This is a genomic window from Streptomyces albicerus (assembly GCF_008905045.1).
In the GTDB taxonomy this organism is placed as follows: Bacteria; Actinomycetota; Actinomycetes; order Streptomycetales; family Streptomycetaceae; genus Streptomyces; species Streptomyces albicerus.
The window spans coordinates 74,461-125,549 of sequence record NZ_VWMY01000037.1; the positions used below are offsets into that span (position 1 = coordinate 74,461).

Annotated in this window: 42 protein-coding genes (1 of these 42 running past the window's edge); 19 read left to right on the top strand and 23 right to left on the bottom strand. The window is 69.4% G+C overall.

Annotated elements, in window-relative coordinates; translation table 11 throughout:
• From GAS53_RS31260 to GAS53_RS31280, 5 genes are all read right to left on the bottom strand, one after another.
• Positions 1–787, bottom strand: the 5' end (the start) of a protein-coding gene (locus GAS53_RS31260) for a protein kinase domain-containing protein (protein ID WP_151481093.1). 1,376 nt of this gene lie to the left of the window's left edge; 787 of the gene's 2,163 nt are visible here — the first part of the coding sequence; its start codon is at positions 785–787; the stop codon falls past the left edge of the window.
• Between the two features lie 171 nt (positions 788–958).
• Positions 959–1,981: a LacI family DNA-binding transcriptional regulator gene (locus GAS53_RS31265; RefSeq protein WP_151481094.1), complete on the bottom strand. Its 1,023-nt coding sequence runs from the start codon at positions 1,979–1,981 to the stop codon at positions 959–961.
• Positions 1,982–2,044: 63 nt separating this feature from the next.
• Positions 2,045–2,878 (bottom strand): ATP-binding cassette domain-containing protein, encoded by an 834-nt coding sequence (locus GAS53_RS31270; RefSeq protein WP_151481095.1) that lies wholly within the window; start codon positions 2,876–2,878, stop codon positions 2,045–2,047.
• A complete protein-coding gene (locus GAS53_RS31275; protein ID WP_151481096.1) occupies positions 2,875–3,888 on the bottom strand; it encodes an ABC transporter permease in 1,014 nt (337 codons plus the stop codon). The genes GAS53_RS31270 and GAS53_RS31275 overlap by 4 nt, the downstream gene beginning before the upstream one ends.
• Positions 3,889–4,032: 144 nt before the next feature.
• Complete coding sequence (locus GAS53_RS31280; protein WP_151481097.1) at positions 4,033–5,055, bottom strand: sugar ABC transporter substrate-binding protein; 1,023 nt, start codon at positions 5,053–5,055, stop codon at positions 4,033–4,035.
• A 244-nt stretch (positions 5,056–5,299) separates the two neighbouring features.
• Between GAS53_RS31280 and GAS53_RS31285 the strand changes: the two genes are divergently transcribed.
• Together GAS53_RS31285 and GAS53_RS31290 are read left to right on the top strand one after the other, a co-directional pair.
• Positions 5,300–6,259 (top strand): carbohydrate kinase family protein, encoded by a 960-nt coding sequence (locus tag GAS53_RS31285; protein WP_151481098.1) that lies wholly within the window; start codon positions 5,300–5,302, stop codon positions 6,257–6,259.
• A gap of 52 nt (positions 6,260–6,311) precedes the next feature.
• Positions 6,312–6,614, top strand: coding sequence for a putative quinol monooxygenase (locus GAS53_RS31290; protein WP_151481099.1), 303 nt, complete (start codon positions 6,312–6,314; stop codon positions 6,612–6,614).
• Between the two features lie 140 nt (positions 6,615–6,754).
• Here GAS53_RS31290 and GAS53_RS31295 read toward each other — a convergent pair whose 3' ends face one another.
• A complete protein-coding gene (locus GAS53_RS31295) occupies positions 6,755–9,316 on the bottom strand; it encodes a GH32 C-terminal domain-containing protein (RefSeq protein WP_151481100.1) in 2,562 nt (853 codons plus the stop codon).
• Between the two features lie 515 nt (positions 9,317–9,831).
• On the opposite strand from GAS53_RS31295, the gene GAS53_RS31305 reads away from it, so the two are divergent.
• From GAS53_RS31305 to GAS53_RS31335, 7 genes are all read left to right on the top strand, one after another.
• The gene (locus GAS53_RS31305) at positions 9,832–10,839 is read left to right on the top strand and encodes a LacI family DNA-binding transcriptional regulator (RefSeq protein WP_151481101.1); all 1,008 of its coding nucleotides are present in this window, start codon (positions 9,832–9,834) and stop codon (positions 10,837–10,839) included.
• Between the two features lie 397 nt (positions 10,840–11,236).
• Complete coding sequence (locus tag GAS53_RS31310; protein ID WP_151481102.1) at positions 11,237–12,535, top strand: extracellular solute-binding protein; 1,299 nt, start codon at positions 11,237–11,239, stop codon at positions 12,533–12,535.
• Between the two features lie 34 nt (positions 12,536–12,569).
• On the top strand, positions 12,570–13,556 hold the full coding sequence (locus GAS53_RS31315) for a carbohydrate ABC transporter permease (protein WP_151481103.1): 987 nt from the start codon (positions 12,570–12,572) through the stop codon (positions 13,554–13,556).
• A 6-nt stretch (positions 13,557–13,562) separates the two neighbouring features.
• Positions 13,563–14,450, top strand: a complete 888-nt coding sequence (locus GAS53_RS31320; RefSeq protein WP_151481104.1) for a carbohydrate ABC transporter permease — start codon at positions 13,563–13,565, stop codon at positions 14,448–14,450.
• 65 nt (positions 14,451–14,515) lie between these two features.
• Positions 14,516–16,813: a glycoside hydrolase family 3 N-terminal domain-containing protein gene (locus tag GAS53_RS31325; protein ID WP_151481105.1), complete on the top strand. Its 2,298-nt coding sequence runs from the start codon at positions 14,516–14,518 to the stop codon at positions 16,811–16,813.
• 140 nt (positions 16,814–16,953) lie between these two features.
• Positions 16,954–18,429 carry a glycoside hydrolase family 32 protein gene (locus tag GAS53_RS31330; protein ID WP_151481106.1) on the top strand — a complete coding sequence of 492 codons (1,476 nt, stop codon included), beginning with the start codon at positions 16,954–16,956 and terminating at the stop codon, positions 18,427–18,429.
• Positions 18,430–18,519: 90 nt separating this feature from the next.
• On the top strand, positions 18,520–21,456 hold the full coding sequence (locus GAS53_RS31335) for a discoidin domain-containing protein (protein ID WP_151481107.1): 2,937 nt from the start codon (positions 18,520–18,522) through the stop codon (positions 21,454–21,456).
• Positions 21,457–21,557: 101 nt separating this feature from the next.
• Here the strand turns inward: GAS53_RS31335 and GAS53_RS31340 are convergent, their stop codons facing one another.
• The 5 genes from GAS53_RS31340 to GAS53_RS31355 all read right to left on the bottom strand — a co-directional run bounded on the left by GAS53_RS31340 (position 21,558) and on the right by GAS53_RS31355 (position 25,551).
• The gene (locus tag GAS53_RS31340) at positions 21,558–22,283 is read right to left on the bottom strand and encodes an SDR family NAD(P)-dependent oxidoreductase (RefSeq protein WP_151481108.1); all 726 of its coding nucleotides are present in this window, start codon (positions 22,281–22,283) and stop codon (positions 21,558–21,560) included.
• Positions 22,284–22,285: 2 nt separating this feature from the next.
• Positions 22,286–22,456, bottom strand: a complete 171-nt coding sequence (locus GAS53_RS55390) for a hypothetical protein (RefSeq protein ID WP_192583353.1) — start codon at positions 22,454–22,456, stop codon at positions 22,286–22,288.
• Positions 22,457–22,763: 307 nt separating this feature from the next.
• On the bottom strand, positions 22,764–23,684 hold the full coding sequence (locus tag GAS53_RS31345) for an alpha/beta fold hydrolase (protein ID WP_151481109.1): 921 nt from the start codon (positions 23,682–23,684) through the stop codon (positions 22,764–22,766).
• Between the two features lie 151 nt (positions 23,685–23,835).
• Positions 23,836–24,801 (bottom strand): RNA polymerase sigma factor, encoded by a 966-nt coding sequence (locus tag GAS53_RS31350; protein WP_151481110.1) that lies wholly within the window; start codon positions 24,799–24,801, stop codon positions 23,836–23,838.
• Between the two features lie 66 nt (positions 24,802–24,867).
• Positions 24,868–25,551 carry an aggregation-promoting factor C-terminal-like domain-containing protein gene (locus GAS53_RS31355; protein ID WP_192583354.1) on the bottom strand — a complete coding sequence of 228 codons (684 nt, stop codon included), beginning with the start codon at positions 25,549–25,551 and terminating at the stop codon, positions 24,868–24,870.
• A 569-nt stretch (positions 25,552–26,120) separates the two neighbouring features.
• On the opposite strand from GAS53_RS31355, the gene GAS53_RS58050 reads away from it, so the two are divergent.
• The gene (locus GAS53_RS58050; protein ID WP_151481111.1) at positions 26,121–27,152 is read left to right on the top strand and encodes a M28 family peptidase; all 1,032 of its coding nucleotides are present in this window, start codon (positions 26,121–26,123) and stop codon (positions 27,150–27,152) included.
• 128 nt (positions 27,153–27,280) lie between these two features.
• Entirely contained in the window at positions 27,281–28,267 is a 987-nt protein-coding gene (locus GAS53_RS31365; RefSeq protein WP_151481112.1) for a class I SAM-dependent methyltransferase, read from the top strand.
• Positions 28,268–28,391: 124 nt separating this feature from the next.
• On the opposite strand, the gene GAS53_RS31370 is transcribed toward GAS53_RS31365, so the two are convergent.
• On the bottom strand, positions 28,392–28,844 hold the full coding sequence (locus GAS53_RS31370) for an SsgA family sporulation/cell division regulator (protein WP_151481113.1): 453 nt from the start codon (positions 28,842–28,844) through the stop codon (positions 28,392–28,394).
• Between the two features lie 321 nt (positions 28,845–29,165).
• On the opposite strand from GAS53_RS31370, the gene GAS53_RS31375 reads away from it, so the two are divergent.
• Positions 29,166–29,972 (top strand): alpha/beta hydrolase, encoded by an 807-nt coding sequence (locus tag GAS53_RS31375; protein WP_151481114.1) that lies wholly within the window; start codon positions 29,166–29,168, stop codon positions 29,970–29,972.
• Positions 29,973–29,990: 18 nt separating this feature from the next.
• On the opposite strand, the gene GAS53_RS31380 is transcribed toward GAS53_RS31375, so the two are convergent.
• Both GAS53_RS31380 and GAS53_RS58055 read right to left on the bottom strand, forming a co-directional pair.
• Positions 29,991–32,744 (bottom strand): helix-turn-helix transcriptional regulator, encoded by a 2,754-nt coding sequence (locus GAS53_RS31380; protein ID WP_151481134.1) that lies wholly within the window; start codon positions 32,742–32,744, stop codon positions 29,991–29,993.
• A gap of 257 nt (positions 32,745–33,001) precedes the next feature.
• Positions 33,002–33,205 (bottom strand): hypothetical protein, encoded by a 204-nt coding sequence (locus GAS53_RS58055; RefSeq protein ID WP_318723269.1) that lies wholly within the window; start codon positions 33,203–33,205, stop codon positions 33,002–33,004.
• Positions 33,206–33,402: 197 nt separating this feature from the next.
• Between GAS53_RS58055 and GAS53_RS31390 the strand changes: the two genes are divergently transcribed.
• From GAS53_RS31390 to GAS53_RS31400, 3 genes are all read left to right on the top strand, one after another.
• Positions 33,403–34,260 (top strand): alpha/beta fold hydrolase, encoded by an 858-nt coding sequence (locus GAS53_RS31390; RefSeq protein WP_151481115.1) that lies wholly within the window; start codon positions 33,403–33,405, stop codon positions 34,258–34,260.
• A gap of 21 nt (positions 34,261–34,281) precedes the next feature.
• The gene (locus GAS53_RS31395) at positions 34,282–35,001 is read left to right on the top strand and encodes a glutamine amidotransferase-related protein (RefSeq protein WP_151481116.1); all 720 of its coding nucleotides are present in this window, start codon (positions 34,282–34,284) and stop codon (positions 34,999–35,001) included.
• 170 nt (positions 35,002–35,171) lie between these two features.
• On the top strand, positions 35,172–35,762 hold the full coding sequence (locus GAS53_RS31400; protein WP_151481117.1) for a TetR/AcrR family transcriptional regulator: 591 nt from the start codon (positions 35,172–35,174) through the stop codon (positions 35,760–35,762).
• Positions 35,763–35,838: 76 nt separating this feature from the next.
• Here the strand turns inward: GAS53_RS31400 and GAS53_RS31405 are convergent, their stop codons facing one another.
• From GAS53_RS31405 to GAS53_RS31415, 3 genes are all read right to left on the bottom strand, one after another.
• Positions 35,839–36,732 carry a Bax inhibitor-1/YccA family membrane protein gene (locus tag GAS53_RS31405; RefSeq protein ID WP_151481118.1) on the bottom strand — a complete coding sequence of 298 codons (894 nt, stop codon included), beginning with the start codon at positions 36,730–36,732 and terminating at the stop codon, positions 35,839–35,841.
• A 263-nt stretch (positions 36,733–36,995) separates the two neighbouring features.
• Positions 36,996–37,796, bottom strand: coding sequence for a GNAT family N-acetyltransferase (locus GAS53_RS31410; protein ID WP_192583355.1), 801 nt, complete (start codon positions 37,794–37,796; stop codon positions 36,996–36,998).
• A 294-nt stretch (positions 37,797–38,090) separates the two neighbouring features.
• Positions 38,091–39,506, bottom strand: coding sequence for an FAD-binding oxidoreductase (locus GAS53_RS31415; protein WP_225859193.1), 1,416 nt, complete (start codon positions 39,504–39,506; stop codon positions 38,091–38,093).
• Positions 39,507–39,925: 419 nt separating this feature from the next.
• Here GAS53_RS31415 and GAS53_RS31420 point away from each other — a divergent pair, with 419 nt between their 5' ends.
• Together GAS53_RS31420 and GAS53_RS31425 are read left to right on the top strand one after the other, a co-directional pair.
• A complete protein-coding gene (locus tag GAS53_RS31420; protein WP_151481119.1) occupies positions 39,926–42,712 on the top strand; it encodes a helix-turn-helix transcriptional regulator in 2,787 nt (928 codons plus the stop codon).
• 118 nt (positions 42,713–42,830) lie between these two features.
• A complete protein-coding gene (locus GAS53_RS31425) occupies positions 42,831–43,364 on the top strand; it encodes an SRPBCC family protein (protein ID WP_225859194.1) in 534 nt (177 codons plus the stop codon).
• A 147-nt stretch (positions 43,365–43,511) separates the two neighbouring features.
• On the opposite strand, the gene GAS53_RS31430 is transcribed toward GAS53_RS31425, so the two are convergent.
• From GAS53_RS31430 to GAS53_RS31445, 4 genes are all read right to left on the bottom strand, one after another.
• Positions 43,512–44,348, bottom strand: coding sequence for a prephenate dehydratase (locus GAS53_RS31430; RefSeq protein ID WP_151481120.1), 837 nt, complete (start codon positions 44,346–44,348; stop codon positions 43,512–43,514).
• The gene (locus GAS53_RS31435; RefSeq protein ID WP_151481121.1) at positions 44,323–45,240 is read right to left on the bottom strand and encodes a hypothetical protein; all 918 of its coding nucleotides are present in this window, start codon (positions 45,238–45,240) and stop codon (positions 44,323–44,325) included. Before GAS53_RS31435 ends, GAS53_RS31430 begins: the two co-directional genes overlap by 26 nt.
• 4 nt (positions 45,241–45,244) lie before the next feature.
• Entirely contained in the window at positions 45,245–46,216 is a 972-nt protein-coding gene (locus tag GAS53_RS31440) for an NAD(P)-dependent oxidoreductase (RefSeq protein ID WP_151481122.1), read from the bottom strand.
• Positions 46,217–46,372: 156 nt separating this feature from the next.
• A complete protein-coding gene (locus GAS53_RS31445; RefSeq protein WP_225859196.1) occupies positions 46,373–47,428 on the bottom strand; it encodes a class I SAM-dependent methyltransferase in 1,056 nt (351 codons plus the stop codon).
• A 118-nt stretch (positions 47,429–47,546) separates the two neighbouring features.
• Here GAS53_RS31445 and GAS53_RS31450 point away from each other — a divergent pair, with 118 nt between their 5' ends.
• A complete protein-coding gene (locus tag GAS53_RS31450; protein ID WP_225859197.1) occupies positions 47,547–48,128 on the top strand; it encodes a TetR/AcrR family transcriptional regulator in 582 nt (193 codons plus the stop codon).
• Between the two features lie 13 nt (positions 48,129–48,141).
• On the opposite strand, the gene GAS53_RS31455 is transcribed toward GAS53_RS31450, so the two are convergent.
• Together GAS53_RS31455 and GAS53_RS31460 are read right to left on the bottom strand one after the other, a co-directional pair.
• On the bottom strand, positions 48,142–48,438 hold the full coding sequence (locus tag GAS53_RS31455) for a WhiB family transcriptional regulator (RefSeq protein ID WP_151481125.1): 297 nt from the start codon (positions 48,436–48,438) through the stop codon (positions 48,142–48,144).
• A gap of 85 nt (positions 48,439–48,523) precedes the next feature.
• Positions 48,524–48,721: a hypothetical protein gene (locus GAS53_RS31460; protein ID WP_151481126.1), complete on the bottom strand. Its 198-nt coding sequence runs from the start codon at positions 48,719–48,721 to the stop codon at positions 48,524–48,526.
• A gap of 263 nt (positions 48,722–48,984) precedes the next feature.
• Between GAS53_RS31460 and GAS53_RS31465 the strand changes: the two genes are divergently transcribed.
• Positions 48,985–51,089, top strand: a 2,105-nt coding sequence (locus GAS53_RS31465) for an AAA family ATPase (protein ID WP_404829311.1), incomplete at its 3' end; no start/stop codon positions are given.

The following is a 51,089-nucleotide window of genomic DNA, read 5'->3' on the forward strand; positions in this document are numbered from 1 at the left end:
CGCCCGACGTCGGCCGGTCCGCGGGCTCCTTCGCCAGACAGTGCGACACCAACGGGCGCAGCGGCTCAGGCAGTTCGCCCAGCTCGGGCTCGCTGTGCACGGTGTTGTACGCGGCGAGATAGGCGTTCTCCGCCTCGAAGGGGCTGCGCCCGGTGGCGGCGTACACGAGCACCGCGCCCAGCGAGAAGACATCCACGGCGGGGCCGACCTCGCGCGGGCGGCTGAACTGCTCCGGTGCCATGAACGGCGGCGAGCCCATCACCATGCCGGTCTGGGTACGGACGTCGCTGCTGGCCGCGCGCGAAATACCGAAGTCGATGACTCGTACGACCCCGTCGTCGCCCTCGCCCTCCAGCAGCACATTGCTGGGCTTGAGATCCCGGTGCACGACCTCCGCGCGGTGGATCTCCCGCAGTGCCTCGGCGAGTTCGGTGCCGAGGCGGCGCAGCGCGGGCCAGTCCAGCGGACCCGACTCGGCGACCCGCTCGGCGAGCGTGCGACCCGGGACGAACGTGGTGGCCATCCATGGCCGCTCCGCGTCCGGGTCGGCGTCCACGACCGGCGCCGTGAACGCACCGCTGACCCGGCGCGCGGCCGCGATCTCCTGCCGGAACCTGGCCCGGAACTCGGCGTTGTCCGCGTACCTCGTATGCACGACCTTGACGGCGACGACCCGTCCCGAGACCGATCTGCCGAGGTAGACGACGCCCATGCCGCCGGCCCCGATCCGCGATTCGAGCCGGTAGCCGCCGACAGACCGCGGATCGTCCTCACGCAGGGGCGGCACCGTATCTCCCTCACCGGTTCTGGCCTGGACGCCTCCGGCCCGGACTCTGCTGGCATGGACCGATCACTCTAGCGGCCGGTCGGCTCGCCCACAGTGCGCACCGCCACACCCGGGCGGCGATCGCGCCCACCTTCGCCGCGGGGCACCGGTCGGGCATGCCCCGCAAGCCGCCTACGGCCTGGGCGCGGGTTGTTCCCCCGAGCCTCGGACGATCAGCCGGGTGGGAACGGTGATGGTGCGAGCCCGGGAGCGGTCGCCGTCGAGCCGGGCCAGGGCGGTGGCCGCGGCGCTGCGGCCGAGTTCTTCGGGGTCCTGGGCTACTACGGTCAGGGCCGGTTCCAGTGCCTCGGCGAGTGATACGTCGTCGAAGGCGACGACGGCTACGTCCTTGCGCTTGCTGCGGGCGAGTTCGGCGACGATGCCGAGCGCCATGATGTTGTTGCCGGCGAACAGGGCGGTGGGGGGATCGGCCAGTTCGAGGAGTTGGGCGGTCGCGGCCTCGGCGCCTGGCTGGTCGTGTGCGCTGGCGACCAGCGAGCGGTCGTAGGGGATGTCGGCTTCTTGCAGGGCCGCGCGGTATCCGGCGAGGCGTTCGCGGCGGGTGTACAGCTTGACGGGCAGGTCGCCGACGAAGCCGACGCGGCGGTGCCCGTGGGCGATCAGGTGGGCGACACCGTCGTGGGCCCCCGCACGGTTGGAACTGACGATGCTGTCCGTGGACAGGCCGACTCCTGGTCGGTCGAGGAAGACGATGGGCAGCCCCGCCGTCCGGTGCGACTTGAGGTGGGAGTGGTCGGCGCCGACGGACGGCACGACGATCAGGACGCTGATGCGGCGGGCGAGGAACTTGTCCGTCAGGGCGCGTTCGCGGTCGGGGTCGTCCGCGGACGACCCCATGAGCAGCGTCAGTCCGCGGTCTCGGACCGTGTCCTCGATGCCGCGGGCCACCGCTCCGAAGAAGGGGTTGGCGAGGTCGGGGATGACCAGTCCGATGGTGGTGTCCGGGCCGCCGACGCGGATGTTGCGTGCCATGAGGTTCGGCTGGAAACCGAGCTTGGCCACGGCGGCGAGAACCTGTTCCCTGGTCTGTTCCGAGGCGTATCCGTCCTCGTTGAGAACCCGGGAGACGGTCTTGGCGCTGACGCCCACTTCGCGGGCGACGTCTGCCATGGTCGGGCGGCGGTTCGCTGCCATGAAGGAAACGGTCTCCTGTCTCGTCGGTTCCGGCCGCGGCCTCGACCGGAACCTGTGAGTGCTTCAGCTGGCCTGAACTCCCGCGGCCTTCGCGGCCTCGGAATCCGCTACGACAGTATCTCCGGCCTCGTCGATGCTGAGCGCCCCGGTCATGATGGCGACGACCTCCGCCATGGAGTAGTCCGAGGGCTTGATCACGGCGGCGCGCCGACCCAGCCGGTGGACGTGGATCCGGTCGGCGATCTCGAAGACGTGCGGCATGTTGTGGCTGATCAGGACGACCGGCATGCCCTTGTCGCGGACCCGGCGGATGAGGTCGAGGACCTGTCCGGACTCCTTGACGCCGAGGGCGGCGGTGGGTTCGTCCATGACGACGACGCTGCGGGCCCAGGCGACGGCGCGGGCGACCGCGACGGCCTGCCGCTGTCCGCCGGAGAGGGTCTCGACCGACTGGGTCAGGGAGCGCAGGCCGATCTTCAGGTCGGCCATGTGCTCGGCGGCCTCCTGGCGCATGCGCTTCTTGTCGAGCATGCGGAAGGCGCTGCCGAGGACGCCGGGGCGGCGCAGCTCGCGGCCGAGGAACATGTTGGAGGCGATGTCCATGGAGGCGGCCACCGCGAGGTCCTGATAGACCGTTTCGATGCCGTGGGCGCGTGCGCTTTGCGGGCCGGAGAAGGTGATGGGTTTGCCGCCCAGGCGTATCTCGCCCGCGTCCGGGACCACCGCGCCGGTGAGGGCCTTGATGAGGCTGGTCTTGCCGGCGCCGTTGTCCCCGATGACGGCCAGGACTTCGCCGGGCAGCAGGTCGAAGTCGGCGCCGTCGATGGCGGTGACATGGCCATAGCGCTTGACCAGACCGCGAGCCTGCAGAACGGGGGTCGGAGTGGTGGTGGTCATCGGGCCTTCTTCCGGGAGAGCTGGTCGACGGTCACCGCGAGGATCACCAGGACTCCGGTGATCAGGGTCTGGTAGATGGAGGCGACGCCCATCAGCTGCAGGCCGTTGCGGAAGACTCCGACGATGAGGACGCCGATGAACGTGCCGAGGACCGATCCGCGGCCGCCGAAGAGGCTGGTGCCGCCGAGCACCACGGCGGTGATGCTGTCGAGGTTGTCGGTCTGCCCGGCCTGGGGGTCACCGACTCCGGTGCGGGAGATGAGCAGCAGGGCGGCGATGCCGTACAGCAGGCCGGCCACGGTGTAGACGCCGATGGTCAGCCGGGAGGTGCGGATGCCGTTCAGCCGCGCCGCTTCCGGGCTGTTGCCCAGCGCGTAGACGTGCCTGCCCCAACCGGTGTTGCTCAGCGCGTACGCGAGGAGCAGGAACAGGGCGATGGTGACCAGCGAGCCGTACGTGATGTCGGTCTTGCCGAGCGGGAAGGTCTGCCCGAGCGCCGTCAGTGGGCCCGGCAGGTTGGTGACGGTCTGCTCCTCGGAGTAGATGTGCGTCAGCGCGAACGCCACGTTGAGCATGCCGAGGGTGACGATGAACGGCGGCAGCGGGATCTTCTGCACCAGCGCCCCGTTGAGCAGGCCGAAGCCGCCGCAGACGACCAGGCCCAGCGCGATCGCGGCGAGCGGCGGCAGGGAGCCCTCGGCCGCCATCTTGGCGATCACGATGCTGCCGAACGCCATCACCGCACCGCACGACAGGTCGATGCCCGCGGTGAGGATGATCAGGGTCTGTCCGATGGCAAGGGTGCCGACGACCATGACCTGCTGCACGATCAGCGAGAAGTTCCCGCCGGTGAGGAACTGGTCGGTCGAGACGGAGAAGAAGACACAGGCCAGGAGGAGGGCGGCCAGCGGACCGGTGGTCGGTTGCGTGAGCAGTCTGCGGACCGTGGTCGGTGTTTTGAGCTCGGCGTACGGCTTGGACGTGGAGGGTGGCGTGGACGTGGCAGTCATGCGAGGTCCTTCTCGGAAGACTCAAGTCCTTGTCGGTCCTTGTCGGACGGCAAGAGGACGAGGGGGCGGCCGTCCCCGGTCGGGGAGGAGGGGCAGGCCGCCCCGCTGAGGGGTTTCGAACGGCGGCAGCTGGGGGTCGGCGGCTCAGCCCCAGCAGTTGTCCAGGCCGTAGGCGGTGTCCTTGGACGTGACCCCGTCCTGCGCCTTGTCGGTGACCAGGGTGACGCCGGTGTCGGTGTAACCCGACGCCTTCTTGCCGTCCTTGGCGAACGTCACGACGGCCTTGACGCCCTCGGCGGCCATCTTCAGCGGGTACTGCTGCGAGGTCGCGGCGATCTTGCCGTCCTTGACGGCCTGGGTGCCGGTGCAGCCGCCGTCGACGGAGACGATCAGGACGTCCTTCTCCCGGCCCTTGGCCTTGAGCGCGGTGTACGCGCCCAGCGCGGCCGGCTCGTTGATCGTGTAGACGACGTTGATGCCGGGCGACTTCTGCAGGCAGTTCTCCATCGCGGTCTGGCCCTTGGCCTGGTCGCCGCCGGTGTCCTGGGAGCAGACGATGGAGGAGTCGCCCTCCTTGACGCCGAAGCCCTTCAGGAAGCCGCTGTGCCGCTGGACGCCGACGGAGACGCCCGGCGCGAGGTCGAGGGTGGCTATCTTCGCCGACTTGCCCTTCATGGCGGCCTTGGCGTACTCGCCGATCAGCTCACCCGCCTTGACGTTGTCGGTGGCGAAGAGGGCGTCGACCGCGCTTTCCGGCTCGGTCGGGGTGTCGAGGGCGATGACCAGGACGCCCTTGGCCTTGGCCTTCTCGAGCGCCGGCACGATCGCCTTGGAGTCGCTCGGCGTGATCAGGATGCCCTTCACCCCGGCGGCGACCATGTTCTCGATGGCGGTGACCTGACCGGCGTTGTCACCGTCGAACTTGCCCGCCGCGGTGGACAGTTCGACACCGTTCTCCTTGGCGGCCTTCTCCGCGCCCTCCTTCATCTTCACGAAGAACGGGTTGGTGTCGGTCTTGGTGATCAGACCGACCTTGACGCTGCCCGATCCGGTGCTCGCGGTGCCCGATTCGGATCCGGATCCACAGGCGGTCAGGGCGAGGGCTGCGGCACCCGTGCAGGCAGCGGCTCTGAGCAAGGAGGAGGGCAGACGAGAGATGCGTGACATGAACAACTCCTGCGGGATTGCGGGTGAGCGGCCGGCATCGGGGCATGCCGTCCCGAGGTGTCATCGTTGACTTATGTCATCGTTGACACTTCTTGGCCAGGATGATGGACTCCGCCTCCAGGCAACGTCAATGCCTTGCACCCGTCACAAATCGGCAACGCCGGGGCGGTCGCCCACCCGAAGCCGCTCAGAGACTGCCCGCGACGTGCCCGTTCTGCCAGCGCGTTCAAGAGAAGAGCAGCCCATGACCCCGCCTCAGATCACCGTCCTGGGAGAGTGCGTCGCCGACGCGTTCACCGAACCCGCAAGTACCCGGAACGAACTCGGCCTGCGGGTGCTGCCGGGCGGCGGACCCGCCAACACGGCGGTCGCCCTGGCCCGGCTGGGAACCCCGGCCCGTTTCCTCGCGCGCCTGTCCGGCGACGTGTTCGGCCGCCTCTTCCGGGCCCACCTGGAGGCATCCGGGGTGGACCTGTCCCACGCCGTCGAGGCCGCCGAGCCCAGCACGCTGGCCGTGGCCGAGCTGGACACGAAGGGCCAGGCCACGTTCTCCTTCCACGCGCAGGGCACCGCCGACTGGCAGTGGACGAGCGCGGAACTGGCCGGGGTGGACCTGGCCGACACCGCCTGCGTACACACCGGATCGCTGGCCCTGGTCAAGGAACCCGGGGCGGCGGTGGTGGAGGACTTCCTGGCAGGGGCCGCCTCCCGGGCCACCATCAGCATCGACCCCAACGTCCGTCCGCTCCTGGTGCACCCCGAGGTCTACCGCGCCCGGCTGGCGCACTGGTGCGGTCTCGCGGATGTGCTGCGGCTGAGCGAGGACGACCTGGATCTCCTGCTGCCCGGGACGCCGCCCGAGCAGGCGTGCGACACCTGGCATGCGGCGGGGGTGCGGCTCGTCGTGATCACGCGTGGTGCCGACGGTGCCCTGGCCTCACTCGACGGGGAACGGGTGCGGGTGCCTGCGGCGGCGACGCAGGTCGTCGACACGGTGGGTGCGGGGGACTCGTTCACCGCCGGACTGCTGCACCACTTCGGCACGCAGGGACTCCTCGGCGGCAGGCTGACGGACCTGCGTCTCGGCGATGTCGAGGCCGCCTGTCTGTTCGCCGCGAAGGTCGCGGCCCTGACCTGCTCGGTCGCCGGCCCCAACCCGCCATGGCAGGACCAGTTGGCGCAGGCGATCGCCGCCGACGCCTGAAGGACCGTACGTCGTCCATCTCGACTCCACCCACTGACAAGGACCCGAAACCATGACGAAAACCCTGCTCGCCGAGTTCACCGCCCGAGAGGGAGCGGAGGACGAGGTCGCCCGCCTGATCCGGGACTACGCCCTGAAGGTGCGCGAAGAGGAAGGCAACCTGGCCTTCGACGTCTACACCAAGGCGGCCGCCCCGCGCGCCTACTGGATCTTCGAGGTCTACCGGGACGAGGACGCCTTCAAGGCACACCTGGACGCCCCGTACGGCGTCCCGTTCAACGCCGCCCTCACCCCGCTGATCGAGGAGGACGCCTCCGTACTGACGTTCCTCGATCCGCTGGCCACGCATCCGTAACGAGCGTTGCACACCGGCGGCGACCCGGAGCTGGAGCGCAGGGAGATCGAACTGCCGCTCCAACTCCGGGGTGACGGGGTTTGTACGGATCCGGGGTGACGGGGTTTGTACGGAACTGCTCCGGCGCCCCGCCTCGCCGGTCACCGCCAGATGGACTTCAGCTGCCACGCCCGCAAGTGGTCGAGGGTGGCGGTGCCGCCCTCGGCGAAGACCTCGACGCCGGTGCTGGAGGGGTCGGGGAAGATCTGGTCGGTGATCACCGCTTCACCGTTGCCGCCGAAGACCTCGACGGACGACCAGTCGACGAGGATGCGCAGCCTGACCTTGCCGTTCTTGGCCTTCAGGGGTGCGGTCTGGACGCCGGGGAAGGTGCTGTTGAAGTCCACGGCGCCGGAGCGGGTGCGGTCGACGTACAGCTCCTGTGTCGTGGTGTCGTAGCCGATGACGGTCTCCTCGCCGCCCGCGCCGGTGCGCACCTTCAGGCCGAAGCGGTCGGCGTCCTTGAGGGAGAAGGTCGCCTCGATGTCGAGCGCCCTGCCCTTGGCTGTGGGGCCGATCAGGCGCTTGGAGGTGCTCTTGACGGTGACGCCGGACGCGGTCGCCGCCGGGCGCTTCTGGCGGAGGGACTCCAGGCTGCCCACCGGCTTGCTGGTCAGCCGGATTCGGCCGTCCACGGTGTGCAGGGCCATCTCCCTCGGCACGCTCTGCGCGCCGCGCCAGGGGGAGGTGGGGACGGACTGGCCGTAGTCCCAGTTGTTCATCCAGCCGATCATGTAGCGCTTGCCGCCCGGTGCGTTCTCCCAGGACACCGCCGCGTAGTAGTCCTTGCCGTAGTCGGCCCAGTCGGCGCGCTGTACGACGGACTTGGCGGGCTTGTCAGCCTCGGTGAACCGGTCGGCCATGACGTGGCCCCAGCCGGCGGTGTTCATGTCGACGACCTGGATCCGCGCCTTCTTGCCGACGTACGGGCGCATGTCGAAGGACGCCCAGTCCAGGGTCTCGCTGTCGGCGCCGGTCGCGCTGCGGACGACCTTGCCGTCGACGAGCAGGTTGACGGACGTCTCCTGGGAGACGCGCTTGGCCCGGGTGTCGGACATCACGATGTGGTCGACGTTGAGATGGCCCCAGCCGCCGCTGTTGTTGTCGACGATCCTGAGCTGCGCCTTCTTGCCGGCGAGGTCGCTGACGTCCCAGGAGGCCCAGTTGAGTGCCTCGGCGTCCTTTCCGGTGGCGCTGCGGACGACTTGGCCGTCCACGAGGAGCTCGACGGCGGTCGGGTTGGCGGAGCCGGCCGGGTGATTGCCGCCGCCGATGAGGAAGTTGACGTACTTCTTGTCGATGGTGAACTCGGGCGACGTGAGGCTGCCGGTGGTGGAGTCGCCGTTCAGGAAGGTGTTGACCAGGCCATCCCCCAGAAAGCCGGAGACACCCTGCTGGCCGGGGAGGGTGCCGGTGGCCGGCGCGGTGCCGAAGGCGTCCCCGGTGGCCGTCCAGTCGCCGTACGTTCCGCCTTCGAAGTCGGCGAGGACCGTGCCCTCGGGCGGAGTTCTGTCCATGACGGTTCCGGCCTCGTGCGGATGCCGCCCGCCACCGATCTTGAAGTTCAAGTAGGGGCTGCCGACGGTGAATTCGGGCGAGCTGAGGGTGCCGGTGGCCCCGTCACCGCCGTGGAAGCTGTTGGCGAGGCCCTTGCCGTCGAAGCCCTCGACGGCCCCCTGCCCGTCCACTGCCCCGGCGGCCGGTCCCTGGCCGAACGCGGTTCCGGTCGTCGTCCACTCACCGAAGCCGGTGCCCTCGAAGTCCTGCACCACCGTGCCGGTGGGCGGTGTGTAGCTGCCCTCGTCGTCGGCGGTGAACTTCTTGCCGTCGAAGTCGCCGATGAAGTACTGGGCGGCCGAACCACCCGCGATGCCCCCGGGGTTGATGTTGACGACCAGGACCCACTTGATGTTGTTCTTGTCCCCGTCGACGGCGAGGGGGAACAAGTCGGGGCACTCCCACACACCGCCCGTCGCACCGGCCGGCCCGAACTCGCTCTGCAGCTCCCAGTCCTTGAGGTTCTTGGACGAATAGAACCGCACCTTGTGCTCGGCGGACAGTGACACTGTCATCAGCCAGCTCTTGGTCGGCGCGTGCCACTGGACCTTGGGATCGCGGAAGTTGGTGGAGCCGATGTCGATCACGGGATTGCCCTGGTACTTGGTCCAGGTGCGGCCCCGGTCGGTGCTGTAGGCGAGCGACTGGGCCTGCTTGCCGCCGTTCTTGTAGGCGCTGGTGTAGATCGCCACCATGGGCGGGTTCTTCTTCGTACCGAACCCGGTGGTGTTGTTCCAGTCGACGACCGCGCTGCCGGAGAACACCATCTCCTCGTCGTCGTGCGACAGGGCGAGCGGCAACTCCTCCCAGTGCACGAGGTCCTTGCTCACCGCGTGCCCCCAGGACATGTCGCCCCACGAATTGCCGCTCGGGTTGTACTGGTAGAAGAGGTGATACTCGCCCTTGTAGTAGACGAGGCCGTTGGGGTCGTTCATCCAGTTCTTCTCCGGAGTGAAGTGGAACTGGGGTCTGTAGGTCTCGGCGTACGGAGGGGTGTCGGCGGCGACGGCTTGGGGAGCGAGCGGGGCTGCTGACAGGGCGCAGACGGTCGCCACCGCGGCCATCATCCGTATGCGGGCATGCCGGGATACGCGTACAGAGCTCATGGTGTCTCCTAGTCCCGCGGCTCGTCGGCGCAGCGCTGACTGCGGCCCCGGCGCGGACGGACCGAGAAAAGTGACACCCCAGGCCGACGTCGTCGTCCACGCCGCCGCCCCAGGGTGTCATCGTTGACTTGTGTCATCGATGACATCGAGTGCCCGATTATGAGCCGCAGTCCGGTCAGTGCGTCAACGGTTCGGACGCGATTGGGTCCTGCCGTGGTGGGTCGGGGTGGGTGAACTAGCAGGTCAGAGCGGGGACTTGGGTGGCGAACCGGCGGACTTCCGCGACGTCGTCGGGACCAGGGAGCGGTCGCGCGCCGAAATTCGCGTGAACGAGTTGTTTCCGGTGTGTTGACCGGCCGAGCCTCTCGGTGCTTCACTGCCGGAACCGCTACCGAAACCGCTACCGAAACCGGTTCCGGAACCGATTCCGGTACCGGTTCCACGAGGCTCTGTACGATCGGCCCTTCGGTGCGGGAGGAAGTCTTCCGCCGCTGCAGGAAGGGAGGGGAGGTGACATGGGAGTCACTATCGCCGACGTGGCCGCGCGGGCCGGGGTCAGCAAGACGACGGTCTCGCGGGTGCTGAACGCCAAGGGCGAGATCAACGAGAACACCGTCTTGAAGGTCCGCAAGGCGATCTCGGAGCTCGGCTATGTGCCGAGCGCCGGGGCAGTGGGCCTGGCACGCGGCACGACACAGATGATCGGCATGCTGGTCCCCGACATGGCCTGGGCCTGGGCCGGCATAGTGCAGGCGGTCGTCGAAACGCTGGAGACCGAGGGCTTCGGACTGCGCATGCTCACCGTGAACCGCGGTGAGGAGTCACTGCGCAGACTGGGCCTGCAGGTCGCCGCCAAGTCGTTCGACGGTCTGCTGGTGATAGAGCCCGAGGGGGCCCTGGGAGCCATCACCGAACTGCACGAAGCCGGACTGCCGGTGGTGCTGATCGACGATCGCTTCCAGCGGCCGGGATTCCCCTATGTGGCCACCACCAACCGGGAGGGCGGTGAGCAGGCGGCGCGCCACCTGCTGGACCTCGGCCGCCGTCGCCCTCTGGTCGTGACCGGTCCCGAGGAGTACGGCTGTACTCAGGAACGGCTGGACGGCTTCGTCGACGTCTATGCGCAGGTCGGGATCGAGCTCGACCAACGCAGCATCATCCGCGGCGACTTCTTGTTCGACAGCGCCCGGAGCGCGGTCGCACAGGCTCTCGCGGACGGCGTGGCATTCGACGCGGTCTTCGGGCACAACGACCCCTTGGCGGCCGGTGTGCTCGCCGCCCTGCATGAGGCCGGCCTTCGGATTCCGCGGGATGTGGCCGTGGTGGGGTTCGACGACATCGAACTGGCGTCGTACACCTATCCGGCACTGACCACCATCCGCCAGCCGATGCGGGAGATGGGTGAGGCAGCGGCACGTCTGCTGCTCGACCACGTGCGGAGATCGCCGGAGGCCGCCCCCTCGCGCATCATTCCCACCAGCCTCGTGATCCGTGGCTCGACGTTGGAGCCGAGCCCGAACTGACGCGACGTCATCGCGATGCGCAAGTGTTGGCGCCTCGCAGCCGGGCGGTGCGTTGCCGGTGACGCACCGCCTCCGTCTCCTTGAAACCTCGGCAGAGCCTCTGCGGCCTCGTCCGCCTCACAACTCCAGGCGGTTGTACCTGCGTTCACGCGGCACCGCCCACATACATCTTTCCGCTCGAGCGTGCCCGATCCGGGACACCGAACGAAGCGTCCGGCACACCCCGCCCGGCCGCAACCCACTCCGCGTCGGACGCTCCCAGCGCGACCCGCGACTGACCGCCGGTGCCGCTGTCACCACAGACGGCCTCCCTCGTGTGCTGACCCATCCGGGCGCCCGCCCGCTCTCACCCTTCGCCCCCCCGCGCCCGTATCGCCCAACGGCAAGGAGCCGCATCATGCGTATCACCACCCGTCACACCGTCAGAACCGTCCAGACCCTGTGCGTCACCGTCACGGCAGCCCTGGTGGCCACCGGCTGCGGCCGGAGCGAGGACTCCGGCCCCGGCAACGACGCACCCGCCGAGATAGCCGCGGGCAAGGCCAAGGGGACGGTGGTCATGTGGAACCTGGGCGACATCGAACCCGCCCTGAAGGACCTGGCCAAGAAGTTCGAGCAGGAGAACCCGGACGCCGACGTCAAGATCACCTCGGTCCCGTGGGACGCCGCCCACGACAAGCTGACCACCGCGGTCGCCGGCGGAAACACACCGGACATGTCCATGGTCGGGAGCACCTGGATGGCCGAGATGGCCGCCATGAACGCCTTCCAAGCCACCCCGACATCGATCAAGTCGTCGGACTTCTACCCCGGCCAGTGGGACACCACCAAGTACAAGGACGCCTCCTACGGCGTCCCGTTCACCGCCGACACCACGGTGGTCTACTACCGGACCGACCTCACCAAGAAGGCCGGTATCAAGGGCGCACTGGCCGGCGACCGGGACGGATACCTGAAGGACCTCAAGGCCATCCAGGCCACCGCGGGCAAGCAGAACCCCAAGCTGCGCCATGCCACCGGGCTGGTGATGGGCTTCAACTCCTGGGTCTTCTGGGTGCCGATGGTCTGGCAGCAGGGCGGTGACATCTACGACGCCAAGACCGGGAAGTTCACCTTCGACACGCCCGAGGTCGCCAAGGCGCTGGAGTACTGGGCAAGCGTCCCGAAGCAGGGCATGGCGCCGACCGACAGGTCGGACAACGTGCAGGGCTTCCGGGACGGGCTGCTCGCCACCTACCAGGAGGCCGCGTGGGCCGGTGCAAGCCTCCACAAGGACGCCCCGGAGCTGGACGGCAAGTGGAAGACCATGCCGGTGCCGTACTCCGAGCAGCCGGCCGGGTTCGCCGGCGGCACCGACCTGGCGGTGTTCAAGGAGGCCAAGAACCCCGACGCGGCATGGAAGTTCGCCCGGTTCCTGACCGAGCCCACCAACCTCGCGGCCTATGTCAAGGCCACCGGCAGCCTGCCTTCTTCGCCCCAGGCGTGGTCGGACGGGAATCTGAGCGCGGACGCGAACATGAAGCCGTTCGACGAGCAGCTCAAGGTCAGCAAGGCGCAGCCCGCCATCACGACCTGGCAGCAGATCGCCGACGCCATCGACTCCGAACTGGAGAAGCTGGCCCTGGGCAAGGCCACCGTCGCCGAGGTGCAGAAGGCGCTGCAGTCCAAGGCCACCAGCATCGGCACCGGCCGCTGAGCGCCACCGCCATGAGCACCCCTCGCAGGGACGGATGACATCCATGTCCACGAAAACGCTCCCCGGGCGGGGCGACACCAACAAGCAGAGCACCGCGGGGCCGCAGCGGAGTGCCGAACGCCGGCGTTCCCCGCGCCGGGGCATGGCGCGCGGCAGGCAGGCCCGGGCCGCCTGGATCCTGGCCGCGCCCTTCCTCGCGCTGTTCGCGGCCTTCATGCTGCTGCCGTTGGTCTGGTCGCTGCTGATGAGCCTGACCGACACTAGTAGCGCCGACCTGCGCACACCCCTGAACGTGTCGTTCATCGGTTTCGACAACTACGTGCGGCTCTTCCAGGACGATCAGTTCTTCACGGCCCTGCGCAACACGGCCGTGTTCGTCCTGGTGGCCCTGCCCCTGACGCTCGCCGCCGGGCTCGCCGCAGCGGTCGCACTCAACAGCGGCATCCAACGCTTCCGGGCAGTCTTCCGGGTCGGCTTCTACCTGCCGGTGATCACCAGCATCGTGGCGGTCGCCGTGGTGTGGAAAACGCTCCTCGAACCCCGCGCGGGACTGGTGAACCTCGTCCTGGGCTGGTTCGGGATCGACGGCCCGGCCTGGCTGGCGGACACCCGCTTCGCTCTGCCCGTCATGATCGTGATGGCGGTGTGGCGCAACCTCGGCACCGTCATGATCATCATGCTGGCGGGTCTGCAGTCCGTCCCCCAGTCCCTGATGGAGGCGGCCGAACTCGACGGCGCCGGGCCCTGGCAGCGGTTCTGGCGGGTCACCTTCCCGCTCCTGCGTCCGGCCCTGCTGCTGACCGCCGTGACCACGGGCATCGGCTATCTGCAGTTCTTCGACGAGCCGTTCGTGATGACGGGCGGTGGGCCGCTGGACTCCACCCTGTCGGCCACGTTGTACGCCTACAACCAGTTCGGCAACGGCAATTACGAGATGGCGTCGGCCGCCAGCTACGTCATCTTCGTCCTCATCGTGGCGCTGACCGTGCTGCAGTTCCGCGTGCTGCGAGACAAGGACTGACGACCCATGAGCACCCTCTCCACTCTCCAGACGCCACACCCGGGTACGGACCGCGTCCTGAGGCGCCGCCGCATCCGCCAGACCTGGGGCCAACCCTGGCTGTATCTGCCGCTCGCCGGCGCCCTGCTGCTGATGATCGCGCCGTTCCTGTGGATGCTGTCCGGCTCCTTCAAACCCGAGGCCGACATCCGCAGGGTCCCGCCGGTCCTGATACCCACGGCGCCCACGACCGTCAATTACAGCGAACTGTTCAGCACGCTCGACTTCACGAGCATGTTCGCCAACTCCGTGCTCGTGGCCCTCGCCGTCACCGCGGGCAACCTCATCTTCTGCTCGATGCTCGGATACGCCCTGGCCAAGCTGGAGTTCCGCGGACAGCGCGCCGTCTTCCTGCTGGTCATGGGGACGCTCATGATCCCCGGCCTGGTCACCTTCGTCCCCCTGTACGTGCTGGTGTCCAACATGCAGCTGACCGGCTCCATGCTCGGACTGATCCTGCCGTTCCTGGCCGGCCCCTTCGGGGTGTTCCTGATGCGGCAGTTCATCTCCACCCTGCCCGACGAGCTGATCGACGCCGCCCGCGTGGACGGCTGCCGCGAACTGGCCATCTTCGCGAAGATCATCCTGCCGTTGACCAAACCGGCCCTCGCCACCCTCGGGATCATCACCTTCCTCGGCTCCTGGAACAACTTCCTGTGGCCCCTGGTCGTGGCCCAGAACGAGAGCCAGTACACCCTCCCCGTCGGTCTCGCCCTGGCCAGCAGCGGGCAGTCCTTCACCCGCTTCGGCATCCTGCTCGCCGGTGCCGTGGTGGTCCTGCTGCCGGTGATGATCGTCTTCCTCCTCTTCCAGCGCCAGTTCGTGGCCGGTATCGCCACCACCGGCCTGAAGTGACACTCCGACGCCCGCTGTCGGCAACGAATCCCTTACCTGTGACGACTCATCACCTGGAGAACAAAGTGGGACAGCCGGTCCGCTCTGCGGCGTACCTGGATCCGGAAGCATCCGTGGAGGCAAGGATCGAGGACTTGCTGTCACGGATGACCCTGCCGGAGAAGGTCGGGCAGTTGCTGATGCTCGACGCACAACACGGCGACCTGGCGGACATCGTGGCGGCCAAGCTGGCCGGATCGGTCCTGCACGTGTCTCCCGACCTGATGCCTCAGGCCATGGAACTGGCCCGGCAGACACGCCTCGGCATCCCGCTGCTGACCGCCGACGACGGCATCCACGGCCACTCGTTCTGGCCGGGCGCGACCATCTTCCCGACCCAGCTGGCCATGGCCTGCACCTGGGACCCCTCCTTGCTCCACCGGGCGGCCCGTGCGGCCGCGACCGAAATCGCGGCGACGGGAATCCACGGGACGTTCTCCCCGGTGCTGTGCATTACCCGGGACCTGCGCTGGGGCCGGATCAACGAGACGTTCGGCGAGGACCCGTTCCTGATCGGTGAACTCGGGGCGGCGATGGTGCGCGGCTATCAGGGCGAGGGCCTCGGCGACCCGACAGCCGTGCTGGCGTACGCCAAGCACTTCGCGGGCTACTCCGAAACCCTGGGCGGGCGCGACGCGAGCGAAGCCGATCTCAGCCCGCGCAAGCTGCGCTCGTGGTTCCTGCCCCCGTTCGAGCGGGCGGCTCGGGCCGGCTGCCGCGCCTTCATGCTCGGCTACCAGTCGATCGACGGGGTGCCCATCACCGCGAACCAGTGGCTGATCAATGACGTACTCAAGGGCGAGTGGGGCTTCACCGGGACGCTGGTGACCGACTGGGACAACGTCGGCCGGATGGTCTACGACCAGCGGACCTGCGCCGACTACGCCGAGGCGGCGGCAGTCGCCGTCAACTCCGGGAACGACCTCATCATGGCCACGCCGCAGTTCTTCGAGGGCGCGCAGGAGGCGGTCGCCCGCGGCCTGGTCGACGAGAAACAGATCGATGACGCGGTACGGCGGGTTCTGCGGCTGAAGTTCGAGCTCGGGCTCTTCGAGGACCCTCGCACCCCCGACCCCGAGCGGCAGGCGCGGGTGATCGGCTCGCGCGAACACGCCGACCTCAACCTGGAGACCGCCCGACGCTCCCTGGTGCTGTTGCGCAACGAGGGGTTCCTGCCCCTGGAAGGCGGGCTGACCTCGGACGGAACCGGCCGCGCCGCGAGCCGGGGCACACCGCGGACGATCGCGGTCATCGGCCCCAACGCCGACAGCCCGGAAGCCATGCTCGGCGACTGGGCTGGGGCCACCGGCCAGGTCCCGTGGATGCCCGACGGACATCCACGCGAGTCGGTGGAGACGGTGCTCGACGGCCTTCGCGCCGTCGTACCGGCTGACTGGACCGTTACGCACGCCCGCGGAGCCGACATCGCCAGCCCCGCCCATGCCCCCGAGTGGTCCATCGGACCCGATGGCCAACCGCAGGCGCCCGTCTTCACCCCCGCCCCGGTCGACCAGGCACAGCTTCGGGAGGCCGTTGCCGCGGCAGAGGCCGCCGACTACGCCGTCGTGGTCGTGGGAGACAGCATCGCCCTCACGGGCGAGGGGCGCTCGACGGCCACGCTCGACCTCCAAGGAAGCCAGATCGCGCTGCTGGACGCGCTCGCCGCCACCGGCACACCGGTGATCGTCGTACTCGCCCAGTCCAAGCCGAGTGCCCTCCCTGATTCCGCACTGAACGCCGCAGCACTCATCGAGGCGTTCAACCCGGGCATGCGCGGCGGCCGCGCCGTCGCCGAACTCCTCCTCGGACTCATCGAACCCAGCGGCCGACTCCCGGTCTCCTTCGCACACCACGTCGGACAGCAACCGGTCTTCTACAACCAGGTGCGAGGCCAGCACGGGAGCCGCTACGCGGATCTCACCCAGGACCCCCTGTTCGCGTTCGGCGAGGGCCTCACCTACACCACCGTCACCTACACCGACCTCGTCGTGCACGACCCGGACGTCACCGCTGACGGCACCGTCAACGCCACGGTGCGGCTCACCAACAGCGGCAGCCGTCCGGCCCTGGAAACGGTGCAGGCATACGTCAGCGACCTGACCACCAGCGTCACTTGGGCCGAGCAGGAGCTGAAGGGTTTCACCCAGGTCGAAATCCCTCCCGGCGAAACCCTGGACGTCGACATCAGCATCCCTGCCGCGCACTGCTCACTCGTCACGGCCGACAACCGACGCGTGGTCGAACCAGGTGAGTTCGCACTCCGCGTCGGTCCCAGCTCACGGCGGGAGCAGCAGCTGAGCACGGGATTTCGCATCCGGACCTGAAGGCCGTATCCGAATCTGAAGGCCGCATCTGGACCCAAAGGCCGTGTGCGGGCTGGAAGACCCCCGCCCCGTCGGCCCGCCGCCCCGCCGAACCGAGGGCCGGCGGGGCGGGCCCCTCTGTCATACCGAAAGGCACGCGTGTGTCCACCACGCCCACACCCCGCGATCCGCACTACCCCGTCGCGCACCTGCGCCCGCCCCGCAACTGGATCAACGACCCCAACGGGCTGGTCTTCCACGACGGTCACTACCACGTGTGCTACCAGTACAACCCGTACGGAGCGACCCACGCGAACCTGCACTGGGGCCACTTCCGCAGTCCCGACCTGCTGAGCTGGGAGCCGCTGCCGATCGCCCTGTCCCCGACCCCGGGTGGCGTGGACCTCGACGGCTGCTTCTCCGGCAACGCCGTCTCCGACGGCGACCGTCTCGTCGCCTTCTACTCCGCGCACCGCGAGGACCGCTCATTCCAGCACCAGCCGGTCACCTGCGCCGTCTCCCACGACGGCGGCAGCTTCCGCCCGCGGGGCGAACTGCTCATCCCCGAACTGCCCGAGGGCTGCACCATGTACCGCGACCCGTACGTGTGGCAGGACGGCGACGGCTGGCGGATGCTGGTCGGCGCCGCCCTCGCGGACGGCCGCGCCGCCGCCCTCCTGTACGACTCACCCGACCTGGAGACCTGGACCTACCGGGGGCCCTTCGCGGCCCGCGAGAAGGAGCCGATCAGCGGCACCGACCTGGACACCGGCGAGGGCTGGGAATGCCCCCAGTACCTCCCGGCAGCCGGCGGACGCGGCACCCTCATCCTCAGCGCATGGACCGAACCCACCGGTCCGCAGAGCGTCGCAGCCCTGATCGGCGAAGAGCACGACGGCCACTTCAAGGCCGACCCAGCGGTACCTGTCGACCACGGCCCCGACTGCTACGCACCCGCCCTGCTGCGCGCACCGGGCAACCGGTGGCTGCTGTGGGGCTGGTCATGGGAAGCCCGCGACGAAGCCTGGGCCGTCGCGGACGGATGGGCCGGCGTCCTCACCCTGCCCCGCGAGATCCATGTCGACGACGACGGCACGCTGCGCCAGCAGCCCGCCACCGAACTGCTCGCCCTGCGCGGCGAGCACGCTGTCCACGCGGCGGGCGTGACCGACGACCCGCAGCCGGTGGACCTCGGCAGCGTGGGCCGCGCCTTCGACCTGACGGCCCGTCTGGAGCCCACCGGAAACGCGGGTCTGCGGCTGCTCACCACCCCGGACGGCTCCGAGTACCTCGACATCCGCCTCGATGCCGACGCGGGCGAACTGGTCGTCGACCGTGACCACGCCTCACTGGACACCCGGGCCCGCGGCGGCTCCTACCGGATGCCCTGCCCCACCGGCATACCCGTCGACCTGCGCGTGGTCGTCGACCACTCCATCGCCGAAATCTTCCTGACCACCACCGGCCAGGTCCTCACGCTGCGCTGCTACCCGACAGGGCAAGGCCCGTGGCGACTCCAGGCCCGCACCGCACGGGGTACGAGCCTCGGCTACGCGGTCGACGCGTGGGAGCTCAACCCGCTCGTGATCAAGGAGCCGAGCACCGGCGCCGTAGAGCCGGCGCTGACGTCGCCGTAGAGCCGACCCCAACTGTCGGTCCCCCACCTTGGCATTCTGCCCCGCCCCCTTCCGAAAGTACTGAACAAGCAGGTCCGTAGGAGGACTTCGATGAGCACATACGGTCTCGGACGACGCCAGTTCCTCAGCACCGCCGTTGGTGTCGCCGCCGCCTGGACCCAGGTTTCCGGGAACGCCTTCGCCGCCCCGCAGCCGAAGCAAGCCTCACGTGGAAATTCCGTGCATGTTTGGCGGACGGACGTGTCAGCCGAAAAGTGGGTTGCCGCCCAAAGCGATGTGCTGTTCCGAACAAAGAAGACGGCCAACCCGCTGACGATCAAGATCGACGACAGCGTCAAGTACCAAAAGGTCCAAGGCTTCGGGGCAGCTATGACCGACTCCTCCGCCTGGCTCATCGACAAGCTGTCCACTGCTGAGCGGACCAAGCTGATGAAGAACCTGTTTGATCCCTCGAAGGGCATCGGCCTCAGTCTGCTCCGCTCTCCGATGGGCGCCACGGATTTCAACGCGTCCGGGAACTACTCCTATAACGACATGCCGGCAGGGCAAACTGATCCGACACTGTCCAACTTCTCCATCCGGCATGATGTGCCGTACATCATTCCGGCGTTGCGGCAGGCTCTCTCGCTCAACCCGTCCATCAAGGTCATGGCAAACCCGTGGAGCCCACCAGGCTGGATGAAGACCTCTGACTCGATAATAGGAGGCACTCTCAAGAGTGAGTACACCTCGGCGCTGGCCAACTACTTCGTAAGGTTCATACAAGCCTACGGCGAAGCCGGCGTGCCCATCTCCTACATTTTGCCGCAAAACGAACCCATGGGTACTCCCACCTGGCCCGGGATGTTCCTGTCTGCTTACCAGGAATCCGAGTTGATCCAGGAGATCGGCAAGGCATTTGAGGCCAATGGGATTTCCACGAAGATTCTGGCCTGGGACCACAACTGGGATGTTCCCTCGTATCCCGAGACGATTTTCAGCGATCCCGCTGCCTCCAAGTACACGGCGGGAACCGGATGGCACATCTACAGCGGCAACCCGAACTACCAGACCCTGGTCCACAACGACTACCCGAGTAAAGAAACCTACATCACGGAAGCAACTGGAGGGATTTGGCAGGACAGTAAGCAGACAGCGTTCAGCGACGCACTTGGCACTTGGATCATCAATGGCACGCGTAATTGGGCGAACGGCGTGATGCTGTGGAACATCGCACTCGACCCCGATATGGGCCCGCTCAACAGCGACACCGACGGTATACCCATGTGTCGGGGCTTGCTCACGATTGATCCGACCGACGGGCGGGTGTCCTACAACGTGGACTACTACGCCCTCGCTCACGCCAGCAGGTTCGTAAAGCCTGGAGCACGTCGGATCTACTCGAACACCTTCGGGGAAGGAAGCATAGAGAACGTTGCGTTCCAGAACCCGGATGGATCGAAGGTCCTGATCGCGTACAACTCGGGAGGCGCCGCGAAAACCTTCAGCGTTGCGGACGGGACGCGCTCCTTCGACTACACCCTGAACGCCGGCGACGCCGCCACCTTCACATATTCCGGGCCTGCGCAGGGCGGCCGTACCCCTGCAGCGACCAAGGTCTCGGATCCGACACACGACTTCATGTTCGAGTCGGCATCCGGTCCGGTCGCTGTCACGTACGATCCGGCACTGCTGTCTTATCAGAATGCCATCCGTACCGGAGACAAGCTGGTCACGTATTCCCTGCCGATCGGAGCTTCTATCGAGACGACAGGAAGGGCGCTGAGTCGTAGCAAGTGGACCGTCACGGCTTCGGCGCAGGCCGATTGGGGTGTGGCCGCAAACGCGATCGATGGCGACATCAAGACACGGTGGAGTCTCGGGCACGGGACGACGAGTGGCGACTGGTTCCAGATCGATCTGGGGAGCCCTACGAGCTTCAATAAAATCGTCCTCGACACCGGCGTGAACAATTCGTTCGACTACGTCAGTAAGTATCAGATATACGTGTCGGACGATGGTGCCGATTGGGGTAGCGCGATTGCAAACGGCAGCGGGAGCATAGGAAAGGTAGCCGTCACGTTGCCGACCCGGACGGCACGGTACATTCGCATCGTCAGTGCCGCGGCATCCGGTTTCTGGTGGTCCATCGGTGACATCAATGTGTACGGGTCTTCGCGTGGATCCGGTTCGATCGCAGCTCCGACAGCGATATCAAACGGCCTCCAGATGAAGACGTGGACCAGCACGGAAGGGTCGCAGGTTACCGTAGTATTCAACGGGACCGCCGGCAGTAAGAGTTTCAGGATATCCACCGACGGCTCGTACACCTATACGCTGCCAAGCGGGACTTCGGCGATGTTCACAACCAAGAAGTTGTCGGACTTTCCGGCGCCGGTCTTGAGTAGTTTGACCCCGAATCAGGGCATACCGCGCTCCAAGTTCACGATCAGCGGTTCTGGCTTCGGTGGCGCGCAAGGGCTGGGTACGGTGTATTTCGGATCAGTCAATGCCGAAATAGAAAACTGGTCGGACACGAGTATCAGCGCTTACGTTCCGAAGGGGCTTGCAGCGGGGAAGGTCACGGTTTCCGTGAAGGGGACCAGTGGAGTAGACGCAGGCGGATCGTCGTTCGACGTCATGGATCTGGGCCCGGCGCTGCCGCGGACCGGCTGGGCCGCAACGGCCTCGGACGCAAGTCAGTGGGATGCGCCCGGAAACATACTGGACGGCGATTCTGGCAATCGGTACAGCTCCGGAACAGGGCAGTACGATGGTCTTTGGATTCAAGTGGACATGGGACAAACGCAGACGTTCAACAAGATTGTGTTGGATGTCGGCGGCAGTATCGGCGACTACGCGCGAAGCGCGGACGTATACGTATCTGCGGACAGCGCCGACTGGACCAAGGTTTCTTCCGTAACTGACGGCCAACGAGTCCAACTGGTATCCCTCCCGTCGCAGACAGCTCGCTACATCAAAGTTGTCAATACCGGCAGCGTCGCGGGTAGCTGGTGGTCAATCGCAGAATTTAACGTCTACAAGTGACCGCGGTTGGCTCGGCGCTGTCGTCTCGATGCTGTCGAAGGACGCCCCGACCAGGCGGGTGACGAGGGTGTTGCGGGGATGCCGTCAACGCTCCCGACCGCTCAGAGCGCGGTGCCCGTTTCCTCGGCGAGCGTCCGCAAGAGGCGGTCCTGGAACGCCTCGTCGTGGACGGCGCGGTGGGGTTGCAGCAGCTCGCGGTGGTACCAGTACCCGCCGGTGGTCAGGGCCTGAGGTTCGTCGCTGGAGGCGAGCCATTCCTGCGTCCGATGGCCGAGTTCAAGGTCGTCCGGTGCGCCCGGTCCGCCCATCCTCGTCGGTACCCAGCCTGGATCGACTGCGTTGCTCAACACCTCTGGGCGCAGGCGAGCCACCGCAGCGGCGAGCGTCGTGACGAACAATTTGCTGTCGGAGTAGGAGCCGGCGCTCTTGCCCTGCCAGTCGACCCCGTCGAGCGAGGGCTGCCCACCGAAATGCGAGCTGCTGCTCAGGTACACCAGCCGGCGCGGCCCGCGCAGTAGGGCCGTGAGCAGATACGGCGCGACGATGTTGACCGGCATGACCGCCGGTCCGCTCCACACGCCGGCGTTGTGGATGACGGCGTCGAGCGGCTTCGCGTCATTCAGCTCGGCGGCGATACGCCGTACGGCGTCACGTTCCGTGAAGTCGCCCACCACGAGGTGGGCCCCACGGTCGACCAGCGTGTCGAGGCCCGCCGCGCGCTGCTGGTTCCGGGCGTGCACCACCACGTCGTGTCCGGCGGCCAGCAGCGCATCTGCCGCGGCACGTCCCAGGCCGTCCGCGGAACCGGTCACCAGGATCCGGCTCACGATCACAGCATCCCTTCGACACACGAGGGCCCGCCGAGCATCACGGCTGCGAGCCTGTGGCCCGCGCACACCGTCGCCGGGAGCGCGGTCACGCCGAGAGGCGCTGTGGCGGCTGCCTTGTCCCGTTCGCCGACGCGGAGGTCGCCGGCAAGGCGCATGACTGGTTCTCGCATGGGAAAGAGTGTCCTCCCGTTTCGTGGTCGCCGCTCCGGAACGCGTATCGCGCCGTTTCCAGAGCGGTACGAGAGCGGTACGACACGTCCGTTCACGCTTGGAGACCTGCTGGGCGTGAGGTGGGTGATGGCCTCGGTGAGCTCGGTCTCGGTGACGCCGTTGTCCTTCGCCAGGTCGCGGCGCAGTGGCACCGAGACAACATCATCCTCCCGGAGAACGTCTCGGCGACGGATCAGCGACGAGCCAGGCCTCGCACCGGGTTCACGTGCGTCGGCCCGCTGCGGGCCGACGCACGTGGTGAGGTGCCTACGCGGCTCCGTCCCGCGGGCCGCCGGTCCGCAGGACGAAGTCATGGACCGCGCCCGCGAACAGCTCGGGCTCCTCGATGTGCCCCATGTGGCCGCTGTTCTCCAGCACCAGCAGCTGCGAGTCGGGGATCAGCTCGTCGAGTTCGAGGGCCCAGCGAGGCCCGCAGATCACGTCGTGCCGGCCCACGACGACCAGAGCCGGCGGCTCCAGTGCCTTGAGGGCGGCGCGATCGTCGATGACATCGGGTTCGAGGTTCTCGTCCAGGCCCGAGATGTACGTGGCCCGGACCGCGTCCCGGACCGGGGCCAGTCGCTTCTCGTTGCCCCAGTAGTCGGCGAAGTACGACGGCAGCACCCCGCGGGCGACCGCCACGGTCTGCTCGTCGCTGGAGATGCCGGACATCGCACCGAACGCGGCCAGCACATCGGGCAGTCCGGGATGGCCGGCGTGCTTCGCGGCGAATGCCTCCACCATGCGGCCCGCCTCCGCGCCGTGTTCGGGACCGGTGACGGGCGCGCCTTCGTACAGCACGACGCCCGCCACCTGCTCGGGACGGTGCAGGGCGTGGTAGGCGGCCACGAACGCGCCGTGCGAATGCCCCAGCAGGTGCACCTTCGGCACGCCGAGCCGGTTGATCAGCACCTGCAGGAAGCGGCTGTACCTCTCCCGGGTGTAACCGTGCGGGTGCGAGGGGAGACGGCTGTCCTCGGCGGTGCCGACGGGCTCGACGTAGACCATCGTCAGGTGCTCTTCGAGGGCGGGCATACGCAGGTAGTCCCAGAAGATGCCGGGACCGCCGGAGTGCGCCACGCACACCGGGCCGCTGCCGTGGACGTGATACCGCTGGACGACTCCGCCCCTCTGGTAGGAGTGGGTTCCGGGGGAGAGGGGGTCGGTGTGCGCGGTGGATGTGTTCATCGGGATCTCCGTAGGGTCCGCAGGTGTCAGTGACACCGACAAGACGCTCCGGAATCCGAGAAGTTTTATCGCCGGTATGTGATCTGGGTCATGTTGCCGGGGGCGATGTGCCAGCTGCCCGGCCTCGCGCGCCCGGTCTGCAGCCCAGGACTCAGGCCGCGGCAGGAGCGGGCGCGGCCTCAGGGCGTGATGCGTGGTAGAGGGAGACCCGGTCGAAGCGACCGCCGTCCAGCGACATGATCCAGGCGACACCGGGCGGGCAGTGGTCCGGGTCGTCGGGCGGGTTGACCAGCTCCATCTCCCAGACGACCAGGGACCGGCCGGCCACCACGTGCAAGGGGCGCTGGCGCACCCCCGCCGAGAGGTCCCAGTCCATCCCCGCCAGCAGGAGGTCCGCTCCGCCCAGCCGCCGGCCTCCGGTCAGCAGCGAGACCTCGGCGGAGTAGCGGTCCTTGACCACCTTGCCGAACTCGCCGCGCTCGGCGGCCGCGAGTGTCGCGAGCACCTCCTGCCAGCTGGCTTCGGTACGGCGTGTCACGTCCTCGTGCGCGGCGGCCGCGGTGGCGGTAAGGGTCCGGGCGAGGGCGCCCCGTGCCTGGCTCAGCCGGCTGCGCACGGTGCTGACGGGAACCGAGCAGGCTTCGGCTATCTGCTGGTACGAGGTGATCCCGGTGGAGAAGTAGCGCAGGACGATCGGCAGGCGCAGGGTCGGGGACAACGCCTCGACGGCCTCCCAGATCCAGTCCCGCAGCGCGTGGCTCTGCAGGATCTGCTCGGGTGTGCCGCCGTCCGACGGCAGCGGCACCGACTCCATGGGCTCGACACGTTGCGCGGCACGCAGCAGGGTCCGGCAGCTGTTCCGTACGACCATGCGCAGCCATGGCCCCACGGCTTCCGGATCGCGCACGTCCACGATCCGGCGCAGCGCCACCAGCGCCGCTTCCTGCATGACGTCGTCCACGTCCGGGCTCGGCCCCAGCAGGCTGAGCGCCACCGCGCGCATCCCGGGCCGGTGACGTTCCAGCAGCACTGCCAGAGCCGATGCATCGCCCGCCTGCGCGGCCCGTGTCAGCGCCGCGTCCTCCGCAGGCCCGGTGTCTCCCGGTATCCCGCTCATACCTTGTCCTCCCGGCCCACGACACGTGTCTTCTTTCGACCCTAACCGCTCCGAGGGGCCAGGGGCTCAGTACCAGTGGTTGGCCTGCCAGAACTCCCAGGCGCCACAGGGGCTGTCGTAGACGCTGTTCATGTAGTTGAGGCCCCACTTGATCTGGGTGGCCGGGTTGGTCCGCCAGTCGGCGCCGACGGAGGACATCTTGGAGCCGGGCAGTGCCTGGAAGAGGCCGTACGCACCGGAGGAGGCGTTGACCGCCGTGTGGTTCCAGCCGGACTCGTGATCCACGATGTTGCTGAAGCACTGGAACTGGTCGCCGGGCACCATCTGTGCGGCCATCGCCTGAATCTGAGCGACGGTGTACGAGCTCTGGACGGGGAAGCCGGACGCGTCCCGGGAGGCCGCTGCCTTGGCCTCGGCGCGCTCCTTGGCCTCCTGTTCCGCCTGCTCGGCGACCTGTTTCTTCTCGAGCGCGGACTTGGCGGCGGCCTTGCGGGCCGATTCCTCGGCGTCCTTCCGGGCGCTCGCGTCGGCGGCGATGGCCTGGACATCGGCCTGCCGCGTCAGGGACGCGGTCTGCACTTGGGCCTGGTGAACCGCCGGTATGTCCGTGAGGAGCGTGGTGTCGGCTGCCGTCGCCTCGGCGTCGTCGGGCTCCGCGGCGCTGCCCGAGGCAACACCGACGACGCTTCCGACAGCGGTGACCGCGGTGGCAGAGGCCACCGCGAGTCCCCGGACCGAAATCGGGCTCACACGTTTTCCTTCCGGTTCGTCCGTAGGCTCGTGCCGCGGCTGTCGCACCTATCTCGCCTGCGGGGCCCGGCAGTTGGAACACTCTGCCGTGCCGGCGCAGACGGTGCAATCACGAAGTAGGTGTGAATGCTCACACCTGATGTCAGCTGTGTAGTGCTCGCGAATCCTGAACCCTCTGCCCTGTTCGACCCGTGTACGTAGTGGTTCGGTGACCGTGACGGGGACAGGACTCACATCGACTCCCTGACGCCGGCCGGACCGCTGTGGTGGGTGGAGCGGCCGCCCTCATGTCGGGGGAAGAGCATGAGGACGACCGCCCCGTCCTGCGGCCAGGTCAGCCAATCAAAACCCTGACCGCAGGAGTTCCTCTCTGGGACAACGGGATGGGAGCCGTGGCAGGTTCACGGACGGGACAACACAATCGCGCCGGACGTCTCCGGCTCCTCTGCCGACGCATTCGTCCCCAAGGCGGCCGTCGGCCGGGCACGCCTCGCCTGCCGCGAAATCCCCCTGGTGAAAGGGCTGTCGGCTGGTCCGGCGTCCTTGATCCCGCACAGATCGGAGTGCCAGTGACAAACGACTCGAAGGCGACGCACGGTCGGGAACCGCTTCCGGAAGCCGCCCGACTGCGGCGGCACGTGGAGTTCCTCGCCGCCGAGCCACGCAGTCGGCTGCGAGCACCTCGGGCGATGCAGCGCGCCGAGGCGTACGTCCATGACGAACTGACCGCCGCGGGCTGGCTGGTGGAGCGGCAGCCGTTCGACGCACGCTGGCAGATCGGCTCGACGGACCGGCACGGCCACCGGGCACTCGCCCTCAAACCGCGGCTCCACCGGCGCCTGCGCGGCGCGAACCTCATCGCCTCGCTGCCCGGGTCCGGCGACGGGCCGGCCGTGCTGGTCGGTGCCCATCTGGACAGCGTCAGCGGCAGTCCGGGCGCGGACGACAACGCCTCGGGCGTGGCGGTGCTCCTGGAAACGGCACGCCTGCTGTCCGAGGCACCGGTTCCTCCGCGCGTTGTCCTGGCCGTGTTCGACATGGAGGAACTCGGACTGATCGGCGCCCGACAGGCGGCCCGTGAACTGGGCCGCCGCGGCGGTGTCCGGGGGATGATCTGCCTGGAGTCGGTCGGCTACTTCGTGGACGACCCGGGCACACAGCGACTCCCCGCCGGCTTCGAGCGGATCTTCCCCGAGGCGTCCGACGAGGCCCGGGCGGGCGGTCACCGGGGTGACTTCACCCTCGTCGTGCACCGGCGCTCCTCGGCGGGGGCGGCCGAGGTGTGGAAGCGGGCCGCCGCGGCGGCGTCTCCGGCGGTCCCGGGTCTGCTACTGCGGGATCCGCGCCCCGACGGCCTGCTGGGCCTGCTCATCGGACTGGCCGTGCCACCCGCGGGCCACCTGGGGCGCAGCGACCACGCGCCGTTCTGGAACCGCGGGATCCCCGCGCTGATGCTCACGGACACCGCGAACTTCCGCAATCCGCACTACCATCGGTCGACGGACCTGCCGAGCACGCTCGACTACGAGCGGCTGGCCACCGTCACCGCGGCCACCGCCGCGACCGCCGTCTCGTGGCCCGATGCCGGACGTACGGTGTGAACATGTCGCCCGGCATGCGACCGCTGCCGACCTCGGTCCCCGGGATGTGGAACTCACACCTTGCTGTGGCAGTATGTGTTCGTACCAGCGCGACACATATGTCGCAGTGGCGCTCCTCCGGAGGCTCCATGTCCGCACCACCCGAACCCGCCACCCCTTCCACGAACCATGCTCTACCTCTCGGCGAGAACCCGGTGGCCGTTCTCGAGGCCGCCGCGTGGGCCATGGCCGCGATCGTGAGCACCCAGCGGCAGGCGCTGTCGACGCCCCTCGCGGACGTGCTCGCGTGCGATCCACAGCGCACCGCGGTCCTGGAGAGCCTGGGCCTGGTCCGCCGGGGTCCCGATGGATTCGTCGTCCACCCCTCGCTGGACCAGGCGGACGCGGCGACGGCGCGCAGCGCGGTGGAGGCGAGGCTCAGCTCGCTGCAGCAGGCCGTCTCGGCCGCCGTCTCCGACGTGGCCGGTACACCGCAGGGTGGTTGGGGAGCGCAGACCGACGAGGTGCTGCTCAGCCAGGGAAGGGCCTCCGCCGCGACCGGCCGCGCACTCGCCGCGAAGATTGTTCCTCGGCTTGCCGGGTGCGCCGAGCGGCTGGCGGCCGAGGGCAGCCGCATCCTCGACGTGGGCACAGGCGTCGGCGCGCTGGCCTTGGCGCTGGCCGAGGGCTTCCCCAAGGCGCGGGTGGAGGGCATCGACGTAATGGAGCGGGCGCTGGGTCTGGCGCGGGCGGAGCTGGCCGCGGCGGATCCGGCGGTGGCCGCCCGGGTGTCCCTGTGCCGGCGGGATGCGGCGGACGTGTCGGAAACGGAGACCTACCAACTGATCTGGCTGCCGGCGCCGTTCCTGTCGGAAGAGGCGCTGCGGGCCGCTCTGCCCCGGCTCGTCGAGGCCCTGGTGCCGGGGGCGTGGCTCGTGGCGGGGACCAACCCTGTCGCCGATGACGCGCTGCGCCGCTCCGTCGGGCGGTGGACCGCGGTGCGCGGCGGCGGCAACTCCTTCGACGCGGCGCGCATGAGTCAGGAGCTCGACGCGCTCGGGCTGGAGGAGACGAGGACCTTTCCTACGGTTCCGGGCGGCCCCGTGCTGGTCGCGGCCCGGCGCCCAGAGTGCTGAGTCGTTCACCCCGAGCCTGGTATGTCCGCGCCGTGCGAGACCGGTGGGGTGTCGCGTGCCGCCGGAGGTTCCGCTCGGGAACTGCTCGGAGGCCACTGCGGTGTCGGTGCTCGGCGACCGTTCCTCAGGGACCCTGGAGCAGATCCGTGGCGGCGGCCTCCCAGTCGATCTCGGCGAGCTCGCGACCGGCGGGAACGAGCTCGTAGGTGTACTCCAGCCACTCCTCCAGCGGTGGCACGGGCAGCTCGAACAGGGCTGCCATGTCCCTGGAGGCCAGCTGAAGCCACGCGGTGGCCCGGTCCTCGGAGTGCTTCGGCCACATCTGGACGTCACCGAGGCCGCTCGCCGAGTACAGCCCCTGCTGGAGGAGGTCGCGGCCGATCCGCCACAGGACACGCGGGCCGCCCTCGATGAGGAGCTCCAGGGACACGACCAGAGGAGCCCTCGGATCGAACCGGAACTCCGCCCTGATGGTCTGCCGGGCGGCGACGTCCAGCACGCGCTCGATGTCCAGGATCAGCTCAGGAGGGGCGTGCGCCGCCAAGCGGGCCTGTACACCTGGTTGGTTGCTGCTCATGGCGGATGGTCCTTCCCCGTGACGAAAGCCGGCCCGACCCAGCCTCGTCCCTGCGGGAGCGTCGTACATAAGTCACTTGACCGTCGAACCTCGCCGACTTCGACGGTGCGTCGTGGTGACGGACGAGCACCGGACGGACACCGGTCCGTATCGGGGCGCCCTTTCCGGGGCGGCCTTCCCAGGGGCGCTCGGCCCTCTTGGGCGCTGCGGGCCGCCAACATTAAGTCATTCGACTGTCGCCCCTGACCTGCGCCTGAACGATCCTGAAACGGTCGCCCGCGTGCCAGAGCCGGGTGATCGTCATGCTCGGAGGGGCCAGCCGTGAACCACACTCCCGTCGTCTTCATCCATGGCACCTGGCTGCACGCGCTGTCCTGGGAGTCATGGGCGGAGCGCTTCGCCAGCCGGGGGTTCCTCGCCTTCACGCCCGGATGGCCGGGGGAGGTGGCCACTGTCCCGGAGATGCGCAAGTCTTCCGAGACGCTCGCAGGCATCGGCCTGGACGTACTGACAGACCACTACGCGGAAATCGTGCGTTCATTCGAAACCGCGCCGGTGATCGTCGGCCACTCGGTCGGCGGCCTCATCGCGCAGCATCTCATCGGCGCCAACATCGGCCGCGCCGCGGTGGCCATCGCACCCGCCCCGATCAACGACATCCTGCTGCCGGACGCCCCGGCCCGGTTGTGGACCCCTGGCCGGGCCGACGACGCCGAACCCGAACAGCTGGTGCCCCTGTCTCCGGAGCAGTTTCACGATGCCTTCGCGAACACCGTCGCGGCGGAGGAGTCCGACCGGCTCTTCGAGCGCTACGTGATGCCGACGCCCCGCCGTCTGCTCGCCGACCTCGGGTACGCGGGCGCGGTACGCAGCCCGCGTGCCGTGGTGGATGCCGGCAACGCGGACCGCGGCCCGCTCCTGCTGATCTCCGGGCAGGAGGACCTGATGGTGCCCGACTCCGTCACGCGCGCGGTGTACAAGCAGTACGGCGACTCCACGGCCGTGACCGACCTCAAGCAGTTCGCGGATCGCGCGCACTCTCTGGTCATCGACAGCGGGTGGAGATTCGTCGCCGACTACGTGCTCGGCTGGCTGGACGAACGCGGTCTCCGCGCGTACCCGGCATAGGGGCTCGGCGTGCCGCCGTCACACGTTCTGGTCGCCGGGGATCTTGCCCAGTGCGTCGCGGAGGGCGGCGCGTGAGGTGATGCCGAGTTTGGGGAAGACGCGGTAGAGGTGTGAGCTGACGGTGCGGGGGGAGAGGTGCATGCGTTCGCCGATCTCTTTGTTGGTGAGGCCGCGGGCGGCGAGGTCGGCGATCCGGCGTTCCTGCCAGGTCAGTTCGGCGAGGTGTGCGGATGTGGTGCGGGTGGCCAGGCCTGAGGCTCTCAGTTCGGCTCGGGTGCGTTCGGTCCAGGTGGGTGCGCCCAGTCGTTCGAAGGTTTCGGCGGCTTGGATGAGGAGGGGGCGTGCGGCTTTGGGTCCGTGGGTGTGGCGTTGGCGGATGCCGTGGGCGAGGCGGATGCGGGCGTGTTCGTAGGGGAAGTGGGGGGCGGCGGGGTGGGTTTCGGCTTGGTGGTAGAGCTGGTCGGCTTCGGTGGGGTCGGGGGTGGTCATGGCGAGGGCGCCGTGGGTGATGAGGGCGAGGCGGGGGGAGATGTGGGGGAGGCCGGCGTGGTGGGCGGCGAGGGCGTGGGTGCGGGCTTGTTCGGTGCGGCCGGTGTGGAGGGCTGCTTCGACGAGGTCGAGGAGGGTGCGGGGGGCTTGGTAGGCGTAGGGGGTGAAGGTGCCGGGGGGTGTGATGCCGATGGCGTGGAGGTAGGCGGCTTCGTAGTCGCCTTCGGCGAGGGCGGCGGTGGTGCCGATGGCGTCGGTGGTCTGGGTGAGGAAGCCGATGCCGCGGGGGCGGGCCCAGGTGTCGACGGTGGCCTGCAACTCCCGGGCCCGCTCCACCTGACCGCGCATCGCGGCCAACAGACCCAGATACGCCCGGGTGTGATGACCAAGCAACAGGTACCCGTGCGTTGTCGTCAGCTCCAGGCAACGCTGTCCGGTGCGCTCGGCCTCGTCCCACTCGCCGACCGCCATCTGGTCCAGCATGATCAGGTGGAGCGTGGTCATGCTGTTGCGCACGAAGCCCGTCTCGGCCTCGTGGTCCACGGTGCGCTGCAGATGCGTCCGGTACCGGCTGAGGGTGTCCACGTGGTAGGCGGCGACGGACAGTCGGGTGATGTCCCAGGGCTCCATGTCCGCAAGGCCGGCGAACTCACGCTCCACCCGCTCCCCTACACCGGCACCGTGCCGGACCACGTCGCCCCACGCGTCGCGGTAGATCAGCGAGCGCGACGGGGCCAGATCGCCCAGTGAGCCGAGCAACGCGCGGGTCTCCTCCCACTGGGCCGCGTCACCGGCGTACTGGTCGATCGCCAGCAGCAGGTTCACGAGCCGTGTGAGCACCTCGGACGGCTGGTGCGGTGCGTGGTCGCGCAGGTTCTCGATGGCTGCCGCCACCTGGCGGTGCGAGTGCCGCACGTCTCCGTCCTCGAACAGCGCCATATAGGCCGACGTGACCACAGAGGCCGGCGACTCTTCCGTGCCCGGTGCCCGGTCGGACCGAAGGAGCTGCTGCGCCTGGTCGAAGAGCCCCGCGTGTCCGGCGACGAAGGCCGCGTCGCCGAGCCTGCGGGAACGATCCTCGTGGTTCTCGCTCAGTTCCGCGGCGCGGGTCAGCCAGGCGACGGCGGCCACCGCGCCGCCGCGCCGGGTCGCGGACTCGGCCGCCGCCTCCAGCGCGGCCGCCACCTCCTCGTCCGGGTCGACCGTCGAGGCCGCCAGATGCGTGGCCCGCCGCTCGACGTCGTCGCGGTGCACCCGGGCGAGGGCCGCGTGCGCCGCGCGCCGCTGGTTGGGCGTGGCCGTCTGCACCACGGTGGAACGCACCAGCGGGTGCCGGAAGACGAAGTCGCCGCTGAGCGGGTCGATGCCCAGCAGACCGGCCGCCACCGCCTCGTCGGCGTCGCGCATGCGGTAGCGCCCCAGGCCGGGGGCGGGCACCGTTCCGGGTGTCGCTCCGACACCGTCGAGGGCGCCGCGCAGCAGCTCCTCACGGACGTCGTCGCTGAGCTTTTTGACACGTGTGCCGTATACGTGTTGGAGCCGCCGGGGCAGCGTAAGTGAGGCATCGTGCAGTCCGAGCACCCCGGCGGTCGTGAGTTCCGCGTGACCGACGCGGATGTGGGTGGGCAGTTCGAGCAGGGCCAGCGGGTTTCCCCGGGCCTGGTCAAGGACCAGACGGCGGACAGCTGCCTTCAGATCCGGGTGGCGCAGGTCCAGAAGCTGTCGCGCGGCCGTGTCCGACAGGGCCCTGACCGGCAGTTCCGGCAGGGCGGCGGTGTCGAAGCCCGATGAGATGTCCGAGCGCAGCCCGATCACGAGCTTCACCGAGCTGCCGGTCAGCCGGCGCCCCACGAACCCGATCACCGCGATGCTGGAAGTGTCCAGCCACTGGCCGTCGTCGAGGACCAGCAGCAGTGGCTTCGCCGAGGAGGCCAGGGACAGCAGGTCAAGGATGGCGATGCCGAGCGACATCACCGACGGCGGCTTCCCGCCGCTCCGCCCGAAGGCGGTGTCGAACACGATGCGGTGCACCTGGTCCAGACTCTCGACGGAAGGGAGCAGGGAGTGGAGCAACTGGTGCAGGCCGGCGAACGGAAGCCCCGACTCCGCTTCGACCCCGGCGGCCCGGATCACCGTGTGACCTGCCTGCGCCGCCACTTGGGCGACATGGTCGAGCAAGGCGCTCTTGCCCACCCCCGTCTCCCCGTTGAGGACGAGCACCTGCCCCTCGGCGGCCGTCACGAACGCGGACAGCCGCCCTCGTTCGCCGTCCCGGCCGATCATCGTCATGAGCGACTCCACGGCACCCCACTCCCCTTCACCACCGAACCAGCAACGTATGCGTCTTCGAGCCTATGTGTGCGGAGTCATGTTCTCTCGGCGAAGCGATCCGCAAGGTGCCGCAGGCCGTCGGACGAACCGGTCCCGTACATCCGGAGGCCGCCCGACTTCCGCCGGATCTTTGGACCGGTGGCGCGGGTCGCCGATCCCGCACCGACACAGATACGTGTCGACCACCACGTCGGCCGCCCGCCCCGGGATTAGTCGTGCCTGCCGGTGCGAGGCCAGGCCAGGTTCACCAGCTCGGGCAACAGCGGCACCGCCCGTCCCCGCGGCTGGTCCTGGCGCAACAGGCCTTCGTCGGCGGCCCGTTGGAGGAAGGCGCCGAGCTCGGCGATACATGCGTCGCGGCGCGCGTGGCCGGCGTCGTCGGCGAGCATTTGCGGGTGAGGTCGACGGGCCATGTGCGGTTGACGGCGATGATGTTCTCGACGTAGCCGACGTAGCGATGCAGGGCGACAGCACCCCGGCGCTGCACGCAGCCGAGCGTCCTCGACGGCCTGCTCGAGGGACACCCTGGCGGCCCGGCCGCGTCCCGGACAGATGAACCTGCGGGCCATCCCCTCTCGTCCTCTTAGGGAAGTGTGAGGAGAGGTGGCACATGCTCGCGTACGACATCCAGGGCAGCGGGCCCGGTCTGGTCCTCCTGCCCGGTATCGGGGGCACCGCGGCCGGGACCTGGGAGACGCTGCTCGACGACCTCGCGGCCGAGCACACCGTCGTGCTTGTCGACCTCCCCGGATCGGGTCGCAGCCCGCTGCCCGCCGGCCCGCTGGAGGTGGGTGCCGTGGCCGACCAGGTGGTGCTCACCGCTCACCAGGCCGGGTTGAGCGACTTCGTGGTCGCCGGAGCCTCGCTCGGCGCGGCCGTCGCCGTCAAGGTCGCCGCCCGCCATCCCGGCCTGGTCCGCGGCCTGTTCACCCTCTCCGGTTTCGCCCGGCCCCGCACCACGCTGTGGCTCAGTCTGGAGATGTGGGCGTCGTTGCACGCCCGTCACGACGACGAGCTGAGCGACTTCCTGGCCTCGCTGTGCTTCTCCGAGGACTACCTGGCCGCGCACACACCGGAAGCGGCACGACACCGGACCGCCCGGTTGGTGGGATCCGCTCCCGGCACCGCCCAGCAGATCGCCTTCGCCCTGGGCATCGACGTCCGCCGAGACCTCTCCGCAGTTGCCGCCCCCACCCTGGTCGTCGCGGCCACGGGCGACCAGTTCGTGGCCCCGGAGCACTCGGTGCAACTCGCGGACGGCATACCCGGCGCACGGTTGGCCGCGGTCATGGGAGGGCACGCGGCGGCGTTCGAGGAGCCGGTGCGGATGCTGGAGATCCTCAGCGGATTCCTCCGTGACGTCCATCGGCCCCACCCCGAGGCCTCCTGCACCCATGCCGCCAAGTGGCCGGCGGGGCCGAGGCTCCTGCCGGCCGTTCCGGCTCCCCGCCGTCCCCACCAACGTTGACCTCCACAGGAATCCGAGCTCATGCGCGTTCATTTCGTCGTCCACGAAGCGTTCGAGGCTCCCGGGGCCTACGCCCGGTGGGCCCTGGACCGGCAGCACACCGTCACCTACTCCCGCCTCCACGCCGGCGAGAGTCTCCCGTCGGCAGCCGAAGACATCGACCTGCTCATCGTGATGGGCGGCCCTCAGTCCCCGGCCACGACCACCGCCGAGTGCCCGCACTTCGACGCGGTGGCGGAGATGTCATTGATCGCCTCCTGCGCGGCGGCGGACAAGGCCGTCGTCGGCGTCTGCCTCGGAGCACAGCTGCTCGGCGAGGCGCTCGGGGCTCCCTGTCTGCGCAGCCCGGAGCCGGAAGTCGGCTCCTTCCCCGTCACGCTCACCGAGGCCGGCCGCCGGCACCCACTGTTCGAGGGCTTCGACGCGAGCTTCGACTCCGGGCACTGGCACCACGACATGCCCGGACTCACGGCCGACGCGAGGGTGCTGGCCGCCAGCGAGGGGTGCCCCCGGCAGATCGTGGCGTACGGCAGGTTCCTGTACGGGTTCCAGTGCCACCTGGAGTTCGACCGTGACGTCGTCGAGGCCCTCATCGAGTCGGCGGAGGGGGAACTCGCCGCGCTCGCCGACCACCGCTTCGTCCAACGGCCGGAGCAGCTGCGGCGCAACGACCACCGTGCGATGAACGAACGGCTCGAAGTGTTTCTGGACCGGCTGGTCGCCGACTACACGGCGGCCTGACCTGTGCCACCCATCTCGAGAATACGTATCTCACCGGCGGAGCTGGTAGCGGCTCACCAAACGCTGAGTGGACGGCACCGTGTGTGGCACATCAGCCCCTGCCCGGCGCGGCAGGACGGCGCCTCGTGGCATCACCACCGGAGAGACACCGGAGAGAGACCGGAGCATCGATGAGATCGGACGCACTCTTCAACCGGCTGCGCATCCTCGAAGCAGCGACAGAGGTACTCGCCGCTCCCGGCGACACCTCGTTCAAGTCCATCGCGCGCAGAGCGGGCGTGGGCCAGGGGACCATCTATCGCCACTTCCCCACCCGGGAGTCCCTGGTGCTCGAGGTGTACGGGGAGGAGGTGGACGAGTTGGTGACCGCCGTGCCCGCCCTTCTGAGCACCCTGCGCCCGCCGCTCGCCCTGCGCGCGTGGCTGGAGCGCCTCCTGAGTGTCGGCACGCGCACGCCGGAGTTCGCGGACGCCATGAGCGGGGCAACCGGCGTGCTGACGGAGCAGCACCGGCAGGCGTACCGGCCGCTGCTCGATGCCCTTTCGGCGCTGGTGGACGCCAACAAGGCGAGCGGGACCATCGTGCCCGGCACGACGGCCGACGACTTGCTCCTGCTGCTCGGTCCCCTGTGGCGCGTCGGCGCGGACGACGAGGAGCGCGCCAGATCGGGGCGGCTCTTCGACGTGCTCATGCGGGGGCTGTGCCCGTCGGGCGGCACACGCGAGGCCTCCGTTCCGGAGGGAGCTCGGCACGTGGGGTGAACCCTGCCGGGTGTCCGGAACGTTGTGCGGACCGGGCTCGGGACCACGGTCCTGATCAAGACCGTGTGACGCCCGGTCAGTAGACCTCCTCGCCGGGGAAGAGGGTGAGCAGCCGCACGGTCTCCACATACAGCCACGACAGGCTCAGGGTGAGCCCGAACGCAGCGAGCCAGGACTGGTCCCGGGGCGCGCCGTACTTGATGCCGTCCTCGATCTTCCTGAAGTGGAGGGACAGGAAGGAGGCCGCGAGGACGACGCCCATGAGGGCCATGAAGACGCCGAGGCCGGCGGGGCGCAGGCCCAGGATGTCCGCGCCCGTGAGGGGGAACAGAACCAAGTCCGCCAGGGCGAGGAAGCCCAGTCCGAGCAACGCGGCTCCGACGAAGCCGTGGAGGCGGCGGTTGACTCGCATCCAGTGCAGTTTGTAGGCGAGGAGAGCTCCTGCGGAGGTCGTCATCGTCCCCAGCACGAGCTGGACGAAGACACCCGGTGAGAGGTGGCTGGAGACCGTGGTCGACAGCACGCCGAGAAACACACCCTGGAAGGCGGCGAACGTCAGGGGCAGGGTGGGGGACGGCGGTTTCCTGCGGCACTGGATCACCACCAGCGCCGCGGCGACCAGTCCTGCGCCGGCAGCAATACCGTAGGCCGCGGCCGCACCGATGGAAACGTGCGGCAGCAGCGTCCACGACAGCGCGGCCGCGAGCGCCGTCACCCCGAGCCCCGCCAGCGCTCGGGACAGGACGTCGTCCATCGTCATCAGGTCACCGACGGAGAAGGGCAGCGGAGCGGAATCGTCCTCGTGGACCTGGTCCAGGTCCTTGCCCGTCCGGATCCGGCTCTGCGCGGCGGCGATCCCTGCTCGGGGGTCCCTGGCCGCCGTCTTCTGCCCGCCGCGCCGCCTGAACTGAGGCCGGGCGAGTATCGGGTTGCTGCTCTTCAACGAACGCTGCCGCTCGACCGGTGTCACGCCAGATCCTCTTCTCCGTGTCAGACGTACCGCCACCCGAGACCCCGCCGGCGGCGAGGCGGGTGCCGAGGAGCTCGCCAGAGGCGTCGGCTGCCGTCAGCCTGCACTTCCGGACAAACCACGCGCATCAGTCACTTGACGGTGGATCCGAGGTGTACGTCCGAACCGCGACAGGCAGTCACGGCAGCTCGAGTCCCGGCTCCCGGGCGCCCGTCTCGGGGACACCATGGCGATGCGCAGGGCCGCTCCGAGTTCTCAAGTCCTCAGCCCTTGAGTCCGTAGAAGTGCATCGGGGAGTTCGGCTCGAAGCCGATGCGCGGGTACACGGGTGCCCCGGCGACGGTCGCGTGCAGGGTGGCCCGGGTCAGTCCGGTGGCGCGGGCGCCCTCGTACAGCGCCTGGCGCGTCACCGCCTCGCCGTAGCCTCGGCGCTGCTGTTCGGGGTCGGTGGCGACGAGCACGACGAAGAGCCGGCCCTGTGCCTCGACCGTGGCGGCGCAGGCGACCGGGGTGCCGTCCCGCAGCGCCAGGTAGGCGTACACCTCCCGCTTCCACAGCGCGGAGCCGACCAGACCGTCGCGGCCGTCCTCCAGGGGCATGCCGTAGGCACGCGAGTTGAGGTCCGCGTAGGCCCGCAGGTGTTCGTCGGTGGTCACCCGCTCGAACGTCAGGTCCGGATGGTGGGGCTCGGGAATGGGCAGCAGGTCGCCGGCCATGCCGGTGCCGGGGAAGGCGTAGGCCAGGCCCGCGCGCTCCGCCGCCTCCTCCAGTGCCGCACGCGCGTCGTCCTCGAGCAGGTCCTCGAACAGCCACAGGAAGCCCGGCTGCTTCTTGGACCGCATGATGTCCGCCGCCTGTTCCAGGCGCTTCTCCAGGAGTGGCGCCTCGGCCCCGACCTCGGTCAGGGTGATCGCGTTCCAGAAGGCGAAGCGGCTGTCGGCCCAGCGGACGGCGACACCCGGCAGATCCCGTACGTCCGACTCCTTGTTCCGGTCGAGCACCATGGCCCGCCAGACCGTGGACAGTTGTGCCACGGATTCGACCGCGGCCGTCAGGTCCGTCACGGCAACCCCTCACTCTTTCGTGTGTGAAATGTTCCTGCGTCCGGTACGACGATCCCCACCGTTCAAGGTGTTCAGACACCGCCGTACACGTATTGCGCCTTGTTCCGGACAGTCCCGGACTCCCGCTCGGTTCCGCCCCCACAGCGGGTCGAAGCGGGAGCCCGGGGGACGACCGCCCGCAGAGTCACCACGCCGAAGCGGCCGTCGCGTTCCCGCCCCAGCCGATCGACAGCGGGAACCTGCCGCTACTGACACGTATCCGGGACGGTCTCCGGTTCACTTCCGGGCCCGGAATCAGGCGGGCGTGATGTTGTGGTTGAACCGGAAGACGTTGGCCGGGTCGTAGCGCTTCTTCACCGAGGCGAGCCGGTCGAACCGCTCCGCCCCGTACACCGCGCGCACTCCCTCGGTGTCGGTCGCCTCGTCCGGCGAGAGGAAGTTGACCATGTTCCGCTCCGCTGCCCAGGGCGCCAGCCCGTCCACGAGCCGCGCCAGATCGGCCCGGAGCGTCTCCGCCTGGTCCGGAGCACCCACCGCGAACGCGAAGACGACGTACGGAAGACCACGGCTGGGCACCGAGTTGGGGAACTCCGGTTCCCGGTCGAAGGCGCCGCCGAGTGCCCGGATCTCGACGTTCGCCAGGGTGCATCCCGACTCCGCGCCGGTGAGCTCCACGAACGCCTGAGCCGTCTTCTCGGAGAACTCCTCCAGGCAGACACTGCGATCGAAGTACGGCATCGGGTCCACCGGATCCATGTGGATCTCCCCGATCGAAGCGAAAGGCTTCTCCCCCACCAGGTCGATCAGCACCGGGGCGGCCGCCCGCAGCGGAGCGACCAGTTGGCCCCCGTCGGCCGCCGACCCCAGGTGGCCGATCCGCAGATGAACCACGAAGGCACCACGCAGCGGCTCGGGCAACGCCGGGACGTCGGGCAGGCGCTGGATGCCTATGGACGAGGTCGTCTCCTCCCCCACCGTCGGAAGCCAGGCACGCCAGGCCTCAAGCACCTCGGCCAGGTGCTCACCCGCGAAGTAGATGCCGCCGCCGTAGAAGCGCGAGACCGGGAACACCTCGAACTCGATCTCGGTCACCACACCGAAGTTGCCCTTGCCGCCCAGCAGTGCCCAGAACAGGTCCGGTTCGCTCTGCGGTGTCACACGGCACAGTTCTCCGTCCGCCGTGACCACGTTCAGCCACCGCACGTGGTCGGCGGCATAGCCGAGCGTGCGTCCCAGCAGCGGGCTCTGACCGCCTCCCAGCGTGTATCCGACGACGCCGACGTCCGGCGCCGAGCCCACGATCGGGGCCAGGCCGAACTCCGCCGTGCGAGGCAGCACGTCGCGCCAGCGCACACCCGCCTCGACCCGCACGGTGCTCTCCTGCGCGTCGACAACGACGCGCTTCATCCGCTGCGTTGTGATCAGCAGCCCGCCCTGGGCCGAGGAGACCATCTGATGGGCCGCGGACTTCACCGCGACCGGCAACCCGTGGCGCACGGCGAACCGGACCGCCGAGCGGACGTCGAGCTCGCTGCTCGCCCCGACCACGACGGCCGGCCGGAGGCCACAGGCCAGGTTGAACGTGGCGCACTCCGCCTCGTACCCCTCCGATCCCGGCTCCAGAACCGGGCCCTCCACGGCTTGCCGCAGAGCCATCACATCCTCCGGGCCGAAGATCGCATCCGCCATACCGGACCCGTCCGCACTCATCCTGATCACAACCTCACTCACACACACGGAACGCACTCGCGAGGCGTCCCGCATGAAACGGCAGAAGACAGGCCACGGGCGCCGCAACCTGACGCCACTGAAACGTGCCGGACGCCTCCGCGGTTCACATCAACATGTCCAAGCACGTGTAACACGTGTGCCGTCTACGGGCATCCGGCATCTCACCGATGCCGCCGGCGAGCCGTTGATCGCTGGGGATCAGCTCGGCCGACCCGTACGCGCCGCCGGGCTCGACCGGCCTGCGCCTCCCCGAAGCCCGTCAAGCCCACCGAGATGGGCGAAATCTGGACGTCCTTCAGTCCGCAGTGATTGCATGGGCCGCACGGAGCCGGGTGCGGGCGCAGCCAGGTCGGCGGACAGCATCAGGCCTCCAGACGTCAGCCGTTGGAGGCAGCTCGATGAATGACCTGGACTCGACCGTCTGTCCAGCCTCTGCGCGGCTGGTCGGACGCGGCCGGGACCTTGCGTTCATCCACTCCTTCTTCGGCAATTCCGAGGTCCACGGGGCGGCTCTGCTGCTCTCGGGCGAGGCGGGGGTGGGCAAGACCGCCGTGCTCGACGCGGTGGCGACCGCCGCCGCGGACAGCGGCGTCCGGGTTCTGCGCGCGGCCGGTGTGCAGTTCGAGGCGGACATCAGCTATGCCGGTCTCAACCAGCTCCTTGTGCCGCTCTTCGACGACTTGGACATCCTGGACACCGTCCACCGCGACGCGCTGCGGGTCGCCATCGGCATCGGCGGCGGGCCGGCGCCCGACCGTCTCCTCACCTCCACCGCGGTTCTGCTGCTGCTCCGGCTGATATCCGCCCGGACGCCGCTCCTGCTCGTCGTGGACGACCTGCCGTGGCTGGACCGGGCGACCAACGCCGTGCTCGGCTTCGTGGCCCGGCGGCTCGTCGGCAGCCGCATCGGCTTCCTCGCGGCCTCCCGCACGGGCTCCGACAGCTTCTTCGAGTCCAGCGGTCTGACCGAGCGGCGGCTGGAGCCGCTGGACGACGCTTCGTCGGCCAAGCTGCTCGCCCTCGCGCACCCCGACGTCTCCCCCGCCGTACGGCGCCGCATCGCTACCGAGGCACGCGGCAACCCGCTGGCGCTGGTGGAGCTGCCGACGGCGCTCTCCGCCGAGCAGCGCGCGACCCTGGCGGCGGTGCCCACCGTGCTGCCCCTGAGCGAGCGGTTGCAGGCCATGTTCGCCTCGCGCGTGGCCGGTCTGCCCGACCGCAGTCGGCACATGTTGCTGCTCGCGGCCCTCGACGGAACCGGTGACCTGGCCTCCGTCGAGGCCGCCGCGTCCGACCGGGCCGGTGTCGACGACCTCACCCCGGCGGAGCAGAACCGGCTGGTGACGATCTCGGCCGACAACCGGCGGCTGTCCTTCCGGCATCCACTGATCGGTTCCGCGGTGGTGGAGCTGGCGACCGCCGGCGAACGCAGACGAGCCCATCAGTCGCTCGCCGACGTGCTCGGCGACCAGTTGGAGCGCCACGCCTGGCACCTGGGAGAGGCGGCGGTAGGCCGGGACGAGACGGTCGCGGCCCTGCTGGAGGAGGCCGCGCGCCGCCGGCTGCGGCGCGGCGACGCGCTCGGCGCGGTGGCGGCGCTGACCCGTGCCGCGGGGCTCAGCCCCGCGGCGTCCGACGAGAGCCGTCGGCTGGCCGAGGCGGCCTATGTCGGCGTGGACTCCGGCGGAGAGCTTGAGGACGCCTCGCGACTGCTCGCCGGAGCCCAGGCCCACCCCACCGGGCAGCAGTCGCTGCACGCGGCGGCCGCATCCGCGTTCCTGCTGATCAACGGGGACGGCGACATCGACACCGCGTACCGGCTGCTGGTCGGGGCGATCGAGTCCGGGGAGCACGGCTACGACGCCTCGGACGATGCCCTCATCGAGGCCCTGCACGTCCTGGTGCTGCTGTGCTGGTACGGCGGTGACCCGAAGCGGTGGGAGCCGCTGCTGGCGTTCGTGGACCGGCTGACCCCCGAACCGCCCGAGCTGCTCTGGGTGCTCACGCAGACCTTCGCCGACCCGGCGCGCACCGGTGCCGCGGCGCTGCCCCGCCTGACGAAGCTGATCGCCACCGTGGGGGACGACCCCACCCGCGTGATCCGCGTCGGCACCGCCTCGGTCTTCCCGGACCGGCTCGGAGACTTCCAGTGGGCCACGCGCCGGCTGGTGGAGCAGGGCCGCGCCGGTACCGCGCCCGTCCGCCGCCACCTGGGCGCGCTGATGCACCTGGGCCTGGACTACTTCCATCTGGGCCGGTGGGACGACGCCGCGCAGCTGGCGGCCGAGGGGCTCGCCCTGTGCGAGAACCACGACTACCGGTTCTTCGCGTGGTACTTCCAGTACATCCAGGCCGCCGTGGCCGCGGCGCAGGGCGACGCGGAGACCAGTGCCGCGCTGACCGAGGAGATCGTCCGGTGGGCGTTGCCCCGCGGGACGCACGGCGCACGGTTCTTCGCCTGCCACGCCAGGGCGCTGGCCGCCCTCGGCAGCGGCGACTTCGAGACCGCCTACCAGCATGCCTGCACGCTCGGCCCGCCCGGGACCGTGGCCCCCTACGTCCCGATCGCCATGTGGGGCACGATGGACCTGGTCGAGGCAGCCATCCGGACCGGCCGGGAGAAGGAGGCCGCGGCTCACGCGGCCGCGATGCGTGCGTCCTCAATGGCCGAGCTGTCGCCCCGGCTTGAGCTGCTGGTGCTTGCCTGCGAGGCGCTGACCACGCCCGGGAAGGCGGCGCTTGCCCTCTTCGAGCGGGCGCTGTCTCTGCCCGATCCGGAACGCAGGCCCTTCGACGTGGCGCGGGTGAGGCTCTTTTACGGCGAACGTCTGCGGCGGCTTCGGGCCACGTCGGAGGCCCGGGAGCAGCTGGCCCGGGCACTGGAGGCTTTCCAGCGTCTGGGTGCCAAGCCCTGGGTGGCGCGTACCGCTGCGGAGCTGCGGGCCGGCGGCCAGTCCGCGCCGACCGCCGCCCGGCCGGGAGCCGCGGCGCTGACCGCTCAGGAACTGCAGATCGCCAGGCTCGCGGCGACCGGACTGACCAACAAGCAGATCGCCGAGCGGCTGTTCCTGTCCCATCGGACCATCGGCACGCACCTGTACCAGATCTATCCCAAGCTGGGCATCACCTCGCGGGCCGCGCTGCGGGACGCGCTCTCCGGACTCGACGCGAACGGCGACGGCTGACCTCGGCGGGCGAGGACCTACGACTTCGTCGTTCCGTCAGTCATTTGACGTATGCCGGGCTCCGGCCCTCCGCGCAGAGTGGACGCGGGGATGTCCTTCCGGGCCGTCCTCTCCCCCGGTGGCCGCACTTGACGCCACCCTGCACCACGAGAGGGGAACCGGAATGTCCGGTGCCTCGGACAGCCATCCGGACATCCACTGGCCGTCGGGCTTCTCACCCGACCAGGCCCACAGCTTCTGTCAGGCGCAGGCCGTCGTGGACGCTCCGCCCGCCACGGCCTTCGCGCTGCTCACCGATGTGGCACGGTGGCCGGAATGGGTTCCGGGCCTTACGGAGGTTCGGGCCGGGCCGCTCGCCCGGAACTTCGAAGTGTGGTTCCACGGCCACCGGTTCGAGATCTTCCTGGGAGAGCATGTGCCGCACCGCCGGCTCGGGTGGTCGGGCATCGGCGCCGGTGTGCAGCTGTACCAGGCCTGGCTGCTCACCCCGGTCGAGGGCGGCACCCATGTGGTGACCGAGAACGTGGTCCGCGGCCCCGCCGCCAAGTCCCTCACCGTGTTGTCCCCTCTGTGGGCGCAGCGCTTGAACTCCCTGTGGGGCACCCAGCTCAAGAGGCTCTCGGAGACCGCCCCGGAGGACGACGGCGCGTAGCCGGCACCAGCGAGCACCGCGGGCGTCCCCATATACCGCCGGCCGTCGCCCCGGTGAGGGCGTTGGCCGGTCGAAGGGGTCTCCGCCGCCCCGGCGACGGCAGCGGAGATCCCGGCCGCTCGGACCCGTTCCGGACGAGGTGCGCGGTCAGCTCTTCAACCGGTGCGGATGCGCGGGGTACACACCCAGGATGCGCACCTCGGTGGAGAAGAAGCGCAGCTCGTGCAGGGCGAGGGCGACGCGCTCGTCGTCGGGGTGTCCCTCGATCTCTGCGTAGAAGCGGCTGGCGTTGAGCCCGGCGCCGATCTGGTAGCTCTCGATCTTGGTGAGGTTCACGCCGCTGCTGGCGAAGCCGCCGAGTGCCTTGTACAGCGCGCTGGGGATGTTGCGGACGCTGAAGAACAGGCTCGTCATCGTCGGCTCCCCGGTGTGCGGGGCCAGGGCGGCGTCCCGGGAGAGGACGACGAACCGCGTGGTGTTGTCCGGATCGTCCTCGACCTCGGCCCGCAGCACCTCGAGACCGTACAGTTCAGCCGCGGCGGGCGGGGCGAGCGCCGCGTGCCGCGGATCGCCCAGTTCGGCCACCTCGCGCGCCGCTCCGGCCGTGTCGTCGCTGACGAGAGTGCGCCAGCCGCCTTCCCGCAACACCTTGCGGCACTGTCCCAGCGCGTGCACATGACTGCGTACGCACTCCACCTGGTCCAGCGTCGCGCCGGGCACCCCCATCAGGTCGAAGCGGATGGCGAGGAAGTACTCGGCGACGATGAACAGCCCCGACTCCGGCAGCAGGTGATGTACGTCCGCGACCCGTCCGGCCGCGGAGTTGTCCACCGGGATCACGGCGACGTCGGCGGCGCCGAGCGTCACGGCGTCCAGGGCCTGCTCGAAGCCCGTGCAGGCCAGTTCGCCGCCCTCGGGGTAGAGGGCACGCGCGGCGGTTGCCGAGTTGGATCCGGGTTCACCCTGATATGCGGCGGTCGTCACCGTGTTCAGCCTTCCTGGGGGAGGTCCTGTCGTGAGGCAGCAGAAGCTCCGTCGCGTACCGCACCTGCTGAAGTATCGGTGAACCGGCCTCGATCAGGTTAACCAGCGGGTGTCGGCCGCCGCTCCCAGTTGACGCCAACGTGTGTTCGTACGCCGCAGCGACCACATGGTGGACGGTGTTGCCGGCTCGTCCGACGTGCGCGGCAAGCCGCTCCTCGACGGACGCGGGCAGGCCCTGCCGGACGGACGGGGCACCGTGCAGGGCCGCGGCCAGGCTCAGCCGTTCGTCCTGCAGCACGGCGGCCAGTTCCGCGGCCACGGCGGTGGACGGCACCGGCCGCCGGGGCGCGTCGGCCGCTCCACCCGCAGCCGGGGCGGCCAGTACGTCGGTCATGCGGCGGGCCGTGCCCAGCGCCAGGGCGGCGACCGCCGTCCAGAAGAAGGCCGCGTCCCCGGCCCCCAGCGGTGTGCCTGCCGCGTGCGTGACGAAACCGGCCGGCACGTACACGTCTTCCAGGCGGAACGCGGGCCCGGTCCCGGCGGTGAGGCCGCCCGGAAGCACCTTGGCGGCCACCACGAAGAGGTCGGCAGTGCTGTACCTCGCGGGTGCGAGTGGCAGGACCAGCCACGGGCCGGTTCCGTCGTACGCGGGCAGGCACCACTGTCCGGACAGCGCGAAGCCACCGGGGGTCGGCCGTGCCACCGGCCCCGGAGAGTCGGCGTGGGGGACGGCGGTGGTGAGCGGCGCGGACCAGTTCCAGGTGCGGGTCAGGGCCTGCCAGGCCGCGGCCGGGTCGGAGTGCCCCTCCGACTCGAAGAAGGCGAACACCCGGGCGAGAGCGGTGTCGGGCCCGAGCAGCTTCGGGTGGTCACCGTACGTGGACGTCGTCATGGGCCTAGGCAGCTTGCTCACCGGCCTCGGCTCCGGCCGTCGTGAGGACGACGTTGTGCAGCTCCTCGCCCCGCTCGTAGCGGTGGAGCTGCCGCCGAAGGAAGTCCACGGTCATTGGGGAGAAGGCGTCGGTGAACGCTGCCACGTGTGGGGTGATGAGAGCGCCGGGCAGGTTCCACAGCGGGTGGCCGGGCGGCAGCGGTTCCGGGTCGGTGACGTCGAGCGCGACCCGGAGCCGCCCCGCCCGTACCTCACGGACCACCGCGCGGGTGTCCACGAGTTCACCGCGGGCCACGTTCACCAGCAGCGCCCCGTCCTTCAGCAACGCCAGCGCGTCCGCGCCGAACATGCCGCGCGTCCGGTCGGTCAGCGGCGCGCACAGCACCACCGCGTCCACGGTGGGCAGCAGCGTGGGGAGTTCCGCCGCCCCGTGCACACGTCCGGCCGGTGTGGTGCGCGCCGTCCGGGCCACGAGAACCGCCTCGCACCGGAACGCGCCGAGCCGGGCGGCGACGGCCGCGCCGACCGCGCCGTAGCCGATGACCAGGACGCGCTTGCCGGCCAGCGCGGGCCTGACCTCGGGCCGCCACTCTCCCCGGGCCTGATGGGCCGTGAACTGGTCGAGCCCCCGGCACAGGGCCAGCAGCAGGGTGACCGCCAGCTCAGCGGTTGCCTCGCGGTGCACTCCGCGCCCGGTGGCCAGCCGGGTTCCGGGGGGCATGGCACCGAGCAGCGGCAGCATGTGGTCGTAACCGGAACTGAGCAGTTGGAGCACCTCCAGGTTGCGCATCCGCGGCAGTACGGGGCCCAGGACGCGTTCGGCACCGGGCGCCGGAATGCCGGCGATGAACCGGACGTCGCCGGGGTCGCCGGGCAGCGGGCCCGATCCGTCCCAGTAGGAGTAGGAGAGCCCGTCAGGCAGGCCGGGGATCTGGCTTCGTCGATAGGGGAGCCAGACGGACATGCCGTCCTTCATCGTGCATCAGCTTCTTCCCGCGGCGGGATGTGCCGGACATCCTCGGCCGGCATGTGGTCGTTTACTCACATGTGTGGACGTACGTGTCACGGTCCGGGGTTCACGTGAGACTCGCCACTCGCACGTGTGTGGCTCCGATCGGAACCGACCGCCCACTCAACGCTTGACGTCGTAAACGCGGTTGGTGAGGGTTTCGACTGCCGGCCTCCAACTGCTCAGACCCACATTGGCGGCGATCGCCGCAAGAGCGTCCGGGCCCGGATGATTACCGAGCGCGTGAGGGCCGTCCTGCGCCATGGCTGCCGGCAGACAGAGAACAGCCGAGGTGGAGGCGAAGGACCGGCCGATCGGGTGGATGTTCTCCCCGGGCTCGGCCGACACGTTCGGCTCGACAACAAGACAGCTTCCGTCGTCCGCGAGGGCCTCTTCCGCGCGCCGGAGTGCCGCACCGGGATCACCGAGATCATGGAGGCAATCGAAGAACGTGACGAGGTCGTAGTCGCCACCGGGGAAGTCATGCGCGGCGGCGACCTCGAACGTCACGCGATCACCGAGGCCCGCCTCCGCGGCCAGCTTTCGGGCCGCTTCGACGGAGGGCTCGTGGAAGTCGAAGCCACGAAAGCGGGACTGCGGAAACGCCTTGGCCATGAGCACGGTCGAGTGGCCGAAGCCGCACCCCACATCGGCGACCGAGGCGCCCCGCCGAAGCTTGGTCTCGACACCCTCCATGGCGGGCAGCCACTCCTGAACGAGGACGGCGTCGTATCCGGGCTTGAAGAAGGCGGCAACGCCCTCCGCCAATTCCGGTCCGTAGTCCCGCCAGCTCACGCCGCCACCGCTCCGGTAGGCGCTCGCCAGCGCCTCTTCGGCGCCGTAGAGGGCCTTCAGCATGGTGAAGCCACCGGCGACGTACGTCGGCAGGGAGGGATCAGCCAGTACAGCCGCATGCTCGTCCGGCAGAACGTACGTGTTCGTCTCGGGGTCGTGCAGTACGTAGGCACCGGCGACCTGCGCCGCCAGCCACTCCCGGACGTACCGCTCGACGAGCCCCGACTTCTCGGCCAGTTGGTCCGAGGTGAGCGCCCCTGCCCCGGACATCGCCCTGTACAGCCCGAGGCGGATGCCGAGAGATGTCGACACCCCCGCGAAGGCCGCCGCATTGTCGGCGACCACCCGCTCGAGGAACTCCGTCACGCGCTTCTCATCCGGCATGTGAGCACCTTTCACCATGGCTGTGCTGAAGCAGAACCTTTCTCAGCTTCGCAACGAGTGGGGTTCCCCTCCTGGTTCACACGTCTGTCCCGGTCTCGCCAGACGGCAGAATGAACGGGTGAACCCGGCGCAGACGACTTCGCAGCAGACCCGGCAGGACTCGCCCCACAAGCGGGCCGACGCCCGCCGCAACCATGAGCGGGTCTTCGCGGCGGCGCTGGAGGTCTTCGAGGAGTTCGGGCTCCAGGGCACGGTGCCGCAGGTCGCCGAGCGCGCCGACGTCGGGAAGGCCACGGTGTACCGCAGCTACCCGACCAAGGAGGACCTGGTGGAGGCGGTCGTGCGGTACCGGCTGGCGGAGTTGGCCCGCGCCACCGCGCCCGTCCTGGCGGAGGCCGAGACCGCGCGGGCCTTCGACACCTTTGTGATCCTGCTCTTCGAGAACCTCGCCCGGGACCGTCTGCTGTCGGAAGCGCTCGCGGAGGGGCGGTCGACGACGCACACCGGTCCCCTGCTGCAGCGGCTGGCCGCTCTGATGGACGCGGCCAAGAGCGCCGGCCGGGTCCGCCCGGACGCCGGCCCGCTCGATCTGCGTGTGGTGCTGTGCGGCATGTGTCTGCAACTGGTCAATCTCGCGGAGCGGGATCCGGCGCTGTGGCGCCGGTACGGCGAACTGACCCTCCAGGCGCTGCGGCCCTGAACCGGCCGCGGCCTCAGCGGTCGAGCCACACGGCCGAGAATCGCTGCGCGGCGTCCTCGCCCGTCCGGGCCGCGCGGAAGACCTCCGCCCAGGACGCCACCGCCGGACGGCGGCGCAGCAGCGCACGGCGCTCCCGCTCGGTCATCGCGCCCCACACGCCGTACTCCTCGCGGTGATCCAGGGCGTGGGCGAGGCATTCGAACCGTACCGGGCAGTCGAGACACACGGCCTTGGCCTCGTTCTGGGCGGTTCCTTCGACGAACATCCGGTCCGGCTGCGTTCGGCACAGGCCTCGGCCGGTCCAGTCCATGCCCACCTCGCTTCCCAGCGGTCCGCCTGTTGGGCGCCGCCTTTGCGTCCGTACACACATGTAGATAGACACGTATGAGACTAGCTCACATGTACAGAACCCGGCGCCAGTACTCGTACGGCACGACCAGGCCCCACCCCTCGCGCGCGTCGCCCGGGACGGCGAATTCCACGCCGCGCGCGGCGACGATGCCGGCCCGTGCGGACGGCCCGTGCGGACGGCCCGTCCGGCGGGCGCTCCGTCCGGTACCGGGGTCTCCGCGCCCGCCGGGACCCTGGTACATACCTGGCCACGCAACAAGAACTTTTCGGCCATACCGGGTGACGAATTCCCGAGGGGGCATCTAGTCTTCTGCGTGAGGTGTGAGCGACCGATTGGCCGCCGGCCGTGCTGTCATACATACAGCCGCCCGGCATGTGGCTGCCGGGGACGACGTACCCTCACCATTGCGCCTGACGTGATCCGTACGCACGGATGAGAGAGCGTTCGGGGCGGGCCGGTTCGGCGGTGAAGGGAGTGGGGGCGGTGGAGTCGATCGCCGGGGCCATGGTCGGCCGGGAAAGCGAGCAGGAGGTGCTGTCGGCGTTCGTGGCGGCCTCCGGAGGGCAGGCTCTCGTCCTGCGCGGTGACGCAGGTGTGGGCAAGAGCGCCCTGCTGGACCACGTCGTCGAACTCGCGACGGCCGAGAAACACAGGGTGATCAGGGCGGCCGGCGTCGAAGCGGAGTCCGAACTGCCGTTCGCCGGTCTGCATCAGTTCCTGTATCCGCTGCTCACCTACATCGACCGGCTGGACGACGCGCACCGGGGGGTCTTCGACGTCGTCTTCGGCCGGGGCGAGGGCACACCCCCCTCGGTCATGACGCTCGGGATCGCCGTCCTCGACCTGCTCTCCCTCGCGGCGTCGCAGCAACCCCTCCTGCTGGTGCTCGACGACGGCCAGTGGCTCGACACCTCCAGCACCGAGGTGTGCGGTTTTGTGGGGCGCCGGCTGACCGGCAGCTCGGTGAAGCTCGTCGTCGGCCTGCGCTCCGAGGTTCCCTCGGGCTTCGACACGGCCGCGCTGCCCGAACTGGCGGTGACCACGCTGTCGGAGAAGGTCTCCGAACAACTCCTGGACAGGCACCACCCCGGGCTCGATGCTCAGATCCGCCGTCTGGTGCTGGACGAGGCCCAGGGCAATCCGTTGGCGCTGCTGGAACTGCCGCCCTATCTGCGCGGCGGCCATGCGGGACGCAGTCCCGGGGCACTGTTCGGATACACCGGCATCCCGCTGCCCCAACGCCTGCAGCAGGTGTACGGCGCGCGCATCAAGTCCCTCGGCGAGCCGGTGCGCGCCGAGCTGCTGCGCGGTGCCCTGGACGGCGTCGGAGCGGGCACGGCGGCCGACCGCACCCGGGGCACGCGCTACCGCATGCGCGACGCCGACGAGGCCGCGGACTGCGGTCTGCTGGACATCGACCCGCTCAGCGGCGACTTCGTCTTCCGGCACCCCCTGGTGCGCTCGACGGTCGTCCAGGCGGCCACGCCCAACGAGCGGCGCGCGGCGCACGCGGCCCTCGCCCAGGTGCACCGCGACGACATCGAGCGGCGGGCCACGCATTTGGCGGCCTCGACGGTCGACCCGAACGAGCAGGTGGCGGCCGCACTGGAGGCAGCCGCGGACTCCGCCACCCGACGCGGCGGCGCCATTGCCGCCATGGCCTGGCTGACCCGCGCCGCGGAGCTCAGCGAGAGCCGCGAGGAGCGGTCCAGACGGCTGGGCAGCGCGGCGCACGTCGGCGCGCACGCCGGCCAGTTGGACCGGGTCCGGCAGTTGGTCCGCTCGGACACCGGGTCCGGCACCAGCGATTCCCCGGCCGCGGTGGTCGCGTCGGGCTATGTCGCGTCCCTCGAGGACGGGGACCTGCTGTCCTCACGGCGCCAGGTCTTCGCGGCGATCGAGAACATGCGCGACGGCGGGGTGCGGGAGCCGGACGAGGTGCTCACGCACTTGGTCGACCTGCTGCTGGGGATCAACCTGTACACAGGTGACGAGGACGGGTGGGAGCGGACTCATGAGCTCCTGGACTCGCTGGGCGACCTGGTGCCCTCGTACTCGCGCGTCTACCAGGACGCCTGGAGCGACGTGGTGCGTCGCGGCGCCGGTGTACGGGAACGGGTGGAACGCGCCTTCGCCGGTCTCCCCGACCTGGAGCCGTGGGATGTCGCCCGGCTGGGGGTCGCCGCCCACCGCGTGGACACCCTCAGCCGGTACCGGACGCATCTGCAGCGCACCGTGGACCGCGAGGCGGAGACGGGGTCCCTGATCAACGTCATGTCCATGCTGCACATGATCATGATGGACCAGATGATGGTCGGCGAGTGGGACGAGGCCGAGCGCACCGGACAGCGTTGCCTGGAGCTGACGACAAGGCACCGGCACACCCTGTTCGTTCTTCACGCGCAGGCGCAGCTGGGTCTGTTGGCCGCGATGCGCGGTCAGGTGGAGCGGGCCCGGGAGTTGCAGGCCACCGTCGACACTTGGGCCCGCCCCCGCGGCATCGGCTTCCTCACCCAGACCGCCGACGCCATCGGCACCACCGCCGCCCTCGCCGAAGGCGACTACGAAGCCGCCTACCTCCACGCCATCGGCATCACACCCCCCGGCAC

Coding starts and splice junctions, on each gene's coding strand:
- GAS53_RS31265 (WP_151481094.1), bottom strand. CDS start 1,981: ATGGCAGCGAACCGCCGCCCGACCATGGCAGACGTCGCCCGCGAAGTG.
- GAS53_RS31270 (WP_151481095.1), bottom strand. CDS start 2,878: ATGACCACCACCACTCCGACCCCCGTTCTGCAGGCTCGCGGTCTGGTC.
- GAS53_RS31275 (WP_151481096.1), bottom strand. CDS start 3,888: ATGACTGCCACGTCCACGCCACCCTCCACGTCCAAGCCGTACGCCGAG.
- GAS53_RS31280 (WP_151481097.1), bottom strand. CDS start 5,055: ATGTCACGCATCTCTCGTCTGCCCTCCTCCTTGCTCAGAGCCGCTGCC.
- GAS53_RS31285 (WP_151481098.1), top strand. CDS start 5,300: ATGACCCCGCCTCAGATCACCGTCCTGGGAGAGTGCGTCGCCGACGCG.
- GAS53_RS31290 (WP_151481099.1), top strand. CDS start 6,312: ATGACGAAAACCCTGCTCGCCGAGTTCACCGCCCGAGAGGGAGCGGAG.
- GAS53_RS31295 (WP_151481100.1), bottom strand. CDS start 9,316: ATGAGCTCTGTACGCGTATCCCGGCATGCCCGCATACGGATGATGGCC.
- GAS53_RS31305 (WP_151481101.1), top strand. CDS start 9,832: ATGGGAGTCACTATCGCCGACGTGGCCGCGCGGGCCGGGGTCAGCAAG.
- GAS53_RS31310 (WP_151481102.1), top strand. CDS start 11,237: ATGCGTATCACCACCCGTCACACCGTCAGAACCGTCCAGACCCTGTGC.
- GAS53_RS31315 (WP_151481103.1), top strand. CDS start 12,570: ATGACATCCATGTCCACGAAAACGCTCCCCGGGCGGGGCGACACCAAC.
- GAS53_RS31320 (WP_151481104.1), top strand. CDS start 13,563: ATGAGCACCCTCTCCACTCTCCAGACGCCACACCCGGGTACGGACCGC.
- GAS53_RS31335 (WP_151481107.1), top strand. CDS start 18,520: ATGAGCACATACGGTCTCGGACGACGCCAGTTCCTCAGCACCGCCGTT.
- GAS53_RS55390 (WP_192583353.1), bottom strand. CDS start 22,456: ATGCGAGAACCAGTCATGCGCCTTGCCGGCGACCTCCGCGTCGGCGAA.
- GAS53_RS31345 (WP_151481109.1), bottom strand. CDS start 23,684: ATGAACACATCCACCGCGCACACCGACCCCCTCTCCCCCGGAACCCAC.
- GAS53_RS31350 (WP_151481110.1), bottom strand. CDS start 24,801: ATGAGCGGGATACCGGGAGACACCGGGCCTGCGGAGGACGCGGCGCTG.
- GAS53_RS31365 (WP_151481112.1), top strand. CDS start 27,281: ATGTCCGCACCACCCGAACCCGCCACCCCTTCCACGAACCATGCTCTA.
- GAS53_RS31370 (WP_151481113.1), bottom strand. CDS start 28,844: ATGAGCAGCAACCAACCAGGTGTACAGGCCCGCTTGGCGGCGCACGCC.
- GAS53_RS31380 (WP_151481134.1), bottom strand. CDS start 32,744: ATGATCGGCCGGGACGGCGAACGAGGGCGGCTGTCCGCGTTCGTGACG.
- GAS53_RS58055 (WP_318723269.1), bottom strand. CDS start 33,205: ATGGCCCGTCGACCTCACCCGCAAATGCTCGCCGACGACGCCGGCCAC.
- GAS53_RS31390 (WP_151481115.1), top strand. CDS start 33,403: ATGCTCGCGTACGACATCCAGGGCAGCGGGCCCGGTCTGGTCCTCCTG.
- GAS53_RS31395 (WP_151481116.1), top strand. CDS start 34,282: ATGCGCGTTCATTTCGTCGTCCACGAAGCGTTCGAGGCTCCCGGGGCC.
- GAS53_RS31400 (WP_151481117.1), top strand. CDS start 35,172: ATGAGATCGGACGCACTCTTCAACCGGCTGCGCATCCTCGAAGCAGCG.
- GAS53_RS31415 (WP_225859193.1), bottom strand. CDS start 39,506: ATGAGTGCGGACGGGTCCGGTATGGCGGATGCGATCTTCGGCCCGGAG.
- GAS53_RS31420 (WP_151481119.1), top strand. CDS start 39,926: ATGAATGACCTGGACTCGACCGTCTGTCCAGCCTCTGCGCGGCTGGTC.
- GAS53_RS31435 (WP_151481121.1), bottom strand. CDS start 45,240: ATGACGACGTCCACGTACGGTGACCACCCGAAGCTGCTCGGGCCCGAC.
- GAS53_RS31440 (WP_151481122.1), bottom strand. CDS start 46,216: ATGAAGGACGGCATGTCCGTCTGGCTCCCCTATCGACGAAGCCAGATC.
- GAS53_RS31445 (WP_225859196.1), bottom strand. CDS start 47,428: ATGCCGGATGAGAAGCGCGTGACGGAGTTCCTCGAGCGGGTGGTCGCC.
- GAS53_RS31455 (WP_151481125.1), bottom strand. CDS start 48,438: ATGGACTGGACCGGCCGAGGCCTGTGCCGAACGCAGCCGGACCGGATG.
- GAS53_RS31460 (WP_151481126.1), bottom strand. CDS start 48,721: ATGTACCAGGGTCCCGGCGGGCGCGGAGACCCCGGTACCGGACGGAGC.